Annotated in this window: 29 protein-coding genes (1 of these 29 only partly in view); 21 read left to right on the top strand and 8 right to left on the bottom strand. The window is 73.5% G+C overall.

The window, feature by feature from the left end:
• The 3 genes in view from ACU436_RS03720 to ACU436_RS03710 are tightly spaced (at most 34 nt apart) and all read left to right on the top strand, a layout consistent with a single transcriptional unit that may run on beyond the window.
• Positions 1-626, top strand: partial view of an MFS transporter gene (locus ACU436_RS03720; protein ID WP_459021599.1) — the 3' portion only. 706 nt of this gene lie to the left of the window's left edge; the window shows 626 of its 1,332 coding nt (coding positions 707-1,332); the start codon falls outside the window, past its left edge; its stop codon occupies positions 624-626.
• Positions 627-660: 34 nt separating this feature from the next.
• A complete protein-coding gene (locus tag ACU436_RS03715) occupies positions 661-1,764 on the top strand; it encodes a mandelate racemase/muconate lactonizing enzyme family protein (protein WP_459021597.1) in 1,104 nt (367 codons plus the stop codon).
• On the top strand, positions 1,761-2,918 hold the full coding sequence (locus ACU436_RS03710; RefSeq protein ID WP_459021595.1) for a mandelate racemase/muconate lactonizing enzyme family protein: 1,158 nt from the start codon (positions 1,761-1,763) through the stop codon (positions 2,916-2,918). The genes ACU436_RS03715 and ACU436_RS03710 overlap by 4 nt, the downstream gene beginning before the upstream one ends.
• Before the next feature lie 448 nt (positions 2,919-3,366).
• Here the strand turns inward: ACU436_RS03710 and ACU436_RS03705 are convergent, their stop codons facing one another.
• Complete coding sequence (locus tag ACU436_RS03705; protein WP_459021593.1) at positions 3,367-3,639, bottom strand: hotdog family protein; 273 nt, start codon at positions 3,637-3,639, stop codon at positions 3,367-3,369.
• Between the two features lie 153 nt (positions 3,640-3,792).
• Between ACU436_RS03705 and ACU436_RS03700 the strand changes: the two genes are divergently transcribed.
• The 3 genes from ACU436_RS03700 to ACU436_RS03690 all read left to right on the top strand — a co-directional run bounded on the left by ACU436_RS03700 (position 3,793) and on the right by ACU436_RS03690 (position 7,829).
• A complete protein-coding gene (locus ACU436_RS03700) occupies positions 3,793-4,527 on the top strand; it encodes a haloacid dehalogenase type II (RefSeq protein WP_459021591.1) in 735 nt (244 codons plus the stop codon).
• On the top strand, positions 4,527-7,340 hold the full coding sequence (locus ACU436_RS03695; RefSeq protein ID WP_459021590.1) for an FAD-binding and (Fe-S)-binding domain-containing protein: 2,814 nt from the start codon (positions 4,527-4,529) through the stop codon (positions 7,338-7,340). The genes ACU436_RS03700 and ACU436_RS03695 overlap by 1 nt, the downstream gene beginning before the upstream one ends.
• Positions 7,341-7,463: 123 nt before the next feature.
• Positions 7,464-7,829, top strand: a complete 366-nt coding sequence (locus ACU436_RS03690) for a hypothetical protein (protein ID WP_459021588.1) — start codon at positions 7,464-7,466, stop codon at positions 7,827-7,829.
• A 99-nt stretch (positions 7,830-7,928) separates the two neighbouring features.
• Here the strand turns inward: ACU436_RS03690 and ACU436_RS03685 are convergent, their stop codons facing one another.
• Positions 7,929-8,846 (bottom strand): NAD(P)/FAD-dependent oxidoreductase, encoded by a 918-nt coding sequence (locus ACU436_RS03685; protein WP_459021586.1) that lies wholly within the window; start codon positions 8,844-8,846, stop codon positions 7,929-7,931.
• 118 nt (positions 8,847-8,964) lie between these two features.
• Between ACU436_RS03685 and ACU436_RS03680 the strand changes: the two genes are divergently transcribed.
• From ACU436_RS03680 to ACU436_RS03665, 4 genes are all read left to right on the top strand, one after another.
• Entirely contained in the window at positions 8,965-9,927 is a 963-nt protein-coding gene (locus ACU436_RS03680) for a beta-keto acid cleavage family enzyme (RefSeq protein ID WP_459021585.1), read from the top strand.
• A gap of 22 nt (positions 9,928-9,949) precedes the next feature.
• Positions 9,950-10,651 (top strand): GntR family transcriptional regulator, encoded by a 702-nt coding sequence (locus tag ACU436_RS03675; protein ID WP_459021583.1) that lies wholly within the window; start codon positions 9,950-9,952, stop codon positions 10,649-10,651.
• The gene (locus ACU436_RS03670) at positions 10,648-11,892 is read left to right on the top strand and encodes a CaiB/BaiF CoA transferase family protein (RefSeq protein ID WP_459021581.1); all 1,245 of its coding nucleotides are present in this window, start codon (positions 10,648-10,650) and stop codon (positions 11,890-11,892) included. The genes ACU436_RS03675 and ACU436_RS03670 overlap by 4 nt, the downstream gene beginning before the upstream one ends.
• Before the next feature lie 96 nt (positions 11,893-11,988).
• On the top strand, positions 11,989-13,422 hold the full coding sequence (locus tag ACU436_RS03665; RefSeq protein WP_459021579.1) for a GntP family permease: 1,434 nt from the start codon (positions 11,989-11,991) through the stop codon (positions 13,420-13,422).
• Here the strand turns inward: ACU436_RS03665 and ACU436_RS03660 are convergent.
• Genes ACU436_RS03660 through ACU436_RS03650 form a run of 3 tightly spaced genes read right to left on the bottom strand, consistent with a single transcriptional unit; the run spans position 13,419 to position 17,007 of the window.
• Positions 13,419-14,438, bottom strand: a complete 1,020-nt coding sequence (locus tag ACU436_RS03660) for a LacI family DNA-binding transcriptional regulator (RefSeq protein ID WP_459022609.1) — start codon at positions 14,436-14,438, stop codon at positions 13,419-13,421. The genes ACU436_RS03665 and ACU436_RS03660 overlap by 4 nt on opposite strands.
• Before the next feature lie 20 nt (positions 14,439-14,458).
• Positions 14,459-15,319, bottom strand: a complete 861-nt coding sequence (locus ACU436_RS03655; RefSeq protein ID WP_459021577.1) for an ROK family protein — start codon at positions 15,317-15,319, stop codon at positions 14,459-14,461.
• Positions 15,316-17,007, bottom strand: coding sequence for a class I mannose-6-phosphate isomerase (locus ACU436_RS03650; RefSeq protein WP_459021575.1), 1,692 nt, complete (start codon positions 17,005-17,007; stop codon positions 15,316-15,318). The genes ACU436_RS03655 and ACU436_RS03650 overlap by 4 nt, the downstream gene beginning before the upstream one ends.
• Before the next feature lie 115 nt (positions 17,008-17,122).
• Here ACU436_RS03650 and ACU436_RS03645 point away from each other — a divergent pair, with 115 nt between their 5' ends.
• The 5 genes from ACU436_RS03645 to ACU436_RS03625 are packed head-to-tail and all read left to right on the top strand — an operon-like array spanning position 17,123 to position 24,966.
• Positions 17,123-18,406, top strand: a complete 1,284-nt coding sequence (locus ACU436_RS03645) for an ABC transporter substrate-binding protein (RefSeq protein WP_459021573.1) — start codon at positions 17,123-17,125, stop codon at positions 18,404-18,406.
• Positions 18,403-19,329, top strand: coding sequence for a carbohydrate ABC transporter permease (locus tag ACU436_RS03640; RefSeq protein ID WP_459021571.1), 927 nt, complete (start codon positions 18,403-18,405; stop codon positions 19,327-19,329). The genes ACU436_RS03645 and ACU436_RS03640 overlap by 4 nt, the downstream gene beginning before the upstream one ends.
• A gap of 10 nt (positions 19,330-19,339) precedes the next feature.
• Positions 19,340-20,149 carry a carbohydrate ABC transporter permease gene (locus tag ACU436_RS03635; protein ID WP_459021569.1) on the top strand — a complete coding sequence of 270 codons (810 nt, stop codon included), beginning with the start codon at positions 19,340-19,342 and terminating at the stop codon, positions 20,147-20,149.
• A 17-nt stretch (positions 20,150-20,166) separates the two neighbouring features.
• Positions 20,167-23,265 (top strand): glycoside hydrolase family 38 N-terminal domain-containing protein, encoded by a 3,099-nt coding sequence (locus ACU436_RS03630; protein ID WP_459021567.1) that lies wholly within the window; start codon positions 20,167-20,169, stop codon positions 23,263-23,265.
• A 27-nt stretch (positions 23,266-23,292) separates the two neighbouring features.
• On the top strand, positions 23,293-24,966 hold the full coding sequence (locus tag ACU436_RS03625) for a bifunctional metallophosphatase/5'-nucleotidase (RefSeq protein WP_459021565.1): 1,674 nt from the start codon (positions 23,293-23,295) through the stop codon (positions 24,964-24,966).
• Positions 24,967-25,233: 267 nt separating this feature from the next.
• Here ACU436_RS03625 and ACU436_RS03620 read toward each other — a convergent pair whose 3' ends face one another.
• Complete coding sequence (locus tag ACU436_RS03620; RefSeq protein WP_459021563.1) at positions 25,234-26,187, bottom strand: ABC transporter substrate-binding protein; 954 nt, start codon at positions 26,185-26,187, stop codon at positions 25,234-25,236.
• 214 nt (positions 26,188-26,401) lie between these two features.
• On the opposite strand from ACU436_RS03620, the gene ACU436_RS03615 reads away from it, so the two are divergent.
• The 6 genes from ACU436_RS03615 to ACU436_RS03590 are packed head-to-tail and all read left to right on the top strand — an operon-like array spanning position 26,402 to position 55,998.
• Positions 26,402-27,718 (top strand): lysine N(6)-hydroxylase/L-ornithine N(5)-oxygenase family protein, encoded by a 1,317-nt coding sequence (locus ACU436_RS03615; protein WP_459021562.1) that lies wholly within the window; start codon positions 26,402-26,404, stop codon positions 27,716-27,718.
• Between the two features lie 3 nt (positions 27,719-27,721).
• A complete protein-coding gene (locus ACU436_RS03610) occupies positions 27,722-29,422 on the top strand; it encodes an ABC transporter ATP-binding protein (protein WP_459021560.1) in 1,701 nt (566 codons plus the stop codon).
• Positions 29,422-31,200: an ABC transporter ATP-binding protein gene (locus ACU436_RS03605; RefSeq protein WP_459021558.1), complete on the top strand. Its 1,779-nt coding sequence runs from the start codon at positions 29,422-29,424 to the stop codon at positions 31,198-31,200. The genes ACU436_RS03610 and ACU436_RS03605 overlap by 1 nt, the downstream gene beginning before the upstream one ends.
• Before the next feature lie 31 nt (positions 31,201-31,231).
• A complete protein-coding gene (locus ACU436_RS03600) occupies positions 31,232-54,775 on the top strand; it encodes a non-ribosomal peptide synthase/polyketide synthase (protein ID WP_459021556.1) in 23,544 nt (7,847 codons plus the stop codon).
• A gap of 23 nt (positions 54,776-54,798) precedes the next feature.
• Complete coding sequence (locus ACU436_RS03595; RefSeq protein WP_459021554.1) at positions 54,799-55,023, top strand: MbtH family protein; 225 nt, start codon at positions 54,799-54,801, stop codon at positions 55,021-55,023.
• A 12-nt stretch (positions 55,024-55,035) separates the two neighbouring features.
• Positions 55,036-55,998 carry a methionyl-tRNA formyltransferase gene (locus ACU436_RS03590; protein ID WP_459021552.1) on the top strand — a complete coding sequence of 321 codons (963 nt, stop codon included), beginning with the start codon at positions 55,036-55,038 and terminating at the stop codon, positions 55,996-55,998.
• On the opposite strand, the gene ACU436_RS03585 is transcribed toward ACU436_RS03590, so the two are convergent.
• A complete protein-coding gene (locus ACU436_RS03585) occupies positions 55,974-56,939 on the bottom strand; it encodes a ketopantoate reductase family protein (RefSeq protein WP_459021550.1) in 966 nt (321 codons plus the stop codon). The two genes, ACU436_RS03590 and ACU436_RS03585, sit on opposite strands and share 25 nt — an antisense overlap.
• A gap of 50 nt (positions 56,940-56,989) precedes the next feature.
• Entirely contained in the window at positions 56,990-57,595 is a 606-nt protein-coding gene (gene folE, locus ACU436_RS03580; protein ID WP_459021548.1) for a GTP cyclohydrolase I FolE, read from the bottom strand.
• Positions 57,596-57,671: the final 76 nt, after the last annotated feature.

Here is a 57,671-nt window from a genome sequence, read left to right as displayed (position 1 = left end):
TGCTGCGCCGCAGCCCCGTCACCGTCGCGCTCGGGATGGGCATCACCTTCGCCCCGTCGGCGCTCGGGTACCTGCTGACCGTCTACCTGCTGAGCTACGGCACGGGAACGGCCGGCGTCGCCCCGCGGACGATGTTGCTCGCGATCACGGCGGCGTCGGTGGTGTACCTGGTGGTCGCCTGCCTCACGGCGCTGGTGTCCGACCGGGTCGGCCCCGGCCGGATCTTCGCCGTCTCCTCGGTGCTGGGCGTCCTGGTGCCGTTCGCGGTGTTCGCGCTCGTGAACACCGCGGCGGTCGGAGCCGTGCTGCTCGCGACCGGGCTCCTCGGCGTGGTGCTGGGCCTGATGGTGGCGGTCCAGGCGGTGATCGTCTCCGTGTCGTTCCGCGCCGACGTGCGCTACACCGGGTCGTCGCTGTCCTACCAGCTCGGCGCCGTCCTCGGCGGTGGGATGACGCCGCTGCTGTCGGCGATGCTCCTGGGGGCCACCGGCTCGTGGGTGGCGGTGGCGGGCTACATCGCGCTGCTCGCGGCCGTGTCCGGGATCGCGGTGTGGATCCTTCCGCGTACGGCGGAGACGTCCGACGAACCGGCGGGCGTGGTCGCCGTGGCCCGCCGGGGGAGCTGAACGGTGGCATAGAGTCGACCCGGGGGGATCACACGTGAAGATCGAACGGATCGAGACGCTCGTCCGCGAGCAGGTCGCCGTGGTGCGGGTGACCACGGACGGCGGGGTGGTCGGCATCGGCCAGACCGCCCCCTACCAGGCGGCCGTCAGCGCCCACGTGCTGCACGCGATGGTGGCGCCGCTGTTCCTGGGTAAGGACCCGTGGGACGTCGAGACGCTGGTGGACGAGTGCGTGCGGGTGCACTACAAGTTCCCGAGCAGCTTCCTGCACCGCGCCCTCGCCGGGGTCGACACCGCCCTGTGGGACGTCCTGGGGCAGGTCACGGGGCAGCCGGTCGCGAAGCTGATCGGCGGGCACGCCCGGGCGTCCGTGCCGGTGTACGCCTCCAGCATGAAGCGCTCGATCACGCCGGAGGAGGAGGCCGAGCGGCTCGCCGGGTTCGTCGCCGAGCGGGGCTTCCGCGCCGTGAAGATCCGCGTCGGCGAGGCGATGGGCCGGGACGTGGACGCGGCGCCGGGGCGTACCGAGCGGATCGTCCCGCACGTGCGCGAGGTGCTCGGCGCCGGGGTGGACATCTCGGCCGACGCGAACGGCGGATTCTCCGTGAGCCGGGCGATCCGGGTCGGCCGGCTGCTGGAGGAGCACGGCTACTTCCACTACGAGGAGCCCTGCCCGTTCCCGGAGCTGGAGCAGACCGCCCAGGTGGCGGCGGCGCTGGACATCCCGGTGTCCGGTGGTGAGCAGGACATCTCGATGCCGCAGTTCCAGCGGATGATCTCCGGCCGGGCCGTGGACATCGTGCAGCCCGACATCGGCTACATCGGCGGCATCTCCCGCGCCCGCAAGGTGGCCGTGCTCGCCGAGGCGGCGGGCATCCCGTGCACGCCGCACTGCGCGAACGACTCGCTGCTGCAGGTGTTCACCCTGCACCTGGCCGCGGCGATGCCCGCCTGCACCCAGTACCAGGAGTGGAGCATCGAGCGCACGGAGTGGAGCCGGGGGATCTACGAGCCGGTGCTGCGGGTCGTGGACGGGGCGGTGCCGGCCCCGACGTCGCCCGGTTGGGGCATCACGCTCGACCCGCAGTTCGAGAAGACCGCCGACGTGACGACCTCCGATCGGGAGATGATCCGATGAAGATCACCGAGCTGGTGCCGTGGCTGGTCGGGTCCGGGGGCACCGGATGGGGCGAGTACCTGTTCGTCGAGGTGCGCACCGACGAGGGGATCAGCGGCTGGGGTGAGATCACCACGACCACGCCCACGGCCAACCGCGGCATCGCGGCCATGGTCCGGCAGACCAACGACCTGCTCGCGGGGGACGACCCGGCCCGGATCGAGGACACCTGGCACAAGGTCTTCCGTGCGTTCACCTACATGGGCAGCCGGGGTGCGGGCACGAACGTGGTGAGCGCGGTCGACATCGCGTTGTGGGACATCCGCGGCAAGGTCCTGGGCCTGCCGGTCTGCGATCTGCTCGGCGGCCGGGTCCGGGACGACCTGCTGATCTACACCCACCCCGATCAGAGCCGGTTCGACACGCCGGAAGGGGTCGTCGCCGAGATCCGCGCGATCGTCGACTCCGGCCACACGGGCATCAAGTTCGACCCGTACCCGCACCGTCCCGGCGAGCCCTGGGCCAACGACCGCTACCTCGACGGCGGCATGAGCCGCGCCGGGGAGCGGCAGGCCATGGAGCTGACGGCGCTGGTCCGGGAGGCCGCGGGCCCCGACGTCGAACTCCTCATCGACGCGCACGGCCGCTTCGACGTGCCGACCGCCATCCGGCTGGGCCAGGCGCTGGACGAGGTCGGTGACATCCACTGGTACGAGGAGCCGGTGCCGCCGGAGAGCTACCACGCGCTGGAGCAGGTGCGTGAGCGGGTGCGGGTTCCGATCTCGGTGGGGGAGCGGCTGCACACCCGGTGGGACTTCGTCCCGGTGCTGGAGAAACGGCTCGCCGACTTCGTGATGCCGGATGTGACCTGGACCGGTGGGATCTCGGAGCTGAAGAAGATCGCCACCATGGCGGAGGCCTACTACGTGCCGATCTCGCCGCACGACGCGGCGGGCCCGGTCAACCTCGTGGCCGGCGGGCACGTGATGGCGACGGTGCCGAACTTCTACCGGATCGAGTCGAGCCGCCACGACCTGAGCGGCTACAACCGGTTCCTGACCGCGCCGCTGGACAACAGCGGCGGCCGGCTCACATTGCCCGCGGGGCCTGGGCTGGGGCTCGAGTTCGACCTGGACCACCTGCGCGGGCACGCCCGCGACGGGTTCCACGGCTGACCCGGAGACGTGGATCCGACGAACGGCGCGTTCGTCGGATAGGTTCGGACGAGCGTGCCGTTCGTGCAACGGAGGCGCTCGCCGGGGCGGTCGCACCCGGTGATCGATCCGATATGCGGGAACCTGCCCTCATGAGGGCGCTCGACGGGGTTTCGTGGCGATCAAGGCCGCATGATCGTTCCGAGGTGCGGTGGATCGCCCTGCCCGGGGCGCTGAGCGCGATCCCGCAACGATCATGCCGGTCGGTCCGGGGTGTGCGTGTTCATGTCGACAGCACCATCCTGTGGTGCAGAACCGTTACTGCCCGGGTGACCGCGCCAACCCACCGACTCGCGGCCCAGGACCCGGGCATCCCAGAACTGTTCAGCGCTGACCTGCACGAACGGCACCTTCGTCGGATAGGTTGCGACCAACGTGCCGTTCGTCGGAACCGGACCCGGCGGTCCGGCTACGCATCGTCGTCGAAGCGCGCCCGGGCCCGTTCGACGTCGGCAGGGTGAACCTGGTCCAGGGTGAGCGAGACGGTCGGCAGCACCCGGGCCGCGCCGAGCTGGGCACGGAGCGCGCCACCCAGCGCGAGGTCCGCGAGCACCGCCACGTCGAGCAGCCCCGCAGGTGCGGTGGCCGGCCGGTCCGGCCCGAGCCCCAGCTCGAGGTCAGCCCGCGTGCCCCGGACGCGTCGGACCCGGACCAGCACTTCCGGCAGGGGCGTGTCGACCATGCCCCGACCCTGCAACGGTGTCCCGCCGAGGTCGATGTGCGCTCCACCAACGCTGCCGGGCGGGCTTCTGGCGATCGTCCGAAGCTCCCGGCCGGTCCGGCACCTAGCGTTCGCCACCAGCAGGAACACCGCCGACCGAGGAGCACCGAAGCCGTGACCGAGCACCCACTGGCCCCCGTGAAGGCCCTCATGTTCGACTTCTACGGGACCGTCGTCGACATGCAGGGCGGGCTGATCGAGGCGATCACCCCGTACCTGGAGCGCAAGGGCTACACGGCCAACCCGCCGTCCCGGGTCGTGACGTGGTGGCGGCGCACCCACTTCGAGAACTCGATGATCGACGCGCTGCTGCACCGCGACCACACGCCGTACCGCGAGATCGGCCGGCAGGCCGTGCACTACACCCTCGACCGGGCTGGGATCGAGCACACCGACGAGGAGGTCCGCGACCTCGTCGCGCAGATCCAGCGGCTCCGCCCGTTCCCGGACGTCGTCGACGCCCTCACCGGGATGAAGGCGCACGGCGTGGCGCTGGTCATCCTGTCCAACGGCGACCCGGACATGCTCGCCGCCGGCGTGCCCCACTCCGGCACCGGCGAGCTGTGGGACCGGGTGATCTCGGTGGCCGAGGCCGGCACGTTCAAGCCGCACCGCGACACGTACACGACCGCGGCCCGGCTCGCCGGCCTGCGGCCGGAGGAGGTCCTCTTCGTGGCCAACCACGCGTTCGACTGCGTCGGCGCGAAGGCGGCGGGCATGACCACCGCGTTCGTGGACCGCCGCAGGCGCCCCTTCGGCAACGAGACGTACGCTCCCGACGTGGTCGTCACGGATTTCGCGGATCTCGCCAGGACGGTGACGTCGATCGTCCCGCGCGGGCGGACCTGATGGCGCCACCGCAGGCGCTCGCCGAGGCGCTGCGCCGGGCCGGCGTCGGCGAGGTCGACGAGTCCCGGCGCCGCCGCGCCGAGTACTCCAGCGACGCCTCGCTGTACCGGGTCGTGCCGGCCGCGGTCGCGTTCCCGCGCCACCGCGACGAGGTCGCGGCCGCGCTGGAGGTGTGCCGCGACCTCGGCGTCCCGATCACCGCGCGCGGCGCCGGCACCTCCATCGCCGGCAACGCCGTCGGAGCGGGGCTCGTCCTCGACTTCTCCCGGCACCTGAACCGGGTGCTGGGGATCGACGGGGAAGCGCGGACGGCCCGGATCGAGCCCGGGCTGGTCCTCGCCGACCTGCAGCGGGCCGCGGCGCCGCACCGCCTGCGGTTCGGGCCGGACCCCTCCACCCACAGCCGTTGCACCCTCGGCGGGATGATCGGCAACAACGCCTGCGGGTCCCGCGCGCTCGGATACGGGCGCACCTCCGACAACGTGGTCGCCCTCGACGTCATCACCGGCACGGGGGAGCGCCTCGCCGCCACCCGCGGTGCCGACCCGGCGTCGTCGCCCACGCTGACCGCGCTGGACCGCGTGGTCTCGGCCGAGCTCGCCACCATCCGCACCGGGTTCGGCCGGTTCGGCCGGCAGGTCTCCGGCTACGCCCTGGAGCAGCTGCTCCCCGAGCGCGGCTTCGACGTCGCGCGGGCGCTGGTGGGCAGCGAGGGCACCCTCGCGACGCTGCTCGAGGCCACCGTCGGGCTCGTCCCCACGCCCCCGGCGACGGTTCTGGTGGCGCTCGGCTACCCCGACATGGCCACCGCCGCCGACGCCGTGCCCGCCCTCCTCCCGCACCGGCCGGTGGCGGTCGAGGGCCTGGACGCGCGGATCGTCGACATCGTTCGCGCGTCCCGCGGCGCCGCCGCGGTGCCGGATCTACCCCCCGGGAGCGGCTGGCTGCTCGTCGAGCTCGCCGGCGAGTCCGCGGGCGAGCTGGAGGCCCCCGCGGCCGCCGTCGTGGCGGACGCCGGCGCGCTCGGGCACCGCGTGGTCACCGGCGCCGCGGAGACCGCCGCGCTGTGGCGGATCCGGGAGGACGGCGCCGGGCTGGTGGCCCGCCCCAAGGACGGGCGGACCGCGCACGCCGGGTGGGAGGACGCCGCCGTGCCACCGGAGCGGCTCGGCGTGTACCTGCGGGAGTTCGAGCAGCTCCTCGCCGACCACCGGCTCCACGGCGTCCCGTACGGCCACTTCGGGGACGGGTGCATCCACATCCGCATCGACTTCCCGCTCGGCGAGACCGGCGGCGCGCAGCGCTACCGCGACTTCGTCACGGCCGCGGCGGCGCTCGTCGTCCGGCACGGTGGTTCGCTCTCGGGCGAGCACGGCGACGGGCGGGCGCGCGGGGAGCTGCTCCCCGCCATGTACACACCGGAGGCGCTCGCCGCGTTCGGCGCCGTCAAGGCCGTCTTCGACCCCGGCGACGTCCTCAACCCCGGCGTGATCACCGCGCCGCGGCCGCTCGACGCCGACCTGCGGCTCGAGGGCGCCCGCCCGCGGCGGACCGCGCTGGCACTGGCCTACACCGAGGACGGCGGCGACTTCTCGGCCGCGGTGCACCGGTGCACGGGAGTGGGGAAGTGCCGCGTCCGGACGGGCAGCGGGAACGTCATGTGCCCGTCGTTCGTGGCCACCGGCGACGAGAAGGACAGCACGCGCGGGCGCGCCCGGGTCCTGCAGGAGATGGTGAACGGCACGCTGGTCGACGGCGGCTGGTCGGCGCCGGAGGTGCACGAGGCGCTCGACCTGTGCCTGTCCTGCAAGGGCTGCGCGTCGGACTGCCCGACCGGCGTCGACATGGCCAGCTACAAGGCCGAGGTGCTGCACCAGACCTACCGGGGCCGGCTGCGCCCGGCCGCGCACTACGCGCTCGGCCGGCTGCCCCGCTGGGCGCGGTGGGCGGCACGCGCTCCCCGGCTCGCCAACCGGCTCGTGTCCGCCGCGCCGCTCGCCGCCGCGGGGAAGCGCCTGGCCGGCGTCGACCGGCGCCGTCAGCTGCCCCGGTTCGCGCCCCGGACGTTCCGGTCCTGGTTCGCCGCGCAGCCGCAGCCGACGTCGGGTGACCCGCTGCTGCTGTGGGTGGACACGTTCACCGACCTCTTCACCCCGGAGGTCGGGATCGCCACGGTCGAGGTGCTGCGCGAGGCCGGGTTCGCCGTGTCGATCCCCGAGCGGCCGCAGTGCTGCGGCCTGACCTGGATCAGCACCGGCCAGCTCGACGGCGCGCGCGCCATCCTCGGCCGGGCGGTCTCGGCGCTGGCTCCGGCCGCGCACGCCGGCACCCCCGTCGTCGGCGTCGAGCCGTCCTGCACGGCCGTGCTCCGCTCGGACGCGGTCGAGCTGCTCGGCGACACCCCCGACGTCCGCGCGGTCGTGGCGGCGACGCGGACGCTCGCCGAGGTGCTGTCCGACCGGCCGGACTGGTCGCCGCCGGACCTGACCGGAACGACCGTCGTCGCGCAACCGCACTGCCACCACCACGCGATCATGGGTTGGCACACCGACCGCGCGCTCCTGGAGCGGGCCGGGGCGACCGTCCGGGCCGTCGACGGCTGCTGCGGTCTCGCCGGCAACTTCGGGGTCGAGCGCGGGCACTACGACGTCTCGGTCGCCGTGGCCGAGTCGCACCTGCTGCCCGCCGTGCGCGATGCCGGCGCCGACGACGTCGTGCTCGCCGACGGCTTCTCCTGCCGCACCCAGCTCGCCGAGCTGTCGCCGCGCCGGGGTCGCCACCTCGCCGAGCTGCTCACCCGCCGGAGCGGGTGAACCGACCCCTCGCCACGGTCGTGTTCGTAGGAGTAGACCTGTGCGGCGGGGTGCGCATCGGAAGGCGGCGACGTGGCCATGGCATCTGAGCCTCGAGCAGTGGACGCCCGGCGGAGTTCGGTGATGGGGTGGCAGGCGGTCAGCGCCCTGTTCCTGCTCGCGATGGGCGTGATCCACCTCTATCTCGTCCTCAACGGGACCGGTGGGATCCTCGGCATCCTGTTCACGCTGAACTTCGTGGGCGGGCTCGCGCTGGCGATCGCCGTGGTCCTCGCCCGGGGCAGGCTCCTGCCGCTCGTCAGCGTGCTGGGCCTGCTGTTCATGGCGGGCACGCTGCTCGCGCTCGTGCTGGCGCTGACCGTCGGGCTCTTCGGGATCAGTTCGAGCCTGAGCTACGAGCTGGCGCCCACCACGCTCGTCGTGGAGTCGGTCGGCACGGTCGTGCTCGCGGTGACCACGGCGCTGGTCCTCCGGCGGCGAGGCGCCTAGGCCGCCGGCGCCCCGCGGACGCGCCATGATCAGGCGCGCGGCCCGGGGAAGCGGCCACATGCCGTCACCCGGCTCCGCGCCTGACCGGCGTCCCGCGAACTAGGACATCTCGGCGCGGGCGAGGTCCTCGTCGACGAACGCGTCGTTGAGCGCAATCGCGACGCCGGTCGCCTGACCGGCCGATCCCGCGACGGTGAGACCCGGATCGGAGGCGCTGCCCACCGCCCAGACCCCGGGAACGGACGTGCGACCCGTGGGGTCGGTGCGGATGCCCGGGCTCTTCGGGCCTTCTGACTCGATCATGCACCCCAGCGTCGTGGCGAGGCCGGACGGTTGCCGGCGGGTGGTCGCGGCGAACACGACGTCGCGGGCGAGCACGGAGCCGTCGGCGAACTCGATCCCGGTCAGGCGCCCTTCCTGGGAACGGACCCGCGCGACCGGCCGCTCGCGAACGACGATGCCGGCGCGCCGGACGTAGTCGAGCTGCCGGTCGTCGAGGCCGGCGGGCTCGCCGGCGAGCAGCACGAGGTCCTCGGTGAAGCGCCGCAGGAGCAGCAGCTGGCGCCAGGCGCGGGGACCGGTCCCGAGCACCGCGACGGCCTTGTCCCGGGCCTCCCAGCCGTGGCAGTAGGGGCAGGACACGACGTCCCCGCCCCACAGCGCGGCGAGCCCGTCGACGGCCGGCAGGTCCTCCACCACACCGGTGGCGAGCACGATCGCTCGGGTGTGCAGCTTCCCGCCGGCGTGCGGACGCACCACCCAGCCCAGGTCGGCCCGGTGCGCTTCGACGACCTCACCCGGGATCACGTCGACGCCGTAGCGCGCGACGTCCTGCCGGCTTCGCGCCAGCAGCCGTCCCGGCTCGACGCCCTCCTGCCCGCAGAGGTTGTGCACCGCGCGAGCGTTCCGATTGCGCGGGCGCCCCGCATCGATCACCGCGACGGTCCGGAGCGCCCGGCCGAGCACGAGCGCCGCCTGCAACCCCGCCGGACCGCCGCCGACGATGACGACATCCACCGTTCGTCCCACATCGGCACCGAATCACATCTCCCATATAATGGCCACTCTGTCCCGAAATGTGGGAGCGGCAAGTGCCGCCCTGTGTGTCGACTCTTGCGTACCAGAGCCATAGATTGTGTACTATCCGAGCACATCGGATGCCGGACCGGCTCCGAGGTCGCCGCGAGGACCGCAGTCGGATAGGGGCAGAGGCTTGGACAAGTTGATCATCGAGGCACGTGTGAACGAGTACGCGATGCGCGATGTCAATCCGAACGTGCCCTGGTCACCGGACGAGATCGGCAAGGCGGCTGCGGAGGTCGAAGCGGCCGGCGCGTCCGTGCTGCACTTCCACGCGCGCAAGGAGGACGGCGCACCCGAACACGGCTACGACGGTTACGCCCGGACCATCGGCGCGATCCGCGCGGCCAGCGGTGTGCTCGTCCACTCCACCCTCGGCCAGATCACCGTCGTCGACGGCGACGCCGCGCGCATTTCCCACATCGAGCGGCTCGCGGCCGATCCGGCCCTGCGGCCCGAGTTCGCCTCGGTCGACATGGGCAGCACCAACATCGACCCGTACCTGCGGGACGAGCGACGCTTCGGGACGACGGACGCGACGTACGTCAACCGCACGAGCACGTTGATGTACCTGACCGCCCGGATGCGCGAACTGGGCGTCCGCCCGGTGCTCACCTGCTGGGCGATCCCGTTCGTGAGAATGCTGGATCCGTTCTTCGAGATGCAACTCCTCGACGAGCCGGCATACGTGCTCCTCGTGCACACCGGGGAGCCGGTTCTGGGTGGGCATCCACCCACGCCGGAGGGCCTGCGCAGCTATCTCGACTTCCTGCCGAAGAACCGGAAGCTCCATTGGACGGTGAGCGGGAAACCGGCGAACATCCTGGCGAACGCGGCGCAGGCCATACAGCTGGGCGGGCACGTCGCCATCGGTATCGGTGACTACCCTTACCCCGAGTTGGGCCTGCCGACGAACGCCCAGCTGGTCAAGCACGTCGCCGATCTCGCCCGGAGCCTCGGACGGGAGATCGCGACTCCCGACGAGGCGCGGCAGATGCTCGGCATCGCACAGTCGTGAAACCACCGGGAGTTGACGAGCAATGACGCAATCCATCACCACCACCACGGCCGCCAGGCTCCGAGAGATGATCGTGCGCGGCGAGTTCGGGTCCGGCGAGCACCTGGTGGAGGCCGCACTCGCGAAGCAGTTGGGGACCTCGCGGACACCGGTGCGGGCGGCCCTCGCCGCCGCGCACCAGGCGGGGCTGCTCGATTACAGCGTCAACCGCGGATACACGGTGCGCCCGTTCAACGTGCAGGACTTCGTCGATGCGTACGAGGCGCGCGGCCTGCTGGAAGGGGCGATCTGCCGGAACGTCGCGGAGAACGGGCTCTCGGTCCAGGCGGAAATGCGCATGCGCAATGCGATCGAGAAGATCCGGCGCATGCTCGCCGACAGCGAGACGATCGACGGGCTCGCCCGGGACAGATGGCGGGAGCTGAACCGGCAGTACCACGACACGTTGATCGACGAGTCGAACAACGGGACGCTGGTGAAACTGCTGCGGAACCTCCAGGAGAACGCCCTGGTCGCCGCCGTGGTGGCCTCCTACGACCGGGCTCTCCTCAGCACCTACAACGAGCAGCACGAGAAGATCCTGGAATGCCTGATGCGGCGCCAGGGCACACGTGCCGAACACCTCATGCGTGAGCATGTGCTGTTCGCCGCCGAGCAGTTAGTGGCCAGCCTCGAGGGGACGGCGGACGCCGGGAGCGACCGGGACAGGGTGGGTCTGCCATGACGCGGGGGAGTAGTCCGATGTCGCCGGGCTTGTTGGACGGCTGCAAAGTCATCGACCTGTGTTCCTTGTTCGCCGGACCGTTCGCGGCCACCCTGCTCGCCGACCACGGCGCCGACGTGATCAAGGTCGAGCACCCGCGGGGTGACGACCTGCGCCACTGGGGGCCCCGCAAGGACGGCCACCCGTTGTGGTGGAAGGTCGTCAACCGCAACAAGCGCTGCGTCGCCCTCGACCTACACCTGCCCGAGGCGCAGGAGGCGCTGCGCAGGCTCGCCGCCGAAGCCGATGTGCTCATCTCCAACTTCCGGCCGGGACGGCTGGACTCCTGGGGGCTCGGCTGGTCCACCCTGCACGAGCTGAACCCCCGTCTCGTCCTGGCCGAGGTCACCGGGTTCGGACAGAGCGGCCCGTACAGCTCGCTGCCCGGTTTCGGCACCCTCGCCGAGTCGATGAGCGGGTTCGCGGCGGTGACGGGCGAGTCGGACGGGCCACCGATGCTCCCGCCGTTCGGCCTCGCGGACGGCATCGCGGGCATGTGCACCGCGTTCGCCGTCAGCTCCGCCCTCTTCTCGCGGGAGACCACCGGCACCGGCGTGCGGATCGACACGGCCCTCTACGAGTCGCTGATGTGGATCGTGGGCAGCCACATCGTCGAGCACGACCAGCTCGGCATCGTCCAGCACCGCATGGGCAACTCCGTCCCGCAGGTCGTGCCCCGCAACGCGTTCCGCACCAGCGACGACCGGTGGATCACCCTCTCCGGCGCCGCGCAGACGATCACCGAGCGGCTCTTCACGATCATCGGTCGTCCCGAGGCGATCGACGATGCGCGGTTCGCCACGAACGCGGCTCGCATCGAGCACCGCGACGAGGTGGACGAGATGATCGGCTCCTGGGTCGCCGCCCACACCCGGGACGAGGTGGTCCGCATCCTGCGCGAGGCCGACGCGGCGGTCGCCCCCGTGTACGACGCGAGCGACATCGTGGCCGATCCGCATTTCCGGTTCCGGGGAAGCGTCCTCGAAGCCGATGATCCCGATCTCGGCCCGCTGCGCATGCAAGGGGTCATCCCGAGCATCAATGAGCGTCCCGGCTCCGTGCGGTGGACCGGTTCCAGCGTGATCGGCTCCGACACGGCGGCCGTGCTGGACGAGCTCGGGTACCCGGCCGACGAGATCGAGGAGCTCCACACCACGGGAGCCGCTGTCTGCGGACCGGATCCGCAGCGCACCACGGAATAGCCGGGCCGGACGAATTTCCGCCTGCCCGCTCGCCGGAAGAAGAAATTCCTCGGTAGCCCCAAGCGACGGCGTTGTCGAACACCGCAGGAGAAACGCATGCACGATACCTACATCGTGGTCAACACGGCGATAGCCGTCATCGGCGCCATCATTCTGATCGTGGGAGTCCGGCTGAGCCCGGTGATCGCGCTGGAAGTCGGTGCGATCTATCTGGGGTTGTCCGCGGGGCTCGGCGTCGAGGGCACCGTCAAGGCGATCACGGACGGGTTCGGCAGCATCCTCGCCGAGGTCGGCCTGCTGATCGCGTTCGGCGTACTGACGGGCGCGATGCTGCACCGCGCGAAGGCGATCGAGAGGCTCGTCTCCACCCTGCTGCGGATGTGCGGCGCACGCGGCATGCCCTACGCCACCGCGCTCACCACGGGGACGGTGCTGCAGACCATCTTCACCGACGTGCTCGTGGTGATCTCCGCACCGCTGGTTCGGCAGGTCGCACCGGAGATCGGCGAACGGGGTCTGCCCCGGATGGCGAGTGCGCTGGCCATCGGCAGCGTCACCGGGGTGGTGTTCGTGGTCCCCGGAGCGGCGGGGGTCGCGATCGCAGGCGTCCTGCACGTCCCGCTGGGGGAGATGCTCGTCGCCGGGCTCGTCCTCGCCGTCCCGACGATCCTCATCGCGACGTGGATCATGTCCTTCCTGTTCAACCGCGGCTGGTGGGACCCCGAGAAGGACGAACAGCCCGATGCGGTGGCCACCGCCGCCGCGGACGAGCCGGCGGAAGCCGAGGAACTGGCGAGGACGGGTGCGGGTTCCTCCCGCGCCCACGGTGGCCTTGCCGTCGGCGACGGCCCACCGCCGGGTCACAGCGACCGCCGGGTGCGAGAGCTCCCCCTGATCGTGCTGTTCGGCCCGTTGACGCTGGGGCTGTTGCTGATCGCCGCCGGCGGGATCCTGGGCATCGCAGGCATCGAGCAGCCGGTGTTCGCGTTCCTGGCCGAGCCGGTCGTCGCGCTGTTGATCGGCCTGGTCGGTACCACGGTCGTCGTCATGATCTCGCACGGCAGGCAGGTCGTCGAGGACGCGATGACCGAAGGATTCCGGGAGAGCGGGCAGATCCTGGTGCTGACGGGCGTCGCCGGCTCGTTGGCGGCCACGATCTCCCAGGCCGGGCTCGGCGACATCGTCGGCCGGTACTTCACCGCTTCCAGCGCCGTGCCGCTGCTGATGGTCTGGGTGATGGCCGCCGTGCTCCACGTCACGATCGGCACGGTGACCACCGCGGCGATCACCTCGGTCGGGGTGCTCGCGCCGGTCGCGGCGGCACTCGGGATCGACCCCGTGCTGATCGCGCTGGCCGCCGGCAGCGGCTCGATCTTCGCCGTGCACCTCACCAGCAACACGTTCTGGCAGTTCCAGTCGTTGTTCGGCCAGTCGGTGCGGGGGACGTTGAAGACGTACACGGGAGGGGTGACGGTCGCCTCGGTCGTGTCGATCCTGCTGCTGATGCCGCTCTCGCTCCTCTACGGCTAGCGCGACGGCCGCCCCCGCAGCGGGCGGTAGCGCTTGAGCGTGGTCCCGATCGTCACGAGCCGGGCGTGGACGGGCTGCTGCTCGCCCACGATGCGGTCCAGCAGCAGCTCGGCGGCGCGCCGGCCCACCTCGCCGGTGTCGTAGGTGACCACGCTGATCGGGGCGGCGAACAGGTCGGCCAGCGGGACGTCGTCGAACCCGGCGAGGGCCGCGGGCGACCCGGTCTCGGCGATCGCGCGGTAGGCGCCCACGGTGTTGCGGTTGTTCGCCGCGAACAGGGCGGTGGGCGGGTCGTCGCCGGTCAGCAGTTCCAGCGCCACGGCCTCAGCGGCACCCGCGTCCGGCGCGACACTGCGCAGCAGCGCGTCCTCGACGGGCAGGCCGGCCTCCTCGAGCGCCGCGCAGTGGCCGCGCAGCCGCTCGGCGCCGGTCCACAACGAGCGGCCGAGGCCGAGGAAGCCGATGCGGTGGTGGCCCGTCGCGACCAGGGCCGCGGTGGCGCGGCGGCTGCCGCCGAAGTCGTCGACGACCACGCAGTCGACGTCCAGCCCGGTCGGGGGGCGCGTGGCCAGCACGACGGGCAGCCCGTGGAGGGCGGCGGGGTCCAGGTGGGCGTGGTCGTTGCCCGCGGGCACGACGATGATCCCGTCGACCCGGCGGGAGGCCATGTCGTCGACGAGCTGGCGCTCGCGGTCGAGGTCACCCCCGGTGTTGCCGATCACGACGCGCATCTCGTTCGCGGAGGCGAGGCCCTCCACGCCGAGCGCGAGCTCAGAGTAGAACGGGTTGGACAGGTTGGTGACCACGAGGCCGAGCAGGCCGCTGGACCGGCCGGTGCGCAGGCCCCGCGCCAGGTCGTTGCGCCGGTAGCGCAGCGCCTCGACGGACGCGAGCACCCGCGCGCGCATCCCGGGGGAGACTCGCGGGTCACCGCGCAGGGTGCGCGACACGGTCATCGGGCTCACCGCGGCGTGCGAGGCGACGTCCCGCATGGTCGGGGTGCGTCCGGGAGCCATCGACGACACGTCGTTCCTCCTCAGAGCCGGTGAGCCGACCAGGCGGCGCCGACGAGACCGGCGTGCGCCGAGAACGCCGGGACCACCGGGAGCTCGGGCCGGCCGTCGGACAGTCCCGCCTGCAGCGGGGCGGCCACCAGGTCCCATGATGCCGCGATCGCCCCACCGACGACGACGAGGGAGGCGCCGAAACGCCGAGCCCATGGCGCCATGGTGTGGCCGAGGGCGGTGAACGCGTCGGTGAACAGGGCCTCGGCGGCCGGGTCGCCCGCCCGGGCCCGCTCGGCGAGGTCGCGCACGTCCACGCCGGGCGCGGCGCCCGCCCGGGCCAGGAGCGCTCGCCGGGAGACCGTCTCCTCCAGCGGGGCGCCGTCGATGGTGAGCAGGTCCGCCCGCCCCTCGGGCGGTACGTCGGGTCCCGCGGTGACCGGGGTGCCGCGGTCGAGGAAGCAGCTGCCGACGCCGGTGCCCAGGGTCAGCGCCAGCACCCGGTCGTGGCCCTGCCCCGTGCCCGCCCGCCACTCGCCGATGCCGAACGCGTCGGCGTCGTTGAGGAACAGCACGTCCGCCGCGTCCAGGTCGCGGGTGAGGATCTTCCCGAGCGCGACGCCGCGCAGCGCGTCGAACTTGCCGACGCCCTCGAAGCGCCCGATCCCGGCGGCGTAGTCGAACGGGCCGGGGATCGCGACGCCCCAGCGCGCCCCCGGCAGGGGACCGAGCGCCGCCGCACCGCGTAGCAGGTCGTCGACGATCTCGGCGGCCGTGCCGTCCGCGCGGACGGGGGAGCGGTGCACCTGTGTGTCGGACACCGTCCACGGGGGCGCGATCAGCGCGGCGGACACGTGGGTGCCGCCGATCTCCAGCGCCGGGATGCCGGTCACGGCACCAGAGCCTGCACCACGCGGACGCGCCCGGCGCCCTCGGCCGCCACGGTGTAGTCGCCGACGGAGGCGGGCACCACGAGCGTCTCGGCGTAGGCCAGCCGCTGGGTGTGCGTGCCCGTTGCGAACACGGCGCCCTCGCCCTCGACGACGGTCCAGACGTGGAAGCTCCCGCCGGTCCGCAGCGGGGCCCGCCCGCCCGGCTCCAGGACGAGCCTGCGGACCTCGAAGAACATCTCCGGGAGCGCGCCGATCAGCTCCTCGCGCCACGCGTCGCCGGCGCGCCGGGTGCGGGCGTCCTGGATGAGCTGCTCGTGCACGGCCTTGCCCTGGCGGGTGGTGTCGAGGTTGCGGAAGGCGTGCTCGACGTGCACCGGCCGCTGCCGGCCCGCCGCGTCGCGGCGCAGCCAGTCGTAGAACCGCAGGGAGTAGAGGTAGGGCGTGGCGCTGATCTCCAGCACCACGTTGCCCTCGCCGCTGCCGTGCGGGGTGCCGGCCGGCACCAGGTAGAGCTGGTGGGCGGTGGCCGGGTGCTCCTGGACGTGGTCGGTGATGTCGAACGGCACGCCGTCGTGGGCCGCGGCGTGCGCCTCCGCGTTGAACCCCGTGACGTCGACGTCCTCGTGCAGCCCGAGGTAGATGGAGCGGCCGCCGCTCGTCTCCATCACGTAGTAGGTCTCGTGCTGGGTGTAGGGCCAGCCGAACACCCGCGACATGTACTCCGGCTGCGGATGGCAGTGCACCGAGAGGCTGCCGCCGCCGACCGTGTCGAGGTAGTCGAAGCGCACCGGGAACGACGTGCCGAACCGCCGGTGCACGTCCGCGCCGAGCACGTCGGCCGGGTGCAGCGCCACCACCGCTGCGAACGGGACCTCCAACTGTGCCTCGGCGCTCGCGCCGAGCAGCACCCCGCTCTCCGGGGCGATCAGCTCGTAGCCCAGCGCGGTGCTCGGCGCGTCCGGGTTCACGCCCAGCTCCTGCTGCGCCCAGTGCCCGCCCCACGAGGTGGAGTTGAAGAACGGCCGCGTGCGGAACGGGCGGCCGGCCAGCTCCGCGGCGGTGCGGCGCAGCGTGGAGCCGTCGACGGATGTCGGCCGGCCCGGGTCCTGCACGTCGATGAAGCGGTCGACGTCGGCGAGGAGGGCGTCGCGGTGCCGGTCGAGCAGCGGCCAGTCGACGTAGAACAGCCTGCGGGTGGTGCCGGACCCGGAGCGCTGGCCGAGGTTGCGCCCGGCACCGGCGGTGATCTCGGCCTCGGCGTGGCGTTTGGGGCGGTCGGCGTACCAGAGCACGTCGTGCGGCAGCAGCGCGGCGCCGGGCCCGTGGACGAGGAGGACGCCCGCGGCGGGCGGGCCCGCGTGGTCGCGCACGTCGAGCAGGTCGGCGAGCGAACCCTCGGCGAGGCGGACGAAGTCGGGGTCGTCGGGGAGCTCGGCGGAGGTCGTGCGGTCCACGACGGTGTCCCACGGGGCGTACCGGGTGGCCGTGTCGAGCACGCGGACGTCCGCGTAGCGCGTGCCGAGGTCGCGGGCGAGGTCGGTGGCGATCCGGGCCCAGTCCTGCGTGGCCGGCCCGTCGACGGCGAGGGTGAGCGGTGCCGGGGGGAGGCCGGCGACCGGTGCGGCCCATCCGGTGTCCACGGCACCGCCGACCGGTCGGTAGCGCGGGCTCGGGTCGTAGCCGGTCATCGTGCTCCTCAGGGCGATCGAGATACGGATACCTTAGGTTTCGCCAGCGCTCTTGCTCAACCGCTATGTTACCGATACCTTGCCTCGCAACCGCTCGCCGATGACCGGAGGCTCGATGACCGATCGGCCGCTCTCCCGCCGCGCGCTGCTGGGCCTCGTCGGTGCCGGGGGGCTCGCCTGGGCGACCGGGTGCGCCCGGGGGACCTACACGCGGCCCGCGCCCGGCAACGTCCTCACGCTGAACAACGACGTCGCCACCTGGTCCAACGCCTACGACGCCGCGTCCGCGGCGATCGAGCAGCGCACCGGTTCCCGGCTCGCGGTGCGCGCCGTGCCGAACCAGAACACCTACCAGCAGATCGTGCGGACGTCGGCGCAGACCGACGCCACCACGGACCTGTTCAAGTGGTGGAACGGCTACCGGCTGCAGGACATCGCCCGCGGCGGCATCATCACCGACCTCTCCGCGGCGTGGGACCACGCGGAGGAGCAGGGCTGGGTGGACCCGACGATGCGGGAGTCGTTCAGCTTCGACGCGCGTCCGTACGCCTTGCCGCTCTACAAGAGCTACTACCCGATGATCTTCAGCCGCCGCGCCTTCGCCACGGCCGGGGTGTCGGTGCCGACCACCTTCGCCGAGTTCCTGGACGTGGCCCGGACGCTGCGGGACGCGGGCATCACGCCGATCGGGGCGGCGGGCGCCACCACCTGGGAGTCGATCGTCTGGTTCACCCAGCTGCTGATCGGCCACAGCCCGGACTTCTACGAGGACGTGACCACGGGGCGGGCGAGCTTCCTGGACGACCCGGCGCCCGCCGCGATGGGGCTGTGGGCGCAGATGTACGCCGAGAACCTGCTCTCCGCGCCCGACATCGACGGCAAGGGCTACCCGGGCAAGTTCGCCGACGGCACGCTCGGCATGACGCTGGGCGGCACGTTCAACATCAACAGCTTCACGAAGGCCGGCCTGGGTTCCGCGGACGTCGGGCTGTTCCTGCTGCCGCCCGCCGACCCCGCCGCGGAGCCGGCCGTCGTGGTGGAGAGCGCGGCGCTGTGCGTCTCGGCCAACGCGCACAAGCACGACCAGGCCATGGCGGTTGCCGACGCCTGGCTCTCGACCGACGTGCAGCAGGCCTGGGTGGACCAGCTGGGCGACGCCTCCGCGAACCCGGCCGCGCTGCCGACCGGCAGCGTCGTGGCCGACCTCGCCCACGACGTCGCCCGGTCCCGGCCGCGGGAGGTCACCCGCTACTGGGAGGCGTCGCCGCCGGTACTGGTGGAGGGCAACGTGCAGGACCTCAGCGCGTTCATGGTCACACCCACCGTCGACAACGGGATCGCCACGTTGCGGACGATGCAGGATCGCGCCGCCGCCGAGTGGAAGGCCTGGAGGGCATGACCGTCCTGACCCGTGCCGCCGGGGTCGAGCGCCCGGCGGGTGTCCCCCCGACGGGCCCGGCCCGGCGCACCCCGCGGTCCGTGCTGGCGATCGCGCTGTTCCTGGCGCCCGCGGTCGCGCTCGTCGCGCTGCTGATGATCGTGCCGTTCCTGGACACGGCGTACCGCAGCTTCTTCGCCGACAACGGCTTCACCCGCACCTTCGTCGGGCTGGACAACTACGTCACGCTGTTCACGAGCGCGGGCTTCGGGCAGACCCTGCTGAACACCCTGATGTGGGTCGCCGGCACCCTCGCCCTGCCCGTGCTGATCGGCCTGTTGGTCGCGGTCGGCACGCACGAGCTGCGCTGGGGCGCGGTCGCCCGGTTCGGCCTGGTGCTGCCCTACGCCCTGTCCGGTGCGGCCACGGCCGTCGTGTGGACGTTCCTGTTGCGCGACGACGGGGCGCTCAACGCGGGGCTGGCCGCGCTCGGGCTGGCCGAACTGGAGCAGGGCTGGCTCCTGGAGTGGCCGCTCAACACGATCGTGATGATCGTGGCGAGCACGTGGCAGGGCACCGGCGTCGCGGTGATCCTCTTCCTGATCGGGTTGCAGGCGATCCCGCCGTCCACGATCGAGGCCGCGAAGCTCGACGGCGCGAGCGGTGCCCGGCTGTTCTGGCACATCACGCTGCCGCAGCTGCGGCCGATCACCGTGGTGGTCGTCGGGATCTCGGTGGTGAACAGCCTCAAGACGTTCGACATCGTCCTGCTGCTCAGCAAGGGCGGTCCGGGCACCGCGTCGGAGACGCTCGCGCTGGCCATGTACCGCGAGACCTTCACGCTCGCCCGCTACGGCGCGGGCGCCGCCATCGCGGTGGTGCTCACGGCGGTCGTCGTCGCGGTGTCCTGGATCTACCTGCGCCGCCAGCTGCGGGCGAACTGAGGAGCCGGCAATGGGACGTGCGGTCAAGAACATCGTTCTCGTGGCCACGGCGGTGCTGTGGCTGGTGCCCAGCTGGCTGCTGGTGGTCAACTCCTTCACCGCGGCGGCGGACTACACGGGCACGCCGTCCTGGTGGCCCGTCTCGTGGGCGTTCGCCGGCAACGTCGCCGCGGCCTTCGAGCAGGCCAACGTCGGGTCCGGGATGCTCAACAGCCTGATCTACGCCGTTCTCGGCGGCCTGATCGCGGTCCTGGTGGCGGCGCTGGCGTCGTTCGCGGTGGTGGTGATGCCGGTCAAGCGGCCCGCCCTCTGGTTCTGGGTGATCTACGTCGGCACCATCCTGCCGCTGCAGATGTTCCTGGCCCCGCTGTTCAACGGGTACGCCACCACGTCGCTCTACGACACCCAGTACGGGATGCTGCTGGTCTACGCCGCACTGGCGGTGCCGTTCGCCTTCTTCGTCGTGCGCAACTACATGACCACCGTGCCGCGCGAGATGCGCGAGGCCGCCGCGCTCGACGGCGCGAGCTGGCCGCGCATGTTCGTCTCGATCCACCTGCCGCTGGTGCGCAGCGCGATGCTGGCGGCGTTCCTGTTCCAGTTCACCTGGATCTGGAACGACCTGCTGTTCGGGATCACGCTCTCGACCAGCCCGAACGTCCGGCCCGCCATGGCCGCGCTCTCGGACCTCACGAGCAACTACTCCAACGTCGGACCGCCCGTCGTGCTCGCGGGGGCGCTCGTGGCCTCGCTGCCCACGGTCGTCCTGTTCTTCGCCTTCCAGCGCTTCTTCACCCGCAGCCTGAAACTCACCTCCTGAAGGGCTCTTCCTTTTCCATGACGACCAAGGCACTCATCGCCGCCACCCCCTGGTCCGCCGACAAGGCCAAGGCCGGGATGGTCGACTTCGCGACGGCGGGCCGGGGCACGCTCGGCGGCCGCGCCGTCCGCGTCATCGCCGAACAGCTGCTGCGCGGGGGTCCCCGGCGCCAGGCGATCCGCGTGGAGGTGGCTGGGCTCGCCGACCTGAGCGCCGACGGCGTGCAGCTGCGGACCGACGGCGGCTCGCCCGTGCCCGTCGAGGGCGTCGCCGGGCCGGCCGGGTCGCTGCGCCTGCTGGTGCCCGCCGTCGACGCGCCGACCGCGCTGCGGCTGGCGATCCCGGCGCTGGACGCCGACGGCACGGTGGGCGTCACGCTGGAACCGGTGCGGGAGTGGACGATCCACCTCGTCCACCACTCCCACCTCGACATCGGCTACACCGACCCGCAGGGCACCGTGCTCGCCGAGCACGTCGCGTTCCTCGACTCCTGCCTCGACCTCGTCCGGGCCACGGCCGACCGCCCCGACGAGGCGAAGTTCCGGTGGGCCGTCGAGTCGCTGTGGTCGTTCGAGCAGTGGGTGGCGGCCCGCTCGCCGGAGCGGGTGGCGGAGTTCGTCGAGTACGTCCGCGCGGGGCAGATCGAGCTCACCGCGATGCCCTACAACCTGCACACCGACACCTGCTCCACCGACGAGCTGCACGAGCTGCTGCGCCTCGCGCGGACCGTGCGCGACACGTACGGCGTCGAGTTCACCTCCGCGATGCAGACCGACGTGCCCGGCACCGTCGCGGGCCTGCCCGACGCGCTCGCGCAGATCGGGGTGCGCTACCTGTCGGTGGCGCACAACTGGGCGGGCCGGTCGGTCCCGCACCTGAACGGTGGCCAGCACCTGCCGCGGCTGTTCCGCTGGCGCTCGCCCGCGGGGAACTCCGTGCTGACGTGGATGACCGACAGCCCGCACGGCCTCGCGTACATGGAGGGGTCGGTGCTCGGCTTCGACACCTCCTACGAGGAGGTCGACGGGATGCTCCCGGCCTACCTCACCGCGCTCGCCACGAAGCCCTACCCGTTCCCGCCCGGGATGTTCGGCTGGCACGGCGACGCCGTGCACGACCGCGAGCCGTACCCGTGGGACGTGCTGCACCTGCGCGTGCAGGGCATGTTCGGCGACAACGCGCCACCGCGGCTGATCATGGCCGACACCGTGGCCCGCTGGAACGAGAACTGGCTCTACCCGCGGCTGCGGCTGTCCCGCAACGAGGACTTCTTCCGCGACGCCGAGGAACGCCTGGCCGGGCAGATCCAGGAGTTCGAGGGCGACTGGGGCGACTGGTGGGTCGAGGGCGTCGGGTCCGGCGCCCGGCCGCTCGCCATGACCCGCAAGGCGCAGGCCGCCGTCACCGGGGCGCAGACGATGAGCGGCATGTCGGCGCTGCTGGGCGGTGGGCCGCTGGCCGACGAGGCCGAGCACTCCGAGCGCGTCTACCGCTCGGTGTCGCTGTTCAACGAGCACACCTGGGGCGCGTCCAACCCGTGGAGCGACGGCGACGAGGGGATGCACTCCGGTGAGCAGCAGTGGCACTGGAAGTACGCCCACGGCGTGAACGCGCAGGACGACGCCGCGACGTTCACCGACCACGCCGCCGCGCACCTCGGCGAGGTCCTGCCGCAGAACGGCGACGCCGTCGTCACCTACTACGCCACCAACACCACGGCGCTGCCGCGCAGCGCGCCGGTGCGGCTCTTCGTCCGGGAGAGCCGGGTGCCGCTCGACCGGGCGATCGAGGTGCGCGACGGGCGCACCGGCAAGCCGCTGGCGATCACCGTGGCCGGCCAGCAGAACCCCAAGCACCGCGACGCCGGCCGGATCGTCACCGTGCACGTTCCCGACGTGCCGCCGCTGGGCCAGGTGCGGCTCGACGTCGTCACGCCGGAGGTCGAGCCGGAGGCCCCCGCTCCGGTGGCGGCCGAGCACGCCGACCCGCACGTCATCCAGAACGAGCACCTGCGGGTGCGCGTGGACCTCGCGCGGGCCTGCGTCGCGTCGATCGTGGAGCTCGCGACGGGCCGCGAGCTGGTGAACCCCGACGCAGTGGTCGGCTTCAACGCCTACGTCTACGACACCTACACCACGGCGGGCGGCTACAACCACCAGTCCAACAAGACCGCGGTGTCGCCGGAGCTGGAGCTGCTCGGCAGCCGCACCCTCGCCCGGCCGGCGGCGTTCATCGAGCGCGTCGACACGGGTGTGGAGCAGCGGCTCGTCTACGAGTACGCGGCCGACGGCGTCCGCTGGGCGCGCACCACGCTGCGGCTCGGCCGCGACCAGCCGCGCCTCGACATCGAGAACCGGCTGTCCAAGCCGTTGACGATGACGAAGGAGAGCGCGTTCTTCGCGTTCCCGTTCGCGGCGGAGGACCCCACGGTCCGCTACGAGATCACCGGTGCCCTCACCGGGGACGGGCTCGACCACGTGCCCGGCGCCCCGCAGCACATGCGCGCCGTGCGGAACTGGGTGAGCGTCGCCGACGGCGACCACGCCGTCGCGTGGGTCACCGACGAGGCACCGCTCGTCCACCCGGAGACGATCGCGCTGCCGTACGCGCCGTTCCCGGACTCCACGGCGCCGCGCGAGCCCGCCACGGTCTACTCGTGGGTGCACAACAACGTCTGGGACACCAACTTCCCCTCCCAACAGGGGTTCACCGCCTCGGTGAGCTACGCCGTGGGCGTGCGCCGCGGCGACGAGCGGATCTCGGCGTCCGGGCTCGGCGTCCGGACCGCGGCGGGCCTCACCCAGCCGGTGCAGGGCGTGCTCGCCGCGGGCCCGGCGACGGCCGGACCGGCGCCGGAACGGTCCCTGCTGGAGCTGGACGACGACCGCGTCCGGCTGATCTCCGTCTCCGGTGCCGACGGCGGGGTCCTGCTGCGGCTGCAGTCCTACGCCGAGGAGCCGGTCCCGGTGCGGGCGCGCGTCGGCGTGCCGGTGACGGGGGCGTGGACGGCGACGTACCTGGGCGACCGGCGCGCCGAGCTGGTGGTGGACGGCGACACGGTCGCGGTCGAGCTGCCCCGGCTCGGGACGGCCGCGGTGCAGCTCACCCTCGGCTGATCACGGGTTCTGCGGAATGATCAGCGCATGCCCCGATGGTCGCCCTCCCGCCGGGCCCTGCTGATCGCAGCCGGACTCGCCGTCGTCGCCCTGGCGGCGGCGGCACTCGTGATCCCCCGCGGGAGCGCCGCACCCCCGCCGGTCGACGTGAAGCTGCTCGCGCTCAACGACTTCCACGGCAACCTCGAGCCGCCGAGCGGGTCCAGCGGGAAGATCGACGGGGTCGACGCGGGCGGCGTCGAGTACCTCGCCACCCAGCTGCGCCTGCTGGCCGAGCAGGTGCAGCGGCCCGACACCCTCACCGTCGCGGCGGGCGACCTCATCGGCGCGTCCCCGCTGCTCTCGGCGGCGTTCCACGACGAGCCGTCGATCGAGGCGCTCGGGCTGGCCGGGCTCGACCTGGCGAGCGTGGGCAACCACGAGTTCGACGAGGGCTCCGGTGAGCTCCTGCGCATCCAGAACGGCGGCTGCCACCCGCAGGACGGCTGCGCCGACCCGGCACACCCCTACGCCGGCGCCGGGTTCCGGTACCTGTCCGCCAACGCGTTCGTCAGCGCCACCGGGGAGCCGCTGCTGCCCCCGTACGCGATCCGGGAGGTGCAGGGCGCGCGCATCGGGTTCATCGGGATGACGCTGGAGGGCACGCCCGACATCGTCACGCAGTCCGGCGTCGCGGGCCTGGACTTCCGCGACGAGGCCGAGACGGCCAACCGCTACGCCGCCGAGCTGCAGGAGCAGGGCGTGCAGGCCATCGTCGTGCTCCTGCACGAGGGCGGCACCCAGGCCGGCGGCGGGGGGATCAACGACTGCACGAACCTCACCGGCCCGATCGTCGACATCGTCGGCGGGTTCTCCGACGCCATCGACGTCGTGGTCAGCGGGCACACCCACCAGGCCTACAACTGCGTGCTCGACGGGCGCGTGGTCACCAGCGCGAGCTCGTTCGGCCGGCTGGTCACCGACATCGACCTGCGCGTCGACCCGTCCTCGGGCGACGTGGTGGAGGCGCATGCCCGCAACGTCGTCGTGGGCCGTGACGTGGCCCCCGACGCCGCGCAGAAGGAGCTCATCGGGCGCTACCGGACGCTGCTCGGGCCCATCGCGGGGGAGGAGGTGGGCGAGACCAGCGCGCCGATCACCCGGACGGCAGGCCCCTCCGGCGAGACGCCGCTGGGCAACCTCATCGCCGACGCCCAGCTCGCCGCCACCGACGACGAGCAGGGCGCCGTCGCCGCGTTCATGAACCCCGGCGGGGTGCGCGCCGACCTGGACGCCGGCCCGGTGACCTACGAGGAGACGTTCACCGTCCAGCCGTTCGGCAACTACGTGACCACGCTGGACGTGACCGGTGCACAGCTGGACTGCCTGCTCGAGCAGCAGTTCGTCACCGAGCGGGTGCTGCAGCCCTCGGCCACGGTCCACTACAGCGTGCGGGAAGCCGGAACCCCCGGCACCGCCGCCGACCCGTGCACGGGCACGAAGGTCGACGGCATCACGATCGCAGGCGCCCCGGTCGACCCCGGCGCCGCCTACCGGATCACCGTGAACAGCTTCCTCGCCGACGGGGGAGACGGGTTCTCGGTGCTCACGCAGGGCACCAACGACGTCGTCGGCGGGGCGGACGTGGACGCCCTGGCCGCCTACCTCGGCGCCCACCGCCCCGTCGCCCCGCCCGCGACCGACCGGATCGCGGCCGGGTGATGCTCAGGCGCCGGCCGCCGCGGTGATCAAGCGCGAGTGTTGCGTCGGATGTTGAGCTTTGCCACGAAACCGCGTCATGGCTCCATAACGCTGTTTCAGGGCACGCAAAAACAGCATTGTGGAGCCATAACGCTGTGGATCACTGCGTGCGCGTGTGAAACCGGTCTTCGGGGGCGTCGCGCGCCTACCGACGCTCGATCCGCCCGTCCTGCGCCGAAGCAATGATCATGCCAGCCACGACGGCGGCCTGATCAAGGCGGCTGGTCGTCAGGCGTTGGACAGGTCGGCGATGGGCTTGCCGTTGACCGCGTTCGAGAGCTGCGGCACCAGCTGGTCCAGTGCGTACAGCAGGGCCTTGGGGCCGCTGTAGGACAGCGCGCCGCCCAGGTTGGAGTCGAAGGTGGTGTACAGGGTGCGGTCGTTCTTGACCACGTCCAGCTGGGCGAACACCGGGGACGCGGTCATCTGCTCCTTGGTGGCCCCGTTGACGAACAGCACGTCGCGGTCCATCAGCGCCAGCCGCTCCTCGCTGAGGTCTCCGGTGTGGTCCTGGGCCTCGAAGCCGAGGGCGTCGAACAGGGCGCGGCGCGGGTCGCCCTTGCCGATGAGGTAGTGCCCGCCGCTCTCCGGGCCGAAGTCCTCGACGAGGACCTTCCCGGCGAAGCCCGGGTTCGCCGCCTTGGCCTCGTCGATCTTGGCGTTCACCTGGTCGAGGAGGCCCTGCGCCTCCGCGTCCTTGCCCAGCGCCTTACCGGTGCGGAGGAGCTGCTCGCTCCACGGGGTCTCCTCGTCCGGGTAGTCACCGGACTGGATCACCGTGGGCGCGATCTGGGAGAGGCGATCGTAGGTGGGCCGGTCGATCGTCTCGTAGATGGCGAAGATCACGTCGGGTTTCGCCGCCGCGATGTCCTCGTACTGGATGCCTTCGCCGCTGAGGGTCGCGACGCCCTTCCCGCCGGTGGCCTCCTGGACCCACGGGAGGTTGTCGTAGTTGTCGAACCAAGCGCGGGAGACGACCGGGACGATGCCCAGTGCCAGCACGAAGTCCTGGTCGTTCCAGCCGACCGTGACGACCCGGGTGGGGTTCTTCGGCACCTCGGTCTCGCCGAACTTGTGCGAGATGGAGACCGTCTCACCGGTGTCGGCGGCATCCGTCGACGAGGAGCCGCAGCCGGTCGTCATCCCGATCGCCACCAGCAATGCGACGAACGTCGCGCCCACCCGTGCGAGAACTCTGCGGCTCGGTCGCATCAACACCCCTTCGAGAAGTTGAGTGAGGCTAGCATTACCTCACTTGAGCGGGTAGAAACCGTAGCCGTCCCGTGGCGCGCCGTAGGGGGCCGCTGGTGGTGACGTCCGTCAAGCGTCGTTGACGGGCCTGGTGCTTAGGCTAGGCTCAGCTCAGCTCGGGGGAAAGGTGATCATGTCGCTGGTCATGTCCGAGGAGGCAGTGCCTCCGGGGATCGCGGGGCCGCACGGCGAGGGCGACGAGCCCCTGGACCTCGTGGGAGTCGGCTTCGGACCGTCCAACCTCGGCCTCGCCATCGCGATCGAGGAGTACAACTCGACGCGTCCGCGGAGGCCGATCAGGGCCGAGTTCATCGAGGTCAAGAAGCAGTTCGGGTGGCACACCGGGATGCTCCTCCCCGGCACCACGATGCAGATCTCCTTCCTGAAGGACCTCGCCACCCAGCGCAATGCGCGCAGCCGCTACAGCTTCGTGAACTACCTGTCCGAACGCGACCGGCTCGTCGACTTCATCAACCACCAGACGTTCTTCCCCACCCGGCTCGAGTTCCACGACTACCTGTCGTGGGCGGCGGATTCGGTGTCGGCGCAGGTCCGGTACGGCACGCGGGCGGTCGCGGTCCGCGACGTCGGCGGGCGGTTCGAGGTCGAGGTGGACGGGCCCGCCGGATCGGTCGCGCTCCCCACCCGCAACGTCGTTCTCGCCGGTGGCTTGTCGCCGCGGTTGCCGGACGGGGTGGAACCGTCGGTGCGGCAGTTCCACAACCACCGGCTGCTCGAGCACCTCGACGAGCTTCCCGAACCGCGGCACCGCCGGTTCCTGGTGGTCGGCGCGGGCCAGAGCGCGGCGGAGGTCACCGAGTACCTGCACGACCGGTTCGGCGCCGCCGAGGTGCACGGCGTCTTCGCCCGCTACGGCTACAGCCCGGCCGACGACAGCCCGTTCGCGAACCGGGTCTTCGATCCCGCGGCCGTCGACGACTTCTTCTCGGCCGAACCCGGCGTGCGCAGGCAACTGCTCGAGTACCACCGGTCGACCAACTACTCGTGCGTCGACCTGCCCCTGATCGAGAGCCTGTACCGGCGCGAGTACGCCGAGCGGGTCTCCGGTGAGCGTCGGCTCTTCATGCACGGCGCGTCGAGCATGCGCACCGTGCGGGAGGACCCGACCGGGGTGCGGGTGGAGGTCGTCCACAAGCCGACGCGGCGGGCCACCACGCTCGACTGCGATGCCGTGGTCTATGCCACCGGGTTCGATCCGATGCCGCTGCGGGACATCCTCGGGGACCTCTGCGATCCGCGCCTCCTGTCCGACGGGCCGCAGGTCACGCGCGACTACCGCCTGCAGGCGTCGGAGCGGCTCTCGGGGAACATCTACCTGCAGGGCGGCACCGAACACACGCACGGGCTCACGTCGTCCCTGCTGTCGAACATCGCGGTGCGGTCCGCCGAGATCCTGCAGTCGATCACCGAGTCGCTGGTGCCTGCCGGCGACCGCGCGTAGCCGATGGCCACCACGGGTTCGCGCGTCCTGCTCGACGGGATCCGCCGCAACCGACGCTGGCTGACCACGGGGTCGGCGATGTACGGCGGGCACCAGATCTGCGAGGCCCTGGTCCCCGTGGTCATCGGCGTGATCATCGACCGGGCCGTGGCCACGGGTGACGTCGGGGCGCTGGTCCTGTGGGTCGCGGTGCTGGCCGCGCTGTTCGTGGTGCTCTCGCTCATGTGGCGGTTCGGTGCCCGGCTGCTGACGTACGCGGAGGCCGGCGAGGGCTGCGCGCTGCGCGTCGAGGTCGCCGGGAAGATCCTGCAGCAGCGCGGGATCCGCACCGGCCTGCGGTCCGGCGAGCTGCTGACGATCTCCAGCAGCGACGCCGACAACGCGTCGTACCTCCTGGACTACATCCCGCGGATCGTCGCGTCGCTGACGGCCACCGTGGTGTGCGCGGTCACCCTGTTGTTGATCAATGTCCCGCTCGGCCTCGCCGTGGTGCTGGGCACGCCGCTGGTTCTGGTGTTCCTGCACTTCGGCGCCCCGCTCATCACGCGCCGGGTCCAGCACCAGCAGGAGGCGGCGGGCGAGGCCGCGTCGGTGGCCACGGACCTGGTCGCGGGCCTGCGGCCGCTGCGCGGCATCGGGGCGCAGGGCGCGGCCACGCAGCGGTACCGGGACGTGAGCAGGCGCTCGTTGCGGGCCACCCTGCGCGCGGCCCGCACCCAACGCGGTTTCGAGGGCATCTCGGCGACCATCAGCAACCTGCTCGCGGCGGGTATCGCCATCGCCGCGGGCTGGCTGGCGCTGGGCGGCGCGCTCAGCGTGGGGCAGTTCGTCACGGTCATCGGGCTCGCCCAGTTCCTCGTCGAACCGCTCGTCCAGCTGACGGTCGTGCCCAGCTGGGTCGCCGAGGCCAGGGCGTCGGCCAACCGGGTCGCGCTGGTGCTGTCGGCGCCACCGCTGGTGGGGGACGGGCAGCGCACCCTCGACGCGCCGCCCCATGGCCTCGACATCGCGGGCCTGCACTACGGGAGCATCGACGGCCTCGACCTCACGGTGCCGCCCGGCGAGCTCGTCGGTGTCGTCGCGCCCCAGGCCGCCGACGCGGAAGCGCTGGTCACCGTGCTGTCCGGGCAGGTCGCGGCGGAGGACTACCGGGGCAGCATCAGGCTGGGCGGCACCGATCTGGCCTCCGTCGGGCACCGGGCGGCGCGGGCGGCGCTGCTGGTCGAACCCCACAACACGGACATCTTCACGGGAACGGTGGGCTCGAACATCCTCGTCCGCGGCCCCGGCGATCCCGCGTTCCTCGACGGCGTGCTGCGCGCGTCGGCCGCGGACGACGTGGTGGAGGCCCACTCGGGCGGGCTCGACACCGAGGTGTCGGAGCGGGGAGCCAGCCTCTCCGGCGGCCAGCGGCAGCGGGTGGCCCTGGCGAGGGCGCTGCACGCCCGGCCGCCGGTGCTCGTGCTGCACGACCCGACCACCGCCGTCGACTCCGTCACCGAGCACGCGGTCGCCCGCGGGCTGTCGGCACTGCGCCACGGGCCGGGGCACGCCTTCACCACGGTGCTGGTGACGTGCAGCCCGATCCTGCTCTCCACCGTCGACCGGGTCGTCGTGATCGAGGGCGGCACGGTCCGCGCGACGGGCACCCACGACGAGCTGGCCGACCGTGACGGCGAGTACCGGAAGGCGGTGCTCCGCTGATGAGTTCCGGGGTGACGGCCCTGCTCCCCATCGCCGGGCCGCGCGAGTCCTGGTCCTGGTTGTTCGCCGAGCTGCGCAGGCACCTCCGCCTGACGGCGGGCACCCTCCTGGTCGGGATCGTGGCCGCGGCCGCGGCCGTGCTGCCGGCGTACGTCTTCGGCGAGCTGGTCGACCGGGTCAGCGGCCACGAGTCGGCGTCGTCGATCGTCACGATCTCGGCCGTGCTGGTCGTGGCCGCGGTGGTCGGCGGCGTCAGCACCGGTGTGGCGACGTACCTGACGAGCAAGCTGGGCGAGACCGCGCTCGCCACCCTGCGGGAGCAGGTCGTGCAGCGGGCCCTGACGCTGCCCAACGCCGTGGTCGAGAAGGCCGGCAAGGGCGATCTGCTGTCGCGCATCGGCGACGACGTCAACACGATCGGTCGCGCGGTCACCGAGGTGCTGCCGAAGGTCATCTCGTCGCTGCTGGTGGCCGTGCTGGGCATCGTCGCGATGGCGGGCCTGGACTGGCGGCTGGGGCTCGCCGGGCTCGCCGCGGTGCCGCTGTACGCACTCGGCCTGCGGTGGTACCTGCCGCGGTCGGCCCCGATGTACGCCGACCAGCGCAAGGCGGTGGCGGCCCGGTCGCAGGCGTTGATGGAGAGCATGGTCGGGGCCCGCACCGTGCACGCCTACGGCCTGGAGCGGCAGCACCTCACCGAGATCGACGCCGCCGCCGTCCGCGCGCGGGACCTCTCGATCGGGATCGTCACGCTCTTCACCCGCTTCGTGGGGCGCACCAACCGGGCCGAGTTCGTGGGCCTGTCGGTGGTCCTGGTCGTCGGGTTCCTGCTGGTGCGGGAGGGGATGGTCACCGTCGGTGCGGCCACCGCGGCGGCGCTGCTCTTCCACCGCCTCTTCGACCCGGTCGGCACGGTGCTGCACAGCTTCGACGAGGTGCAGTCGGCGGGCGCCGGCCTGGCCCGGCTCGTCGGGGTGGTGCGCATCCCCGAGGACGCACCCGCCGCCCTGGAGCCGGTCCGCTCGCCTGCGGACTCCTCGCTGGAGCTGACCGACATCGTGTACGGCTACGAGCCCGGGGTCGCGGTGCTCCACGGGGTCACCGTCCGCATCGAGGCGGGGGAGCGGGTCGCCCTCGTCGGCTCCACCGGCGCCGGGAAGACCACCCTCGCGGCCGTCGCCGCCGGGCTGCTCGTCCCGTCGGGGGGCTCGGTGCGCCTGGGCGGGGTCGCGTTGCGTGAGCTCACCCCGGACCAGGTGCGTGGCCAGGTGGCGATCGTCAGCCAGGAGGTGCACGTGTTCGCCGGGCCGCTGGTCGACGACATCCGGCTGGCCCGGCCGGACGCCACGGCCGAGGAGGTGCGGGCCGCGCTGGCGTGCGTCGACGCCCTCGACTGGGTCGACGCGCTGCCGGAGGGGGTCGAGACCCGGGTGGGGGAGGGCGGCCGCGACCTCACGGCGGCCCAGGCGCAGCAGCTCGCGCTGGCTCGGCTGGTGCTGCGCGACCCGGCGGTGGCGATCCTCGACGAGGCCACCGCGGAGGCGGGGAGCCTGGGCGCGCGCGGGCTGGAGCGGTCGGCGGCGGCGGCCACGGCCGGGCGCACGACCTTGATCGTGGCCCACCGCCTCACCCAGGCCGCGTCCGCGGACCGCGTGATCGTGCTCGAGCACGGGCACGTCGTCGAGTCCGGCACCCATGCCGAGCTCCTCGCGGCGGGCGGCCGGTACGCCGAGCTGTGGGGTGCCTGGCGAGCACGCGCCACCAGTTCCCGCGCCTGAACTTCAACCTCCGAAAGGACCTGGGAGAGGTATGACCATCGAGCGCGACACCCTGGTCGAACGACTCGAGGCGCTCGCCGGGTGGAACGACACGACCCCGCCCTCGAACACCACCACCGTCGCCGCGATGTTCGCCCGGGCGGTGCAGGAGCACCCCGACGCGCTCGCGCTGGTCGCCGGTGCCCGGCAGCTCACCTACAGCGAGCTGGCCGAGCGGGTCGACCAGCTCGCGCACCACCTCCTGGAGCGGGGACTCACCGCCGAGCAGGTCGTCGCGGTCCACCTGCCGCGGTCGGCGGAGATGGTCGTCTCGGTGCTGGCGATCATGGTCGCCGGTGGCGCCTTCGTGCCCGTCGACCCGGAGTGGCCGCAGGAGCGCCGCAAGCAGGTGCTCGGCGACGCCGGCGCGGTGCTGATGCTGACCGCGGCCCCCCAGAGCGCGCCGATCGTGCCGGAAGCCGTGGTCGACCTCGACGCGTGGGCCTACGCGGCGCTCTCGCCCCGGCCGCCCGCCGTGGCCATCGAGCCGGGCCGGCTCGCCTACGTGATGTTCACCTCCGGGTCGACCGGCCGGCCCAAAGGCGCCATGATCCGGCACGAGGCGATCTGCAACCGCCTGCAGTGGCAGGTCGAGAAGATCCTGCGCTTCGGGCCGGGCGACGCCGCGCTGTTCAAGGCGCCGCTGTCGTTCGACATCTCGGTCAACGAGATCCTGCTGCCGCTCGTCTCCGGGGGCTACGTGGTGGTCGCCGAGCCCGGCGGCGACCGCGACCCGCAGTATCTCCTCGACCTGATCGCCACCGAGGGCGTCACGTTCGTCTACCTCGTCTCCTCGATGCTCGACGTGCTGCTGGAGATGGCGCGCGGCACCGCGAAGCTCGACGGGCTCACGCACGTGTGGTGCGGCGGCGAAGTATTGACGCCGGAGCTGTTCGAGCGGTTCCGCCGCCAGCTGGGCACCACGCTGTACCACGGTTACGGCCCGGCCGAGGCCACGATCGGCGTCTCCCACGTGATCTACCGCGACGACGCCGAGCGGATCGCCACGTCGATCGGGCGGCCCAACCCGAGCACCCAGCTCTACGTGCTCGACGAGGACCTGCGCCCGGTGCCGGTCGGTGCAGGCGGCGAGCTGTACGCGGCCGGGTTCCTGCTCGGCCGCGGCTACGTCAACGCCCCGGGCCTGACGGCCGCCCGGTTCGTCGCGAACCCGTTCGCCGGCGACGGCTCGCGCCTCTACCGCACCGGTGACCTGGCGCGGTGGCACGAGGACGGGTCGCTGGAGTTCCTCGGCCGCGCCGACAACCAGGTGAAGATCCGCGGCATGCGCCTCGAGCTGGAGGAGGTCGAGGCCGCGCTGGCCGGCCACCCGGAGGTCCGGCAGGCCGTCGTGGTGGCGCGGGAGAACGCCGCGGGCGCGAAGTACCTGGCCGGCTACGCGCTCGCCGCCCCCGGCGTGGCGGAGGATGAGCTGCGCCGCTGGTGCACCGACCGGCTGCCGGAGTACATGGTGCCCAGCACCGTCACCGTGCTGGACGCGTTCCCGCTGACGCCGAACGGCAAGGTGGACCGGCGGGCCCTCCCCGAACCGCGCCGCCGGGACGACCGGGACGCCGGGCGGGCGCCGCGCACCCCGCGCGAGCGCACACTGTGCGGGATCTTCGCCGAGGTGCTCGGGCTGCCCGAGGTCGGCGCCGACGAGGACTTCTTCACCCTCGGCGGCGACAGCATCGTCGCGATCGGCGTGGTCGGCCGGGCGCGGCGGGCCGGGCTCGCCGTGCGGCCGCGCGAGGTGTTCGCGCTGCGCACCCCGGCGGCGCTGGCGCTGGCCGCCGGTGAGGTCGGGACCCCTGCCACCACGGCCGTCGAGCCGGTGGGCGGGCTACCGGCCACCCCCGTGATCGAGTGGCTCTGGGAGACCGGGCCGTCGGCCGGCTTCTACCAGTCCATCACCGTGCCCGGCCCGGCCGGGCTCACCCCCGACCGGCTCACCGAGCTGGCCTCGGCGCTCCTGGGCCACCACGACGTGCTCCGCGCGGTGGTCGCGACCGGCGCCGACGGCCGCCCGGCGGTCCGGGTGCCCGCCGACGTCCCGGAGCCGGCGATCACGCACGTCCGGCTGGGCGCCGACGACCCGGTCGATGAGCGCGTGCGCCGGGAGACCGCGTCCGCCGCGGCCCGGCTGGACGCCGCTTCCGGCCGGATGGTCGAGTTCGTGTGGCTGGACCGCGGTGCGCTGCCGGGCCGGCTGGTCCTGGTCGTCCACCACGTGGTGGTGGACGGCGTCTCGCTGCGCATCCTGGCCGAGGACCTGGAGGCGCTGTACGCGGGCCGCCCCCTCGACCGGTCGGCCTCCTTCCGCGAATGGGCGCTGGCGCTCGCCGGCGCCGCGCGGGCAGGGGCGTTCGACGACGACCTCGCCTTCTGGCGGGAGACCGCGGCCGCCCCGAACCCGCCGATCGGCCGCCGGCCGCTGGACGCGGGCGTCGACACCGTCGCCACCGAGCGGGCGCTCACCGTGACGCTGCCGAGCGCGCTCACCGAACCACTGCTCGGCACGGTGCCGGCGGCGATCCACGGCGGCGTGAACGACGCGCTGGTGGCGGCGCTGGCCCTCGCCGTCGTCCAGGGGCGGGGCGGCTCCCGGCTCGTGCTGGAGATGGAGGGCCACGGCCGGGAGGCCGAGGAGCTGCCCGGGGACATCGACCTCTCTCGCACCGTCGGCTGGTTCACCACGCTCTACCCGGTTGCCCTCGACGTCCCCTCCGGCCGTCTGGCCGCCGTGGTGAAGGGGGTCAAGGAGCAGCTGCGCGCCGTCCCCGAGGGCGGGCTGAGCTACGGCGCCTTGCGCTACCTCGCGGGCCACGCCGATCTCGCCGTGGCGCCCGCGCTGCTGTTCAACTACCTCGGCCGGTTCGCGGCGGACTCCGAGGTCGGCGAGGACCGCGACCCGCGGATGCCGCTGCCGCGGGCGCTCGAGGTCAACGCGATCACCGTCGACACCGCCGGCGGCCCGGTGCTGTCGGCCCGCTTCAGCTGGCCGGCCGCGGTGCTCGACGAGGCCGAGGTCCGGGCGCTGGCCGAGCGTTGGCTGCGGCTGCTCGGGGAGATCGCCACCGACGGGTCGGTCGCCGGGTTCACGCCGTCGGACTTCCCGCTCGTCGAGCTGGCTCCGTCCGACGTGGCGGAGCTGGAACGCGAGGTTCCCGACGTGGCGGACGTGTTGCCGCTGCTGCCCCTGCAGCAGGGGATGTACTTCCACGCCGGCTACGACGACGAGTCGGTCGACACCTACCGCATCCAGCAGGTCGCCGAGCTCTCCGGCCCGCTCGACGCGGGCGCGCTGCGGGAGGCGATCGCCGCGATGGTCGAGCGCCATCCCGCGCTGCGCGCCGGGTTCCGCGACCTCGCGGACGGGCGGATCGTGCAGGTCGTCCGCGGGCGCGTCGACCTCGACTGGCGGGTGGTCGATCTCAGCGACCGCCCCGGCGCCGACGCCCTTGCCGAGCTGGAACGGGTGGCCGCGGCCGACCGGGCCCGCCCCTTCGTGCTGGCCGAGCCGCCGTTGCTGCGCTACAGCGTGGTGTCGCTGACGCCCACCGAGCACCGGCTGGTGCAGACCATGCACCACATCATCGCCGACGGCTGGTCGTACCCGTTGATGTTCAACGACGTCGTCGACGCCTACCGTGGCACGCTGCGCGGCCTGCCCGCGGTGGCGCTGGGACAGCACATCGCCGCCATCGCGGCCGCCGACGCGCAGGAGACCGAGGCGGTGTGGGCCCACGCCCTCGCCGGTGTCGACGAGCCGACCCTGCTCGTCGACGCCGACCCGGGCGCGGCCGTAGGCGAGCACCGCATCGTCGCAGGGGAGCTCTCGGCGGAGCAGACGGCGGCGCTGGCCGGCGTCGCGCGCGACCTGGGCGTCACCCTCAGCACGGCGCTGCACGCCGCCTGGGGGCTGGTGCTCGGCGGCACCCTCGGCGAGGACGCCGTCGCCTTCGGGTCCACCGTGTCCGGGCGGGCCGGGAGCCCCGTGCCCGGGGTGGACTCCGTGGTCGGGCTGCTGATCAACACGGTGCCGGTGCCGATGTCGTGGGCGAAGGACGAGCCGGTCGGCGCCGTGGTGCGCCGCCTGCAGGACGAGCAGACCGCGGTGCTCGACCACCAGCACGCGGGGCTCGCCGAGCTGACGCGGTCACGCAACCTGCGCACGCTGTTCGACACGCTCGTGATCGTCGAGAACTTCCCCGAGGTCTACGCCCCGGCGGACGAGGGCCTTTCGGTGCGCGGGTTCACCTCCACCACCTTCTCGCACTACCCGGTGTCGATGGTCGCCTTCCCGGGCGAGCGGCTGCTGCTCCAGGTCAAGTACGACGTCGGCCTGGTGGAGGAGGGTCGGGCCCGCCGGCTCCTGCGGCAGGTCACGCAGGTCCTCGACCAGCTCGTCGCCGATCCCGGCATCCGGGTCGGCCGGCTGGAGCTGGTACACCCGGACGAGCGCGCGCTGGTGCTCGACGCGTTCAACGACACGGCGCACGACCTCGGGGCGCCGACCCTGCGCAGTCGTTTCGAGCACTGGGCGGCGCGCACCCCCGAGACCACCGCCGTGGTGTTCGAGGGTGCGTCCATCAGCTACGGCGAGCTGAACGCGCGCGCGAACCGGCTGGCGCACAGCCTGATCGCGCAGGGCGTCACGCGCGGGTCGGTGGTCGCCGTCGTGCTGGAGCGCTCGGTGGAGCTGATCGTCGCGCTGTACGCGGTGCACAAGGCGGGGGCGGCCTACCTCCCGGTCGATCCCGGCTATCCCGCCGAGCGGGTCGCCTTCATGCTCGACGACGCCGCGCCCGCCCACGTGATCGACGATCCCGCGACGGTCCCCACCGACGGGGACCCCTCGAACCCCGACGTGCCGGTCTCACCGGCCGACCCCGCGTACGTCATCTACACCTCCGGCTCCACCGGGCGGCCGAAGGGCGTCGTGGTGCCGCACGGTGCCGCGGCCAACTTCCTGTCCTGGATGCAGGAGACCTACCGGCTGGAGCCGGGCGAGCCCACCCTGCTCAAGACCCCGTCCAGCTTCGACGCGTCGCTGCGGGAGCTGTTCTGGCCGTTGCTGTCCGGGGCCACGATGGTGATCGCGAGGCCGGAGGGGCACAAGGACGCCGCCTACCTCGCGGAGCTGATCCAGACCCACCGGATCACCACCGCCCAGTTCGTGCCCTCGATGTTCGCGGTCTTCCTCGAGGAGCCGGCCGTGCGCGGGTGCACCTCGCTGCGGCGCGTGATCTGCGGCGGGGAGGCGCTCCCCGCGGACGTCGTCGCCCGGTTCGACTCCATCGTCGAACTGCGCGCCGCGGAACTGCACAACGTCTACGGCCCCACCGAGGCGGCCATCGACGTCACCGCGTGGAACACCGCGGAGCGACCGGTGGGGCGGTCGGTGCCGGTCGGGCGGCCCGTCGCCAACACCCGGCTCCGCGTGCTCGACGCCGCGCTGCGACCGGTGCCCCCCGGCGCCGCGGGCGAGCTGTACATCGCCGGCGTCCAGCTCGCGTACGGCTACCTCAACCGGCCGGGGCTGACCGCGGAACGGTTCGTCGCCGACCCGTTCGTCCCCGGCGAGCGGATGTACCGCAGCGGCGACCTCGCCCGCTGGGACGACACCGGTGTGCTGGAGATCCTCGGGCGCAGCGACCACCAGGTGCAGGTGCGCGGCTTCCGGATCGAGCCGGGGGAGATCGAGGCCGCGCTCGTCGCCGCCGGGGACGTCACGCGCGCGGTGGTGGTCGTGCGGGACGGCCGGCTCGTCGCGTACGTGGTCGGGTCGGCCGATCCGGACTCGTTGCGGGAGCGGGTGTCGCGGGTCCTGCCGGAGCACATGGTGCCCGCGATCGTGGTGGCGCTCGACGCGTTCCCGCTGACCCCGAACGGCAAGCTCGACCGCGCGGCGCTGCCGGACCCGGACTTCGGCGGCCTCGTGTCCGACCGCCGCCCGCGCACCGGGCGGGAGGAGCGGCTCTGCGACCTGTTCGCCGCCGCGCTGCGGCTGGACCGGGTGGGCATCGACGACGACTTCTTCGCCCTCGGCGGCGACAGCATCACCTCGATCGCGGTGTCGGGCCGGGCCCGCCGTGCCGGGATGCGGATCACGCCACGCGACATCTTCCGGCTGCGCACCGTGCAGGCGCTGGCCGCAGGCCTCGGCGAGGAGGTCGAGCCGGCCCGGGAGGCGGACGACGGCGTCGGGCCGGTGCCGCTCACGCCGGTCATGGCGGAGGTCGCGGCGGACGGCATCCCCCTCGACAACTTCTTCCAGTCGATGCTGGTGCGCACGCCCGCGGCGCTGACCCGCGCCGATCTCGACCGCATCCTGGCGGCGGTCGTCGACCGGCATCCGCTGCTGCGGGCAGTGGTCGGCCCCGACTGGACGATCACCGTGCCCGAAGCCACGGGTGCGTCGGTCCCGACAACCGAGAGCGCGGTCGTCCCGTCGCCCGAGGCGGTCGGGCGCGCCACTCGCGACGCCGCCGCCCTGCTCGACGCGCGGCGCGGGATCATGCTGCGCGCACACTGGTTCCCGCCCCGCCCCCAGGTTCAGGAAAGCCACATTCATGAACCTGCAGTACATGAATGTGGCTTTCCTGAACTTCCGGAGGCGGGGCGGCTGCTGCTGGTCGCGCACCACCTCGTCGTCGACGGGGTGTCCTGGCGCATCCTCACCGCCGATCTCGCCGCCGCCTGGGAGGCGGTGGCCGCGGGGCGCGAGCCCGAGCTGGAGCCCGTGGGAACCTCGTACCGAACGTGGTCGCAGGTCCTGCGAGACGCAGACTTCCGCGCCGAGCTCGGGTACTGGCGCGAGGTGCTCAGCACCCCCGACCCGGTCCTCGGCCACCGCGCCCTCGACCCGGACGTCGACGTGGACGCGACCACCGACACCCTCGCCGTCGACCTGCCCCCCGAGGTGTTCGGGGACCTTGCCCGGGCGGTCCACGGCCGGGTCGACGACATCCTGCTCACCGGGTTCGCCCTCGCGCTGCGGCGGTGGCGGCGCCGCCGCGGGGTGGACGCCGGCTCAGCAGTGCTGCTGCGGGTGAAGGGGCACGGCCGGGAGGGCGACCTCTTCGGGCGGCACATCGACCTGTCCCGGACCATCGGCTCGTTCACCAGCATCTACCCGGTGCGGCTCGACCCGGGCGAGGTGACGTGGACCGATGGCGCGCAGCTGGCCCGCGCGGCCAAGGTCGTCAAGGAGCAGCTGCGGGTCCCGTCGGCCGGCATCGGCCACGGCGTCCTGCGGTACCTCGGCGACGGCGCCGAGCTGCCCGCGGTCACCCCGCAGATCGTGTTCAACCATCGCGGCCGCACCACCGACGGCGCCGACGACGACTGGGGCTTCACCACCGTCGGGTCGGGGCTCGACCCGCGCTCGCCGGTCGACGCGCTCGAGATCAACGTGCTGGGGGACGGCTCGGCGACCCTGACCTGGCCGGCCGGGATCCTCGGCGCGGACGAGGTCGGCGAGCTGGCGGCGCTGTGGGTCGAGGTCCTGCACGCGCTCGCCGGGTGCGCCGAGCTGCACGGGCACACCCCGTCGGACTTCCCGCTCGTCGCGCTCTCCCCGGACGACGTGGAGGCGATCGAGGCCGCCACCCCGGGGCCGGTCGCCGACATCTGGCCGCTGTCGCCCCTGCAGGAGGGCCTGTTCTTCCAGGCCCGCATCGCGGGCGAGGGGGACGTGTACCTGGCGCAGGACGCGTTCGACTTCGACTCCCGGCTCGACGTCGACGCGCTGACCGAGGCGTGCTCGCTGCTGCTGGAGCAGAACTCCGCGCTGCGGCTGGGCTTCACCGACACCGGGCTCGACCGCCCGGTCGCCGTCGTCGCGGCCGGCCTCACGCCGTCCGTGACCGAGGTCGACCTGTCCGCGCTGACGGCGGAGGAGCGGGCCGAGCGCACCGAGGCGGTCATGGCCGCGGACCGGCGCACCCCGTTCGACCTCGCGTGCCCGCCGCTGCTGCGGCTGACGGTGCTGCGCGGCGGCAGCGCTGACGACGCCTCGGACCGGCGGGGCGGGGACCGGCTGCTGCTCACCCGCCACCTCCTGCTCTGGGACGGCTGGTCGCGCGAGCTCGTGCTGCGCAGGCTGTTCGGCGCCTACGCGGCGGTGCGCCGCGGGGCCGCGCCGCCGGCGCCGGCGCGCGCGCAGTTCCCCGACTACCTGGCCTGGCTGGCCGAGCAGGACGACGCCGCCGCGGCGGCCGCCTGGTCGGAGGCCTTCGCCGACCTCGCGGATCCGACCATCCTCTTCCCCGAGGCCGTCGGCACGGACCCGGTGATCGCCACCCGGATGTCGGTGGAGCTCAGCCCGGAGGACACCGCACGCCTGTCCGCGCAGGCGCGCGCGATCGGCGTCACCCTGAACTCCGTCGTGGGCACCGCGCTCGGGCTGGTGCTCGGCCACGCCGCCGGCACCGACGACGTGGTGTTCGGCATGACCGTGGCCGGGCGCCCCACCGAGGTCGAGGGCATCGAGTCGGTGGTGGGTGTCTTCCTCAACACCATCCCGGCCCGCGTGCACGTGGACCCGCGCGCCACCGCGGCCGACGCCGTGCGTGCCCTGCACGAGCAGCGCGTCGCGATGATGCCCCACGAGTACCTCGGCCTCGGCGACGTCCAGCGCGCCGTCGGCCGGGGGCAGCTGTTCGACAACCTCTACGTGCTGCAGAACTTCGTCGACGACGAGACGTTCACCGACCTCGAGTCCGAGCACGGGATCCTGTCGGCGGCCGGCGTCGACTCGACCCACTACCCGCTGACCTGGGTGGTCTACCCGGGCGAGCGGCTGTGGATCAAGCTCGAGCACCGCGGCGACGTGGTCCCGCCGGAGACCGCGGCGGCCCTGCTCGCCCGGCTCGAGCAGTTGCTGCTGCAGCTGGCCCGCGACCTCGCGCAGCCGGTCGGCGAGCTGTCCCTGCTGACCCCTGCGGACGGCGCGGCCCTGCGCGCCGAGTGGGAGAAGGCCGTCCAGCCCGTCGGGACGGAGACCATCGCCGACCTGCTCGCCGAGCGCGCCGCGGCCGTCCCGGCCGAGACCGCGCTGGTCGTCGGCGACACCCGGCTCACGTACGCGGAGCTCGACGCCCGCGTCAACCGGCTGGCGCACCACCTGCTGGCCGCCGGTGCCGCGCCCGAACGCATCGTGGGCCTCGCCCTCCCGCGGTCCGTCGACATGGTCGTGGCGCTGTTCGCGGTGCTGCGGACCGGCGCGGCCTACCTGCCCCTGGACCTGGAGTACCCGGACGAGCGGCTGGCCGGCATGATCGCCGACGCCCGGCCGATGGTGGTGCTCTCGACCTCGGCCGTGTCGTCGCGGTTCGCCGGCCCCGTCACGGACCTCGACGGCCTCGACCTGTCGGGATACCCCGGGACGGCCCCGCCCGTCGTGCCGGGCTGCCTGGACCACCCCGCGTACGTCATCTACACCTCGGGCTCCACCGGGCGCCCCAAGGGCGTGGTCACGCCGTACCGCGGGCTGACGAACATGCAGCTCAACCACCGCAGGGAGATCTTCGACCCGACGGTCGCGGCGGCCGGGGGCAGGCGGCTGCGGATCGCGCACACCGTGTCGTTCTCCTTCGACATGTCCTGGGAGGAGCTGCTCTGGCTCGTCGAGGGGCACGAGGTGCACATCTGCGACGAGGAGCTGCGCCGCGACGCGCGGGCGCTCGTCGGGTACTGCCGCCGCCACGGGATCGACGTCGTGAACGTGACGCCCACCTACGCCCAGGTCCTCATGGAGGAGGGCCTGGTCACCCGGCACCCCCTCGCGTTGATGCTGCTCGGCGGCGAGGCGGTGCCCGACAGCCTGTGGACCGCGCTGCGCGAGAGCGACTCGTTGGGCTACAACCTGTACGGCCCCACCGAGTACACGATCAACACCCTCGGCGCGGGCACAGGAGAGAGCGCCACGTCCACGGTCGGGCACCCGATCTTCAACACGCGCGCCCACGTGCTCGACGGCTGGCTGCGGCCCGTCGACGTCGGGGTGGTGGGGGAGCTCTACATCGCCGGCGCCGGGCTGGCGCGCGGCTACCTGCACCGGCCCGCGCTCACCGCGGAGCGGTTCGTCGCCGACCCGTGGACGCCCGGCGGGCGCATGTACCGCACCGGCGACCTGGTGCGCCGCCGCCCGGACGGCAACCTCGACTTCCTCGGCCGCACCGACGACCAGGTCAAGATCCGCGGCTACCGCGTGGAGCTCGGCGAGATCGAGTCGGTGCTCGCCGGGCAGCCCGGGGTGCGGCGGGTCGCGGTGGTCGTCCGCGCCGAGAAGCGGCTCGCCGCCTACGTCGTGCCCGACGCCGGGACCGACCGGGACGAGCTGCCGTCGGCGCTGCAGGCGGCGCTCGCCACGGTGCTGCCCGACTACATGGTCCCGACGCTGTACGGGGTGGTCGACGACCTGCCGCTGACCGTCAACGGCAAGCTCGACGCCGCGGCGCTGCCCGAGCCGCGGCCGGTGGCGCGCCGGGCCGGCCGGGCGCCGAGCACCGAGGCGGAACGGGTGCTCGCCGGGATCGTCGCGTCGGTCGTCGGCGTGGAAGAGGTCGGGGTCGACGAGGACTTCTTCACCCTCGGCGGCGACAGCATCTCCTCGATCACGCTGTGCGGGCGGGCCCGGAAAGCAGGCCTCGACCTCGCGCCCCGCGACGTCTTCCGCAAGCGGACCGTGCACGCGATGGCCGCGGGCCTGGCCGTCGCGGTCGAGCGGCCGCGCGAGGTGCGCGACGTGGGCGTGGGCGCCGTGCCGAACACGCCGATCCTCGCGGCGTTCGAGCGGATGCCGCTCGAGAGCTTCTACCAGTCCATGGTGGTCCGCACGCCGGCCGGCATGAGCCGGGCCGAGCTGGAGACGGTGCTGGGCGCGATCCTGGAGCGGCACGACCTGCTGCGGGCCCGGGTCGAGGGCGAGGGCCCCTGGCACCTGGAGGTGCCGGAACCCGGCGCCACGGACGTCGCTGCGCTGCTGGAGGTCACCGAGCGCACCGGCCGGCCCTCCCCGGAGGAGATGGCGGCGGCCACCCGGGCGGCGGCGGCCGCACTGGACGCGCGCCGCGGCCGGATGGTGCGGGCCCACTGGTTCCCGGACGGGTCCGGCGCGGGCTGCCTGCTGCTCGTCGTGCACCACCTCGTGGTCGACGGCGTTTCCTGGCGCATCCTCACCGCCGACCTCGCCCAGGCCTGGTCGGCGGTCCGGGCCGGGCGGGAGCCGCGGCTGGACGAGGTCGCCACCTCCTTCCGCACCTGGGCGCGGCGGATGCGGTCGGCCGCCGACCGCGGCCGGTTCCGCGGCGAGGCCGGCTACTGGCACGACATCGCGGGCACGCCGGACCCGGATCTCGGCTCCCGGCCCCTCGACCCGACGGTCGACGTCGCCGCGACCACCGACACCGTGACGCTGCGCCTGCCCGCCGACGTCACCGGACCGCTGCTGTCCACGGCGCCGGCCGCGATCTTCGGCGGGATCAACGACGTGCTGCTGGGCGCGTTCGGGCTCGCGGTGGCGCACTGGCGCCGGGCCGGTTCGTCGGCGGTGCTGCTCAGCCTCGAAGGGCACGGCCGCGAGCCCGACCCGTTCGAGTCCGGCGGCCCGCTGGACCTGTCGCGGACCGTCGGGTGGTTCACCTCCCTGCACCCGGTGCGCCTCGACCCCGGCGCGCCCGGGTGGGACGACGTCGTCGCCGGTGGGCCGGCGCTCGTCCGCGCCGTCAAGGCCGTGAAGGAGCAGCTGCGGGTGCCCGCCCGCGGCATCGGGTACGGCGTGCTGAACGACCTCGACGGGGCCGTCGACCTGCCGGACGTCGAGCCGCAGATCCTGTTCAACTACCTCGGCCGGTTCGGCGCGGGTGCCGAGGCCGACTGGGAGCCGGTCGCCGACTACGACGCGCTCGGCGAGGGCGTCGACCCCGGCTCCGAGGTCCGGGCCCTGTCGGTGAACGCGATCGCGCACGACACCGCGGCCGGCCCCGAGTTCTCCGCGATGCTGACCTGGCCGACGGGGATCATGTCCCGGGCCGAGGTCGAGCGGCTCGCCGCGCTGTGGGAGCAGGCGCTGCGCGCCGTCGCCGGGTCCGCCGTGCTGACCGGGCACACGCCGTCGGACTTCCCGCTCGTCCCGATGACGCAGGACGACGTCGACGAGCTGGACGCATCGGTCCCCGGCGGCCCCGCCGACGTGCTCCCGCTGCTGCCGCTGCAGCAGGGCATGTACTTCCACTCCGTGCAGGCGGGCGAGCGCGACCCGTACGTGATCCAGCACGTCCTCGAACTGCGCGGCGCGGTCGACCCGGACCTGCTGCGCCGCGCGGTGGAGGCGATGGTGGCGCGGCACCCGGTGCTCCGAGCCGGGTTCCGGGAGCTCGCGGACGGCCGGGTCGTGCAGGTCATCGCGAACGACGTCGCCGTGGGCTGGGAGGTCGTCGACCGGCCGACCGGCTTCGCCGAGATCGCGGCCGAGCGCTTCCGCACCGTCTTCGACCTCGCGGCGCCGCCGCTGCTGCGCTACACGCTGGTGAGCCTCGACGACGACCGGCACCGCCTCGTCCAGACCATGCACCACCTGCTGGCCGACGGCTGGTCCTACCCGCTGATGTTCGACGACGTCATGGCCGCCTACCGCCAGCTCGTGCGGACCGGGCGGGCCGACCTGCCGGCGCCCGCCGTGACCTTCGCCGACCACGTCGCCCGGCTCGCCGGCCGGGACCCGGCCGCGTCGCGGGAGGTGTGGACCGAGGCGCTCGCGGGCGTCGACGGGCCCACCAAGCTGGTCGACGCCCCGCGGGGGGCCGAGGTCGCCTCGCACGCCGACGTGCAGCACGAGCTGTCGGCCGGGGCCACGGCGCGGCTCGCCGACCGGGCGCGCGCCGCCGGGGTGACCCTGTCCACCGTCCTGCACGGTGCATGGGGGCTGCTGCTGGGCCGCACGCTCGGCCGGGAACGCGTGGTGTTCGGTTCCACGGTGTCGGGCCGGGCGGAGACGACGGCCGGTATCGAGTCGATCGTCGGCCCGATGATCAACACCGTGCCCGTGCCGATGGCGTGGGCGGCGGGCGAACCGCTCGGGCAGCTCTTCGCGCGGCTGCAGGACCGGCAGCTCGCGGTGCTCGACCACCAGCACGTCGGGCTGGTGGAGCTGGCGCGGATCGCCGGGGTGGGCGAGCTGTTCGACACGATCGTCGTCGTCGAGAACTTCGCGGTGACCGGGTCGCCGGAACCGGAGGACGGGCTGCCGACGGCCGAGTGGATCGACGGCACCGACGCCGCGCACTACCCGGTGGCGCTCGTCGTGCACCCGGACGAGCGGCTGCGCCTCAAGATCACCTACGACACCGGGCTCGTCGAGGAGGGGTTCGCCCGGCGGCTCGTCGAGCAGATGGCGCTGTTCCTCCAGCAGTTCGCCGAGGACCCGGCGGTCCCGGTCGCCGGGCTCCGGGTGGGCGCGGAGCCCTCGGTCTCCCGCGGCCTCCCGCACGGCGACGATCGCACCCTGGCGGATCGGTTCGCCCAGGTCGCCCGGGACCGCCCGGACGCCGTCGCCGTGCGCGACCGGCGCACCGAGCTGACCTACGCCGAGCTCGACGCGCGGTCCGACGCGCTGGCGCACCGGCTCGTGGCGCAGGGGGTGCGGCCCGGCTCGCGGGTGGCGGTGGTGCTGCCCCGGTCGGCCGACCTGATCGTCGCGGTGGTCGGCGTGCTCAAGGCGGGCGGCTGCTACGTGCCGATCGACCCGACCTCGCCGGCGACCCGCATCGCCTACATCCTGGACGACTCCGCGCCGGACTGCGTGCTCGCCGTGGGGGAGACGGCCCACGTGCTGCCCGAGGGCGGCCCGGCCACCGTGGTGCTGGACGAACCGGCGGGCGCGGCCGGTCCGGTGCGCGTGGGCGGGCACGCGGCCGCGGACGCCTACGTCATCTACACGTCCGGCTCCACCGGCCGGCCCAAGGGCGTCGCGGTGCCGCACCGCTGCGTGACCGCCTTGTTCGCCGGCGCGGAGGCCGACTTCGACTTCGGCCCCGACGACGTGTGGACGCTGTTCCACTCCTACGCCTTCGACTTCTCGGTGTGGGAGATCTGGGGCCCGCTGCTGCACGGGGGTCGCCTCGTCGTCGTCGACCACGACGTCGCCCGCGACCCCGAGCGGTTCCGGGCGCTGCTGTCCGACGAGGGCGTCACCGTCCTCAACCAGACGCCCTCGGCCTTCTACTCGCTGATCGCTGCCGACCGGCGGAGCACGGCGCCGCTCACGCTGCGGTACGTCGTCTTCGGTGGCGAGGCCCTGGATCTGCGCAGGCTCGCACCCTGGTACGAACGCCACCGCGACATCGCGCTCGTGAACATGTACGGGATCACCGAGACCTGCGTGCACGTCACCGTCCGGCCGCTGACCCCTGACGACACGACGCGCGCCGACAGCGTGATCGGGGTGCCGCTCGCGGGCCTGGCGGTGCACGTGCTCGACCGGTACCTGCAGCCGGTGCCGCCCGGCGTCACCGGCGAGGTCTACGTCGCCGGTGGGCAGCTTGCCCGCGGCTACCTCGACCGCCCGGGCCTCACCGCGACCCGGTTCGTCGCCGGTCCCGACGGGCAGCGGCTCTACCGCAGCGGCGACCTCGCCCGGTTCACCGAGACCGGAGAGCTGGTCTACCTGGGCCGGTCGGACCACCAGCTGAAGCTGCGCGGGTTCCGCATCGAACCCGGGGAGGTCGAGGCGGCGCTGCTCGATCGGGACGACGTCGACGGTGCGGCCGTGAGCGTGCAGCGCGACGCGCAGGGGCGGCCGCGCCTGGTGGCGCACCTCGTCGGCCGCGCCGTGGACGTCGACGCGGCGCGCCGGCACGCCGCGGCGGAGCTGCCCGCGCACATGGTGCCGGCCGTCTTCGTGGTCGTGGACGGCCTGCCGTTGACGATCAACGGGAAGCTCGACCGCGACGCCCTGCCCGCCATCGCCGAGCCTGCCGCGGCACCGGCCGAACCGGCGCCCCCGGGTGTCTCGGCCGAGGCACTGGCCGCGCTGTTCGGCGAGATCCTCGGCGTCGGGGTTGCCGGCGTCGACGCGGACTTCTTCACCCTCGGCGGCGACAGCATCATCGCCCTGCAGCTCGTCAACCGGATGAAGCGGCTCGGGCTGCGGGTGACCCCGCGGGAGGTGTTCACCCACCGGACACCGGCGGCGCTCGCGGCGCTGGGTGAGCCCATCGCACCCGCCGCACCGGATGAGGACCCGGACGCGATCGGCTCGGTGATGCTGACGCCGATCGTGCACCGCCTGGCCGAGCTGGGCGGGAGCATCGACCGGTTCAACCAGTCCGAGCTGCTGCTCACGCCGCCCGGTGCGGCGGCCGAGCGGGTCGGCGCGGTCGTCACCGCGCTGCTGCGCCGGCACGACGCGCTGCGCCTGCGCCTGTCCCGGCCGGCGCCGATGCTCTGGGCGCTGGAGACCGTGCGGGAGCTGCCCGACGGCGTGTTCACGGTCGTGGACGCGCGCGGGCTCGACCCGGCCGCTTTCGAGGAGCTGCTGGGCGTCGAGTCGGACGCCGCCGCGAACCGGCTGCGTCCGGACGAGGGCCGGATGGTCGCCGCGGTGTTCTTCGACCGCGGGGAGGAACCCGGCCGCCTGCTCCTGGTCGTCCACCACCTCGCCGTCGACGGCGTCTCGTGGCGCATCCTGCTCGACGACCTGCGGGCGGCGTGGGAGGGCGGCGCGCCCGAACCCGTCGCCACGTCCCTGCGGACCTACGCCCGGCTGCTCAACGAGGCGTCCGCGCAGGACGGCAGGCTGGCCGAGTTCCCGCACTGGAGCCAGGTGCTCGCCCCGGGAGCCGAGCTCGACCCGGCCCAGGTCGGGGCCCGCACCGTCGGCGACACCCGGGAGCACCGGTTCCGGCTCACGGCCGACGAGACGCTGCCGCTGCTGACCACCGTGCCCGCCGCGGCACGCGCCGACGTCACCGAGACGCTGGTGACGGCCCTGCGGGCGGCCGTCTCGCGGTGGCGCGAGGGGCGGGGCCTCGCCGATGGGGACCTCGCGATCGACGTGGAGCGGCACGGGCGCGAGGACCTCGGGCGGGACGTCGACCTCTCGCGCACGGTCGGCTGGTTCACCTCGATCGCCCCCGTCCGGTTGCCGGCGGGCACCGGCGAGCCGCTCGGCCGCATCGGCGAGGTGCGCGACCGGCTGCGCGCCGCGCCCGACGGCGGCTGCGGTTTCGGGCTGCTGCGCTACTGCAACGCCCGCACCGCGGCGGCGCTGGCCCGGCTGGGGCAGCCGCAGGTGTTGTTCAACTACCTGGGGCGCTTCGGTGCGCCCGGCTCCGGCGCCTGGGACGCGGCGCCGGAGCGCGGGGCGCTGCGCGTGAGCCCCGCGCCGGACCTGGGCACCCCGTACCTGCTGGAGGTCAACGCCTACTGCGAGGACACCGCGGGCGGTCCCGAGCTGGAGGTGGTGCTGACCTACGCCGACGGGTGGCTCGACGACGGCGCGCTCGGCGACCTGCGGGACGCCTTCGCCGCCGCGCTGCGGGACCTGCACCGCGGGACGGCGTCGGCGACGGCCGAGGTGGAGGACGTCTGGCCGTTGTCCCCCCTGCAGGAGGGGATCTACTTCCAGGCCGAGCTGGCCGCCGACAGCGACGTCTACATCGCGCAGAACGTGTTCGACTTCGACCGCAGGCTCGACGCCGGCCGGCTCGCCGCCGCCTACGAGCAGGTGCTCGCCGCCAATGCCGCGACGCGGATGTGCTTCGGCACCATCGGCGACGGGCGCGCCGTGGCGTTCGTCGGCGCCGGGCTGCGGTGCCGGATGACCGAGATCGACCTGTCGCACCTCGACGCGGAGGCGGCGCAGCGCCGGCTCACCGAGATCAGCGATGCCGACCGACGGACGCCCTTCGACCTGAGCGAACCGCCGCTGGCCCGGCTCACCGTGATCCACGGCCGGGACGGGCGGGACCACCTGCTGTTCACCTACCACCTGCTGCTGTGGGACGGCTGGTCGCGGGAGCTGGTGCTCACCCAGCTCTTCGACGCCTACCGGGGGGAGACCCTCCGGCCCCCGCGGGGGAGCTTCGCCGACTACCTCGACTGGCTGCGGCGCCAGGACGCCGGGGCGTCCACCGAGTTCTGGCGGGAGGCGTTCGCCGACCTGCCCGCGCCCACCCTGCTGTACCCGCAGGCCGCCGGCACCGAGCCGGTGCTGGCGCGGCGGATCTCCGTCGAGATCCCCGAGGAGGTCACCGCCCGGCTCACCGAGCGGGTCCGGGCCGCGGGCGTCACGATGAACGCGCTGGTCAGCACGGCGCTGGCGGTGGTGCTGGGCCACGCGTCCGGCAGCAGCGACGTCGTCCTCGGCACCACGGTGGCCGGCCGGCCCACCGAGCTCGACGACATCGACGACGTCGTCGGCGTCTTCCTGAACACCGTGCCCGCCCGCATCCGCCTCGACCCGGCGGCGACGCCGGCGCAGGCGATGCAGGCCGTGCAGCGGCACCGGCTCGACGCGATGCCGCACGAGTACGTCGGGCTCGGCGACATCCAGCGGGCGGCGGGCCGCGGCCCGCTCTTCGACAGCCTCTACGTCCTGCAGAACTTCCTCGGCGACGACACCTTCTCCGACCTCGAGACCCGCAACGGGATCGTCGGGGTGCGCAGCGTCGACGCCACCCACTACCCGCTGACCTGGGTGGTGATGCCCGGCAGGCGGCTGTGGGTGAAGCTCGAGTACCGGCCGGACGTCGTCGGCGAGGCGGAGGCGACCGCGCTGCTCACGCGGCTGGAGCGGCTGCTGCACGGCCTCGCCGACGACCCCGGCACCCCGATCGCCGCGTTGCCGGTGCTGCTCCCCGCAGAGATGGCGGCCCGGGAGGCGGCGGACGCCGCCCGCGAGCACCCGGTCGAGGACCTGACGATCGCCGAGATGCTGGCGCGGCAGGCGCTCGCGACACCGGACGCCCCCGCGCTGACCTTCGGCGCGACCACGCTCACCTACCGGGAGCTGGACGGCGCGGTCTCCCGCGTGGCCCGGCTGCTGGTCGCGCGCGGCGCCGGGCCCGAGACGATCGTCGCGCTCGCGCTGCCCCGGTCGACCGAGATGGTGGTGGCGCTGTTCGCGGTGCTCCGCGCGGGCGCGGCCTACCTGCCGCTGGAGCTGGACCACCCCGACGAGCGCCTGCGCACGATCGTCGACGACGCGGCCCCGGCGCTGCTGCTCACCACGACGGCCGTGGCGCCGCGCCTGGCGGCGTGCGACGTTCCGATGATCCGCGTCGACTCCGACGACTTGTCGGACGCCCCTCACACAGGGTTCGGTCCCACCCGGCTCGACCACCCGGCCTACGTCATCTACACCTCCGGCTCCACGGGACGGCCGAAGGGCGTCGTCACCCCGTACCGCGGGCTGACGAACATGCTGCTCAACCACCGGGAGGCGATCTTCGGGCCGACGGTCGCCGCCGCCGGCCGCGGGCTGCGGATCGCCCACACCGTGTCGTTCTCCTTCGACATGTCGTGGGAGGAGCTGTTGTGGCTGGTGGAGGGCCACCACGTGCACGTCTGCGACGAGGACCTGCGCCGCGACGCGCGTGCACTGGTGGAGTACTGCGACCGGCACCGGATCGACGTGGTGAACGTGACCCCGACGTACGCCCAGCACCTGGTCGAGGTGGGCCTGCTCGACGGGCACCGGCCCGCGCTCGTGCTCCTCGGCGGCGAGGCGGTCCCGGAGAGCCTCTGGGCCACCCTGCGCGACGCCGACGGCGTGCTCGGCTACAACCTGTACGGCCCCACCGAGTACACGATCAACACCCTCGGCGGCGGCACCACCGACAGCCGCACCGCCACCGTGGGCACCCCGATCTGGAACACCCGTGCCCTCGTGCTGGACGAGTGGCTGCGCCCGGTGCCCGCCGGTGTGGCGGGGGAGCTGTACATCGCGGGCGTCGGCATGGCGCGCGGCTACCTGAACCGGCCCGCGCTCACCGCGGAGCGGTTCGTCGCCGACCCGCACGGCTCCGGTACCCGGATGTACCGCACCGGCGACCTGGTGCGGGTCCGGCCGGACGGCAACATCGACTTCCTCGGCCGCACCGACGACCAGGTGAAGATCCGCGGCCACCGGGTCGAGCTCGGCGAGATCGAGGCGAACGCGACCGCGGCCCCCGGCGTGCGGCGCAGCGCCGTGCTCGCGGCGGGCGACGGCTCCGGCGGCAGGCGGCTCGTCGCCTACCTGATCCCGGCCGAGCCCGCGGTGGACCCCGAGCGGCTGGTCGAAGGGGTGCGCCGGCACCTGCGGGAGCGGATGCCCGGCTACCTGGTGCCCAGCGCGTACGCGGTGGTCGACGCGCTGCCGCTGACCGTCAACGGCAAGCTCGACACGGCGGCGCTGCCCGCACCGCGCACGGTCTCGGTGAGCAGCCGCGAGGCGCGGACCGCCGCCGAGAGCGCGCTGTGCGCGATCTTCGCGGCGGCCCTCGGCGAGGACGCCTTCGGCGTCGAGGACGACTTCTTCGAGCACGGCGGCCACTCGCTGCTCGCGACCCGCCTGATCGGCCGGGTCCGGGAGGAGCTGGGCGCCGACGTCTCCCTGCGGCAGCTGTTCGACCACCCCACACCGGAACGGCTGGCCGCCGTGCTCGACGGCGGCGCCACCCCGGCGCGGACGCGGGTGGTCCGGCGGCCGCGCCCGGGACGGCTGCCGCTCTCGCCCGCGCAGGAGCGGCTGTGGCTGCTGCACGAGCTCGCCCCGGAGTCGGTGGCCTACAACTACCCGCTGCTGGTGCGGGTGCGGGGTGCGGTCGACGCCGAGGCGTTCACCGCGGCGCTGACCGACGTCGCCGGCCGGCACGAGGTGCTGCGGACGCTAGTGGGCCCCGAGCAGCGGATCCTCGAGCACGCGGTGCCGGAGGTCCAGGTCCGGGACGCCCTCGCGGCGGAGACCGAGGCGATCGTGGCCGCCGCGGTCGCACGGCCGTTCGCGCTGTCGTCGGAGATCCCGGTGCGCGCCACGCTGGTCCGCGAGCGCGACACCGGCGACACGGTGGTCGCGCTCGTGCTGCACCACATCGCCGTCGACGAGTGGTCGGACCGGCCGCTGCTCGCCGACCTGGACGCCGCCTACCGCGCCCGCCGGGCCGGCGCGGCGCCCGCGCTCGCCCCGCTGCCGGTGCAGTACGCCGACTACGCGCTGTGGCACCGCGACTTCCTGGGCGCAGCCGACGACCCCGGCAGCCGGTGCAGCCGCCAGCGTGACTTCTGGGCGCGGCAGCTCGCCGGCGTCCCCCAGGAGCCGGTGCTGCCCGCCGTCGCGACCGGGGCGACGGGAGGCGGGACCGTCTCGGTCCGGCTCGACGCCGAGCTCGGGGACCGGCTGCGGGAGCAGGCGCGCGCGTCGTCGTCGAGCATGTTCCTCGCCCTGCACGCCACGCTCGCGATGCTGCTGTCGCGGCTGGGCGCGGGCACCGACATCCCGGTCGGCAGCCCGGTCTCCGGACGGGGTGACGCGGCGCTCGACGAGCTGGTCGGCTTCTTCGTCAACACGGTCGTCGTCCGCACCGACCTCACCGGCGCGCCGTCGTTCCGGCAGCTCCTCGACCGCGTGCGGGAGACCGGGCTGGCCGCGCTCGAGCACGCCGACCTGCCCTTCCAGCAGGTGGTGGAGGCGGTGAACCCGGTGCGGGTGCCCGGCCGCAACCCGCTGTTCCAGGTGATGCTCGGCTACCACCGCAGGCCCGAGGGGGGTGACGAGCTGTTCGGCCTCCCCACCGGGGAGGCGCCGGCCTGCACCGCCGACCCGAAGGTGGACCTCACCTTCACCGTCGTCGACGCCGGGGCGGGGCGACCGGTGGAGCTGTCCGTCGAGTACGACGCATCCCGCTGCACGGCGGGGACGGCGCGGTCGGTGGTGGAACGCTTCGAGGTGCTCCTGCGCAGCGCGCTCGCCGACCCCGACGCCCCGTACCCGACCCTCGACGTCCTGACCGCCGACGACGCGCAGGCGATCGCCCGCTGGTCGCGGGGTGCCGAGCCTTCCCCGGGGCCCGCGTGGTTCCGGCGGTTCGCCGACCTTGCCGCGCGCACTCCGGACGCGCCGGCCGTCCGCTCCGGCGCTGCGCCGTCGTACTCCGGGACGCTGTCCTACGCCGACCTCGACGCCGCATCGGACGCGGTCGCCGCGGGCCTCGCGGCGCGCGGTGCCGGGCCGGAGACGGTCGTGGGCGTGGCCCTGCCCCGGTCGGCCGACATGATCGTCGCGCTCGTCGGGATCGCGAAGGCCGGTGCCGCGTTCCTACCCCTGGACCCGGGGTTCCCCGCGGCCCGGCTGCGGTACATGGTCTCGGACGCCGCGCCCGCCGTGGTGCTCGTCGACGCCGGGACCCGCGGGTTGTTCGAGGGGTGCGCAGCCGGGCTGGTGACCGTCGGCGAGCTCGGCGGCGACCCGATCGCCCCGCGCGAACCGGATCCCGCGGCCGCCGCGTACGTGATCTACACGTCCGGTTCGACCGGCCGCCCCAAGGGCGTCGTGGTGACGCACGACGACCTGGCGCACTTCCTGGCGGCCGCGCGGGACACCCTGCCGCTCACGGCCGACGACCGGCTGCTCGCGGTCACCACGCTCTCCTTCGACATCGCCGTGCTCGAGCTCATGCTGCCGCTCTCCCGCGGGGCGTGCGTCGTGCTCGCGTCATCCGAGCAGGTCCGGGACCCGCACCTGCTCGCCGAGGTGCTCCGGTCCGAGTCGGTCACCGCCGTGCAGGCGACGCCGTCGCTCTGGACCGCGCTGCTGGACGCCGCCGACCCCGACCTGTCCGGGGTGCGGGCGCTGGTCGGCGGCGAGGCGCTGCCGGCGCGGCTGGCCACATCGCTCGGGCGGCGTGCGGCCGGGCTGATCAACATGTACGGCCCGACCGAGGTCACCGTCTGGGCGACGAGCGCCGACGTGGCCCGGGATCCGGGGATCGGGCGTCCGATGGCCGGCACCACCGCCCACGTGCTGGACGCGGCGTTGCGGCCGGTGCCGCCCGGCGTGGTCGGCGAGCTGTACCTCGGCGGGCCCCAGGTGGCCAGGGGCTACCTGAACCGGCCTGCGCTGTCCGCCTCCCGGTTCGTCGCCGACCCGTCCCGGAGCGGCGCCAGGGTGTACCGCACCGGTGACCTGGTCCGCTGGACACCGGACGGTTGCCTGGAGTACCTGGGGCGCAGCGACCACCAGGTCAAGGTTCGCGGCTTCCGCATCGAGCTCGCGGAGATCGAGACCGTGCTCGAGTCCGTCCCGCGGGTGCGGCGCGCCGCGGCGGCCGTGCACCAGGACCGGATCGTCGCCTACCTCGAGGCCGAGCCCGGCGTCGCGGAGGTCGCCCGGGAAGCGGCGGCCGCGCGGCTGCCCGGCTACATGGTCCCGTCGGTCGTCACCGTGCTCGACGCGCTGCCGCAGACCCCCAACGGGAAGATCGACCGCGGCGCGCTCCCGGCGCCTGGGGCCGCGGTCGGCGGCGCCGCCCCGGCATCCGACCTGGAACGGCGGCTCTGCGAGATCTTCGCCGAAGTCCTCGGGGTGGACGGCATCGGCCGCGACGACGACTTCTTCGTCCTCGGCGGGCACTCGTTGCTGCTGGTGCGGCTGGCCACCGCGCTCCGCCGCGACCTGGACGTCGAGCTGCCGGTGGCCGAGCTGATGGCCACACCGACCGTGTCGGCCCTGGCTCGCCGGATCGGCGCTGCGGGCGGCGGCGCCGCCGGGCTCGCGCCCGTCCTCGTGCTGAACGAGGGGGCCGGGCGACCGCCCCTGTTCGCCGTCCACCCGGCGAGCGGCCTGGGCTGGCAGTTCGCCGGGCTGAAGCCGCACCTGCCGGCCGACGTCCCGCTCTACGCGCTGCAGTCCCCGCGCCTGCAGGACCCGGACGCCGCGCCCGGGACGCTCGCCGCGACCGCGCTCCGCTACGCCGACGAGGTGGAGCGCCTGGCGCCGGAGGGGCCGATCCAGCTGCTGGGCTGGTCGTTCGGCGGCGCGGTCGCCCACCAGGTCGCGGTCGAGCTCGGCGCCCGGGGGCGGCGGATCGCCCTGCTGGCGATGCTCGACACCCACCTGCCCGACGGGAAGCGGGAGCTCGACCGGTGGGACGGATCCGCGGCGATCGAGGGGTTGCTGCGCGAGCTCGGGCACCGGATCCCCGAGGAGCGCGCCGGCGCCATGACGGTGGCCGACGCGGTGGCGGTGCTGCGCGCCGGCGGCGGCACGATCTCGGTCCTCGACGACGAGCAGATCGCGCGCGTCGTGCAGACCTACCTCGCGGGCGACCACATGATCGAGCACGCCGGGCTCGCGGCCGTCGCGAGCGACGTCCTGTTCGTCGACGCGACGGTCCCCGAGCACGGTTTCACCGGCACGGCGTCGCGCCGGTGGCGGGCCCTCGTCGCCGGCGACCTCGAGGTCGTGCAGGTCGGCCGTGCCCACTCGGAGCTCCTCGATCCCCCGGCGATCGCGGAGTGGTTCCCGGTGCTCTCCCGAGTTCTGGAATGACGACCATGGAGGAGCGGTAAAGGATGTCCACGAACCCGTTCGACGACGAGAGCGGCGAGTTCTACGCCCTGATCAACGACGAGGGCCAGTACTCCCTGTGGCCGACGTTCGCCGAGATCCCGGCCGGCTGGACCGCCGTCCACGGTCCCGGCCCCCGGCCCGAGGTGCTGGAGCACATCGAGACCAACTGGTCCGACATGCGCCCACGCAGCCTGGTGGTCGAGATGGAACACGAGGCGCGACGGTAAGGGGGTACGGCGATGCGGGTTGTGGTGTTCGGGTACATGACGTGGGGCCGGCGCACGATCGAGGCGGTGCTCGCGGCCGGCCACGACGTGCCGCTGATCGTCACGCATCCGGACGGTGCCAGCGCCTACGAGAAGATCTTCAACGAGTCCGTGGCCGACCTCGCCGCCGACCACGGCATCCCGCTGCTGGTCCGCAACCGCGCCGGGGACACCGAGGTCCGGGAGGCGGTGGCCGGCGCCGCCGCCGACGCCATGGTGGTCTCGAACTGGCGCACCTGGCTGCCGCCCGAGGTGTACGGGCTCCCGCGGCTCGGCACCGTCAACGTCCACGACGCGCTGCTGCCCGCCTACGCCGGGTTCGCCCCGCTGAACTGGGCGCTGATCAACGACGAGCCCGAGGTCGGCGTGACCGCGCACATGATGAACGCCGACTTCGATGCCGGCGACATCATCCTGCAGCTGCGCACCCCGGTGTCGGACGGCGACACGGTCGTCGACCTGTTCGACCGCACGCTCGCGATGTTCGGCCCGATCACCGTCGAGGCACTGGAGCGGGTGGCGACCGGCCGCACCGACCCGACGCCCCAGGACCGGGGCGCGGCCTCGTACTTCCACCGCCGCTGCGACGAGGACAACCGCATCGACTGGGGCTGGCCGGCACGCGACATCTTCAACCTCGTCCGGGCCCAGGTCGACCCGTACCCGAACGCCTACTGCTACCACCGTGGTGAGCGGCTGCGGGTGCTGCGCGCCCGCGTCACCGACGACGTGATCGGCGGGACGCCCGGGCGGATCGTGATCCGGCGGGGGAGCGGCGTCGTGATCGTCGCGGGGGCCGCCGCCCGGCGCGGGCGCAGCCGTGGCCTCCTGGTCGAGCGGGTGCGCACCGACGACGGGCGGGAGCACGACGCGGCGGAGTACTTCCCGCACATGGGCGGGTACCTGACGTCCTATCCCGCTGCGGCGAGCAGCTGAGCCGCGTCCCGGCTGCCCGGCGGTTCCGCACCCTCGGCCATCCCGGCCACGGTGGCGAGCAGCAGCGAGTTGACCGGCGTCGGGATCCCGTGGCGGCGGCCGAGCTCGACGATCTCGCCGTTCAGGTAGGCCGCCTCGACCGACCCGGTGGCGCGGTGCAGGCTCTGCCAGGTGGAACCGCCGCCCCGCGACGCGCCGGCCACGGGCCGCTCGGTGATGAGCCCGTCGCGCCGCGTCCGCTCCTGGTCGACGGGGAGCACGGCGATGCCGGCCGCGGCCAGGCAGCGCTCGCCCTCGTCCCGGGCGGCGGCGGCGAGCTCGCCGAGCCGCGGGCTCCCCGGCCCGCACGCCGCCTCGGCCGCGTTGGCCAGGTTGAGGAGCAGCTTGCGGTACTTGGCCTGCATCACCGCCGGGTCGGCCAGGGAGCTGAAACCGGCCGCCGTGAGGTCGGCGGCGATGCGCTCGGAGAGCTCGTCCACCCCCTCCGGGTATCGGCCGACGTCGAGACCGCCCGGCACCGGCAACGAGTAGGCCACCACCTGACCGGGCGTGAGGTGCGCGGCGGGCAGCATCACGCACATCGCCTGGACCTCGGCGAACCGGGCGGCCGCGAAGCGCTCGTTCGCCACGCCGTTCTGCGCGCACACGACCGGCACGTCCGGCGCCACGGCGTGCAGCTCGTCGAGCACCGCCACCGTGTCCTGGGTCTTCGTGCAGAGCACGGCGACGTCGTCGGCCCGCCACCCGACCTCGCCGACGCCGCCGACGGCGGGCAGGCGCAGCGTGCGCGAGCGCTCCGGGTCGTCGAGGCGCAGCCCCGACTCCTGCAGGGCGGCGAGGTGTGCCCCGCGCGCCACCAGCACGACCTCGCGGCCAGCCTCGGCCAACCGCCCACCGATCGTGCCGCCGATGGCGCCGGCGCCGATCACCACGTATCTCATGCGCCCAGCTTCGCAGGCGCCGTGCCCACCACTCCTGTGGTCCTCGTCATTCAGCCGGTCACGCGGGCGAGGGCGAAGAACTCCTGCCGGGAGCGGGCGTCCTCCCGGAGCGTGCCCAGCAAGGTCGAGGTGGTGGTGCTGGAGCCGATCGCGCGCACGCCGCGCAGGGTCATGCACGTGTGCTCGGCGTCGATCACCACTCCGACCCCCTTCGGCCGGAGGTTGTGGGCGAGCCACTCGGCGATCTGCTTGGTGAGCCGCTCCTGCACCTGCGGGCGCCGGGCGAAGTGCTCGACGATCCTGGCGAGCTTGGACAGCCCGAGGATGCGGTCGCCCGGCAGGTACCCCACGTGCGCCACGCCCACGAACGGCAGCAGGTGGTGCTCGCACACCGAGCGGACCGGGATCCCGCGCGCCAGGACGAGCTCGTCGTAGTGCTCGTCGTTCGGGAACGTGGTGAGGTCGAACGGCTGCGGGGTGAACAGCTCCGCGTAGGCCTTGGCCATGCGTCGCGGGGTGTTCCGCATGCCGTCCGTGTCGGGCGCGACGCCGAGGGCCCGCAGGAACTGGTCGGCGGCCCGCTCGGCCGCGTCGAGGTCGATGTTCTCGGTGTGGTCGTCGACCACCCGGAGCGCCTGGTGGAGCCTGCTCGTCATCCCGACCTCCCGTTGATTTCGCCAAGAAGTGTTGGTCCTATGGGTCAATATCCACCACTGAGGGACGTTCAGCCAG

The organism is Pseudonocardia wallangbongensis (genome assembly GCF_054486945.1).
This window is presented reverse-complemented; position numbering and strand designations above follow the sequence as displayed.

Excerpts from the sequence above, each read along its gene's own strand:
- ACU436_RS03710 (WP_459021595.1), top strand. The coding sequence starts at position 1,761 with ATGAAGATCACCGAGCTGGTGCCGTGGCTGGTCGGGTCCGGGGGCACC.
- ACU436_RS03705 (WP_459021593.1), bottom strand. The coding sequence starts at position 3,639 with ATGGTCGACACGCCCCTGCCGGAAGTGCTGGTCCGGGTCCGACGCGTC.
- ACU436_RS03695 (WP_459021590.1), top strand. The coding sequence starts at position 4,527 with ATGGCGCCACCGCAGGCGCTCGCCGAGGCGCTGCGCCGGGCCGGCGTC.
- ACU436_RS03690 (WP_459021588.1), top strand. The coding sequence starts at position 7,464 with ATGGGGTGGCAGGCGGTCAGCGCCCTGTTCCTGCTCGCGATGGGCGTG.
- ACU436_RS03675 (WP_459021583.1), top strand. The coding sequence starts at position 9,950 with ATGACGCAATCCATCACCACCACCACGGCCGCCAGGCTCCGAGAGATG.
- ACU436_RS03670 (WP_459021581.1), top strand. The coding sequence starts at position 10,648 with ATGACGCGGGGGAGTAGTCCGATGTCGCCGGGCTTGTTGGACGGCTGC.
- ACU436_RS03665 (WP_459021579.1), top strand. The coding sequence starts at position 11,989 with ATGCACGATACCTACATCGTGGTCAACACGGCGATAGCCGTCATCGGC.
- ACU436_RS03660 (WP_459022609.1), bottom strand. The coding sequence starts at position 14,438 with ATGGCTCCCGGACGCACCCCGACCATGCGGGACGTCGCCTCGCACGCC.
- ACU436_RS03650 (WP_459021575.1), bottom strand. The coding sequence starts at position 17,007 with ATGACCGGCTACGACCCGAGCCCGCGCTACCGACCGGTCGGCGGTGCC.
- ACU436_RS03645 (WP_459021573.1), top strand. The coding sequence starts at position 17,123 with ATGACCGATCGGCCGCTCTCCCGCCGCGCGCTGCTGGGCCTCGTCGGT.
- ACU436_RS03640 (WP_459021571.1), top strand. The coding sequence starts at position 18,403 with ATGACCGTCCTGACCCGTGCCGCCGGGGTCGAGCGCCCGGCGGGTGTC.
- ACU436_RS03635 (WP_459021569.1), top strand. The coding sequence starts at position 19,340 with ATGGGACGTGCGGTCAAGAACATCGTTCTCGTGGCCACGGCGGTGCTG.
- ACU436_RS03630 (WP_459021567.1), top strand. The coding sequence starts at position 20,167 with ATGACGACCAAGGCACTCATCGCCGCCACCCCCTGGTCCGCCGACAAG.
- ACU436_RS03625 (WP_459021565.1), top strand. The coding sequence starts at position 23,293 with ATGCCCCGATGGTCGCCCTCCCGCCGGGCCCTGCTGATCGCAGCCGGA.
- ACU436_RS03615 (WP_459021562.1), top strand. The coding sequence starts at position 26,402 with ATGTCCGAGGAGGCAGTGCCTCCGGGGATCGCGGGGCCGCACGGCGAG.
- ACU436_RS03610 (WP_459021560.1), top strand. The coding sequence starts at position 27,722 with ATGGCCACCACGGGTTCGCGCGTCCTGCTCGACGGGATCCGCCGCAAC.
- ACU436_RS03605 (WP_459021558.1), top strand. The coding sequence starts at position 29,422 with ATGAGTTCCGGGGTGACGGCCCTGCTCCCCATCGCCGGGCCGCGCGAG.
- ACU436_RS03600 (WP_459021556.1), top strand. The coding sequence starts at position 31,232 with ATGACCATCGAGCGCGACACCCTGGTCGAACGACTCGAGGCGCTCGCC.
- ACU436_RS03595 (WP_459021554.1), top strand. The coding sequence starts at position 54,799 with ATGTCCACGAACCCGTTCGACGACGAGAGCGGCGAGTTCTACGCCCTG.
- ACU436_RS03590 (WP_459021552.1), top strand. The coding sequence starts at position 55,036 with ATGCGGGTTGTGGTGTTCGGGTACATGACGTGGGGCCGGCGCACGATC.
- ACU436_RS03585 (WP_459021550.1), bottom strand. The coding sequence starts at position 56,939 with ATGAGATACGTGGTGATCGGCGCCGGCGCCATCGGCGGCACGATCGGT.
- folE (WP_459021548.1), bottom strand. The coding sequence starts at position 57,595 with ATGACGAGCAGGCTCCACCAGGCGCTCCGGGTGGTCGACGACCACACC.